Raw genomic sequence first — 56,988 nt, 5'->3', positions numbered from 1 at the left:
ATCGGCATCGCCGTCGGACAGCAGATGAGCGCCGCTGTGGCAGGGCGTGTCTCAGTCGACGACGCATTGAAGGCGAGCCAGGTGACCGCCGACCGCGAAATGCGCAAGGCCGGCTACTACAAGTGAACAAGGGCTCGTAAGGCTACTGCGCGGTCCGATCTGCCGGTGGTGTTCCTCGCCGTACGGGAGTACGGCTCCGGGACAGCACCGGCACCACTCGCTACGCCTTCCAGGCACTTGTTCCCTACGTGGCGACGTCGCCCTTCGCCGCTCTCGGCGTCCCTGAATAGACCATCATGAAACGACTGCTTCCGCGTTTGCTGCTGGCGCCAGCCATGGGGACGCTCTTCCTCTGGATGATCGTGCCTCTGGGCATGACCATTTACTTCTCCCTGATCCGCTACAACCTCATGCAGCCGGATCAGACAGGATTCGCAGGGCTGGAGAACTTCGAGTTCTTCGTCACCGACCCATCGTTCGGGCCCGCCGTCGTCAACACCCTCCTGCTGCTGGGCAGCGTGATCCTGGCCACTGCCGTGCTCGGCGTGCTCATCGCGCTGCTGGTCAACAGCCCGTTCCCCGGTCGCGGCATCGTGCGCGTGCTGCTGATCTCGCCGTTCTTCGTCATGCCCACCGTCAATGCACTGATGTGGAAGAACATGATGATGAACCCCATCTACGGCGTGCTCGCCCAGGTGTGGATGTTCTTCGGCGCCCAGCCCGTCGATTGGCTCACCGACCATCCCCTGTTCTCCGTCATCGTGATGGTGTCCTGGCAGTGGCTCCCGTTCGCCACCCTCATCTTCATGACCGCGCTGCAAAGCATGGACCAGGAACAGCTGGAAGCCGCCCGCATGGACGGCGCCACCTACCTGCAGCAGCTTCGCTACCTCTACCTGCCGCACCTGGGCCGCTCCATCGCCGTGGTGGTGATGATCGAACTCATCTTCCTGCTCAGCGTCTTCGCCGAGATCTACACCACCACCAGCGGCGGCCCCGGCGACGCCAGCACCAACGTCACCTTCCTGATCTTCAAGCAGGCCCTGCTGAACTTTGACGCCGGCGTGGCCTCCGCCGGTGCCCTGTTCGCCGTGCTGCTGGCCAACATCGCCGCGGTGTTCCTCATCCGCCTCGTTGGCAAAAACCTGGACAAGTAAGGAGCGCCCCCAATGTCGTCCCGTCGTCGTCCCATCCTGCCGCTGGGCCTCGTGCTGCGCACCCTGTCCGCCTGGGCCGTGGCCCTGCTGCTGTTCTTCCCGCTGGGCTGGCTGTTCCTCACCGCCTTCAAGACCGAGCTGCAAGCCATCGCGGTGCCGCCGCAGCTGTTCTTCTCGCCCACGCTGGAAAACTTCCACGAGGTTCAGGCCCGCAGCGACTACCTGCTCTATGCCAAGAACTCGGTGATCACCAGCGTGCTGTCCACCGTGCTGGGCCTGCTGCTGGCCGCACCCGCGGCCTACGCCATGGCCTTCTTCCGCGGCAAATACACCCGCGACATCCTGATGTGGATGCTCTCCACCAAGATGATGCCGGCCGTCGGCGCCCTGGTGCCCATCTACGTGCTGGCGCAGAAAAGCCATCTGCTGGACACGCAGCTGGCCCTGATCATCGTGTTTGCCCTGTCCAACCTGCCCATCATGGTGTGGATGCTGTATTCGCACTTCAAGGACATCCCGCCGGAAATCCTGGAAGCCGCCCGCATGGACGGCACCACGCTGTGGCAGGAAGTACGGCTGGTGCTGCTGCCGCTGGGCATGGGCGGCATCGCCTCCACCGGGCTGCTGTGCCTGGTGCTGTCCTGGAACGAGGCGTTCTGGAGCCTGAACCTCAGCGCCGCCAAGGCCGGCACGCTGGCCACCCTCATCGCGTCCTACTCCAGCCCCGAAGGCCTGTTCTGGGCCAAGCTCTCCGCGGCCTCGCTGATGGCCATCGCCCCCATCGTCGTGTTTGGCTGGTTCAGCCAGAAACAGCTGGTGCAGGGCCTGACCTTCGGCGCCGTCAAGTAAGCCGCCTCCCTTCGATTGTTTGCAGTCCAGATTTCAGGAACCACTGTCATGGCCTACCTCCAACTGCGCGGTGTCGAGAAATTCTTCGGTCGCCATCGCGCCATCAAAGGCATCGACCTCACCATCAACAAGGGCGAGTTCATCGTGTTCGTCGGCCCGTCGGGCTGCGGCAAGTCCACGCTGCTGCGGCTGATCGCGGGCCTGGAAGGCATCGACGGCGGCACGCTGGAGCTCGACGGTCGCGACATCACCGACCTGCCGTCCAGCAAGCGCGACCTGGCGATGGTGTTCCAGAGCTACGCGCTCTATCCGCACATGAGCGTCTACGAGAACATGAGCTTCGCGCTGAAGCTGGCCAAGGTGGATCCTGCCGTGATCCGCGAGAAGGTCGAACGCGCCGCCACCACGCTCAACCTCACCAGCTACCTGGAGCGCACGCCCAAGGAACTGTCCGGCGGCCAGCGTCAGCGGGTGGCCATCGGTCGCGCCATCGTGCGTGCGCCCAAGGTGTTCCTGTTCGATGAGCCGCTGTCCAACCTGGACGCGGCCCTGCGCGGCCAGACCCGGGTGGAAATCGCCAAGCTGCACCGGGAGCTGGGCGCCACCACCATCTACGTGACTCACGATCAGGTCGAGGCCATGACCCTGGCCGACCGCGTCGTCGTGCTGCGGGATGGGCTGATCGAGCAGGTTGGCACGCCGCTGGAGCTCTACGACCGCCCGGCCAATCAGTTCGTGGCGCAGTTCATCGGCACGCCGCAGATGAATGTGGTGCCCGCTGTCCAGCTGCCGCCGCAGATGCGCCAGCAGGGCCCGCAGGCGGCTGCCGATGGGGCCATTGGCCTGCGCCCGGAAGCGGTGAGCGTGCTGCCCAAGGGGCAGGGCGCAGTCAGCGGCCGTGTCGAGCTGGTGGAGGCGCTGGGCGCCGAGACGCTGCTGTATGTGCGCACCGCCGAGGGCGCGCAACTGGTGGCCCGCCAGAGCGAGCGCACGCAGTTGCAGGCCGGGGACGACGTGTCCCTGAACGTCGCCACCGACCAGGCCCACTGGTTCGACAGCGCCGGCCGCGTGGTGCAGGCCGCCGCTCAATGATCCCCTGTTGAAGACCCTCCCGATCTGCCATGACGACTGCTCAAGACACTCTCACCATCCTGCATCTGGGCCTGGGTTCCTTCCACCGTGCCCATCAGGCGGTCTACCTGCATCAGCTGCATGCACTGGGCGACACCCGCTGGGTGCTGGCCGGTGGCAACCTGCGGCCGGACATGCAGGAGACCATCGACGCCCTGGTGGCCCAGAACGGCGCCTACACGCTGGAGACGGTGACAGCCCAAGGGGAGCGCCGCTACACCTGGATCGATGCGATCCGCACCGTGGTGCCGTGGACGGCGGATCTGTCGGGCCTCGTGGCGCTGGCCTGTGCGCCCACCACCCGCATCATCTCCTTCACCGTCACCGAGGCGGGTTACTACCTCAACAGCCAGCACCAGCTCGACTGGGACAGCGCTCCGGACCTGAAGGCCGATCTGCAGGCGGTGCGCGAAGGCCGTGCCGGCAGCACCCTGTACGGCGCGCTGACCACGCTGCTGCGCGCCCGCATGGCGTCGGGCGCGGGCGATGTGACCCTGCTGAACTGCGACAACCTGCGCCACAACGGCGAGCGGTCGCGCCACGGCCTGCTGCAGTTCGTGCGGGCGCTGGGCGATGATGCGCTGGCGCAATGGATCGAGACCCACACCACCAGCCCCAATGCCATGGTGGACCGCATCACGCCGCGCCCCACGCCTGAAGTGGCCGCGCGGGTGCTGGCCGCCACCGGGCGCCAGGACCGCGCCGCGCTGATGGGCGAGAGCTTCATCCAGTGGGTGATCGAGGACCGCTTCATCAATGGCCGGCCCGACTGGGCGCGCGTGGGCGTGGAGCTGGTGGACTCGGTGGCCCCCTATGAGGAAGCCAAGATCCGCCTGCTCAATGCCACGCACAGCTGCATCGCCTGGGCCGGCACGCTGGTGGGCTACACCTACATCCATGAAGGCACGCACGATCCGGCCATTCGCCAACTGGCCTTCAACTACGTGACCGACGACGCCATCCCGGTGCTGCAACCGAGCCCCATCGACCTGGCCGCCTACCGCGACGTGGTGCTGGATCGATTCAGCAACCCGGCCATTGCCGACACCAACCAGCGCGTCGCGATGGACGGCTTCAGCAAGATCCCGGGCTTCATCGCGCCCACGGTGCGTGAGCGTCTGGCGCGCGGGGAGAGCATTGCCAGCGTGGCCGTGTTGCCGGCGCTGTTCCTGGCCTACCTCCATCGCTGGCATGCCGGCCAGATTCCCTACACCTACCAGGACCAGGCCATGGACCCGGCCGTCGCCCATGCCATCTGCGCCTCGGCCGACCCGGTGGCCGCGTTTGCCGCCGACCCGGTGCTGTGGGGCGAACTGGCCGGGGATGCACGGTTGGTCCAGGCGCTTCGCACCGCCACGGAGCAGGTGGATCGCTTTGTGGCGGGCCATTCTTCCCAGCATTCCTCGAAGCATTCCACGTCCACGCCGCCTTCGCACCCTTGATCCGGTTGGGGCGGGCCCGTCGCCGCTGCGATGATGGGGCCCAGCCAACCCTCGCCACCCTCGCCGGGAGCCTTCATGTCCTCGCTTCATGCCTTGCCGCGCCAGACCAAGCCCGAGCTCGAGCATGCGTTTTCGCGTGTGCCCGAGCTGGGCTACGAGCCGCCGGAGACGGCCGGATTCATCCGCTGCCTCTCCCACGGGTTTCCGACGCCGCTGGCCCGCTGGCACTACCACGATGAATACGAGCTGCACCTGATCACCGCGTCGTCCGGCAAGGTGTTCGTCGGGGACTGGATCGGCCAGTTCCAGCCGGGGCAACTGGTGCTGACCGGGCCGCGCTTGCCGCACAACTGGATCAGCATGGACGTGCCGGAAGCCGGCTATGCCGAGCGCGACCTGGTGGTGCAGTTTCCGCATCAGCCGCTGGCGCTGGCGGCGGAAGGCATCGCCGAATTGCGGGAGGTGATGCCGCTGCTGGAGCGTGCGCGCCATGGCATCGAATTCTTCGGCATGCAGGACAAGGCGACCGAGCATTGGCACCGCATCAAATCCAGCCAGGGCCTGGCCCGCTTCGCGGCCTTCTGCAACTGGATGAGCGAGCTGGCGCGCTGCACCGACTTCCGCCTGCTCTCCAGCGCACAGCTGCAGAGCGAGGACAGCGACACGCAACTGGCGCAGATCAATGCCGTGGTCAGCCGCATCACCGACAACATGGCCGCGCCGGTGTCCGCGGCCGACCTGGCCCGGGAACTGGGCATGACGGAGAGCCGCTTCTCGCGCTTCTTCCGCCGCGCCACCGGCAACACCTTCACCGACTTCGTGAACCTGATCCGGGTGAACCGGGCCTGTCAGCTGCTGCAGGAGTCGGAGCGCTACATCACCCACATCGCCTACGAGGTGGGTTTCAACAACATGGCCAACTTCAACCGCCGCTTCCTGGACATCAAGGGCATGACGCCCACCGAATACCGCAAGCAGGCGGCGGGGCGGTTCGGCGGGCGTTGAGGCCTGTGGGCCAACGATTCGACTGAATAGCCGCGTCCGTGAGGACCCATCCCATGACTTCGACATCCTTCCAACCTCTCGACACCGCCACCGACACCAACACCGGCAACGCCCTCCAAGTGGCGGTGGCTGGCGAGGCGCTGATCGACCTCATCCGCCGTGAAGACGGCAGCTACCTGCCGTGCCTGGGCGGCGCGCTCTACAACCTGAGCCGTGCGCTGTCGCGGCAGGGCGTGGGCATCCAATATCTCAATCCGCTGTCGCGTGACCGCTTCGGGCGGGAGCTGCGGGCACAACTGGTGGCCGACGGCGTGCAACTGGCGGTGCCGGAAGCGGTGCAGCAGGTGACGTCCCTGGCAGTGGTGAACCTGGACCCCAACGGCCATCCCGACTACGCCTTCTACCGCGAGGGCGTTGCGGACCGCGCGGTCTCAGCCGCCACTCTGACGGCGGCCTGTGCCACGCTGCCGGCCCTGGAGATCGTGTGCAGCGGCGCGCTGGCGCTGGATGCCCGGGACACGTCGATCTATCTGCCGTGGCTGGAAGCGCAGCGGCAGGCGGGCCGCTGTGTGGTGGTGGATGCGAACCTGCGTCCGTCGGTGATGCCGGACCTGCCGGCCTACCGGGCGGCGGTGCATGCGGCCTTGTCGCTGGCCCATGTCATCAAGGTCAGCGACGAGGATCTGGAGCACTTGGGCGTGCGCGGCACCGACGTGCTGGACCAGGCGCGGGGCCTGATGGCGTCACACCCGGGTTGTGAGCTGCTGGCGCTGACGGTGGGGGCCGGCGGCGCCTGGCTGATGCAGCGCAGCGGCGCCACCTGCTACGCCAAGGAGGCCGCCCCGCTGGAGGTGGTCGACACGGTCGGCGCGGGCGACAGCTTCCTGGCGGGGCTGCTGGCCTATCTGCTGCGGCAGTCGCGCCGGTCCGCGGACGGACGCTTCGTGGACGATCTGCGGGCGCTGTCCCCGACCGTCTGCCATCAGGCGCTCCGCCATGCATTGGCCAGTGCCAGCCTGTGCGTGCAGGAGCAGGGCTGCGTGCCGCCGAGCTGGGAAGCAGCGAGCCGGTGGGCGGTGGAGCGGCCGGCGCTGGGCTAAGTCGCTAAATGCCGTGCGCCTTCTATAGAAGGCGCTACGTGCTATATTGCCTTCCATGAAAGGCGCCGTCGAACGCATTCCCGGAATTCCCGAACCCGTCAGCCGGCGTGCTGCGGAGTTGGGACAACGCGTGCGTGCGGCACGAATCCGTCGCAAGTGGCGGCGCGAGGACCTGGCCTCCAGGTCAGGCCTGAGCCGCACAGCCGTGGAAGCTGTTGAGAACGGAAAGCTGTCCACCGGTCTTGGAACTTATTTGCGGGTGCTCTGGGCGTTGGGGCTGGACCGTGAATTCGATCTGCTTGCGGACCCAGGCCTCGATCGAGATGGCATGGCATTGGAGTTCCACCTTCAGTCCAAACGCGTTCGTGTTCAGAGGAAGCTGGACAACGACTTCTGAAATCCGGCTTCCGCGCACACTGTGCGCGGACTGTCACTCCGCATCCCCTTGCCGCGCCGGTGACGCCGCTTCAAACGCCGGCAGCTGGTTGCAGTGGGTCCACACCCGCTCGATGCGGGGATAGTGCTCCAGCGTCACCCCGAAGCGCAGGGCGTTGAAGACCTGCGGAATCAGCACCACGTCGGCCAGCGTTGCCTGCTCGCCCACGCAGAATGGGCCCGGAAGGCCAGCCGGGCCCGCCAGCCGCTGCTCAATGGCCGCAAAGCCGGTGCGTATCCAGTGCTGCACCCATTGCCGTCGCTGCTCATCCGTGGCGCCGAAGGCGGTGGTGAGATGCTGCAGCACCCGCAGGTTGTTCACCGGATGGATCTCGCAGGCCACATCCAGCGCCAGGCTTCGGATAAAGGCACGCTGCTCCGGCGTGCCGGGCAGCAGGGCAGGGGTGGGATACCGCTCCTCCAGATATTCCAGGATGCTGAGGGACTGCGTCAGCACATGGCCTTCGGTCTGCAGCACCGGCAGCAGTTCCGCAGGGTTCAGCGCCTTGAACGCCGGCTGGTGATGCTGGCCGCCGTCCCGCACCAGATGCACCGGCACGCTCTCATACGGCAGCCCTTTGAGGTTCAGCGCAATCCGCACGCGGTAGGCCGCAGAACTGCGAAAGTAGGTGTGCAAGGTCAGCAAGGTGTTCTCCCGCCCATCTGGCGCATGAGGTCCTGCGCAGCGGCGCGCAGGCGTGTGGCAATGTCTCCGTCCCAGGCCGCGTCGAAGGCGCCGGAGGGGCCGATGGCCGTCAGCGCCAGCGCCAGTGCGCCCTCGCTGTCAAAGACCGGCACCGCCAGGGCGCTGACGCCCTCCACGATGCTGTCGACCGAGCGATGCATGCCGCGGCCCCGCACCTGCGTCAGCAGCGCCGCAAACTCGTCCCAGGTGGGCGCCGGTGCCGCCGCTGCGGAAGACCGGCTGCCCGCGCCGCGTGTCAGGTCCATGTCGCCCAGCCGCAGGAAGTCGGCCCACAGCGCGCGGACCTCCTCCTCGGGCCGGTAGGCCGCGAACAGCGGCCCCGACGCGGTATTCCACAGCGACACGACCGTGCCGTGCCGCATCGTCACGTGGATGGGGGCGGGCGAGGCGGCGGTCCGCACGATCGTGGCCCCATGCGAGCCCCACACCGCAATCGCCACCGTGTGTCCCAGCTCCGTCGCCAGCGCATCGAGCTGCGCGGTGGCCAGCCGGATCGGATCGACCTGCTGGATGCCGATCAACCCCATCTCCATCGCCAGCGGCCCCAGTCCGTAATAGCCGGTGACCGGGTCCTGGCTCATCAGCCCCAGCTTGCAAAAGCTCACGAGGTAAGGATGGGCTTTGGCGGCACTCATGCCCGCGGCCTGGGACAGGGTCTTGAGCGGCAGCGGATGGCCCTGCGCCGCCGCCGCCTTGAGCAGCCGGCCGCCCACCTCGATGCTCTGGATGCCACGTCGGTCGTCCGCGCGCTCTTCCGTCTGGTCTTCGATGCTCATGCGTATTCACCCCACATTCAGCATTGTTGAATAAATTTGGCGTCGTCGGCTATATTTGCCAATATGTAATGCGTTTTCTTTGGATGAACGGAGACCCCACCCATGAGCAAGCAGTTCGCCAGCCACGCCGACCTGGAGGAAAAGCGGGTCTCGTTCGTCAAGCTCAGTGACAACGCCTATGCCTACACCGCGGAAGGCGACCCGAACACCGGCGTGATCATCGGAGACGAGTCGGTCATGGTCATCGACACGCAGGCCACCCCCGCCATGGCGCAGGACGTCATCCGCCGCATCCGGGAGGTGACCGACAAGCCCATCGATTACGTGGTGCTGAGCCACTATCACGCGGTGCGGGTGCTGGGCGCCTCGGCTTACCAGCCGCGCCACATCATTGCCAGCCGCGACACCTACGACCTCATCGTCGAGCGCGGTGAGCAGGACAAGGCCAGCGAGATCGGCCGCTTCCCGCGGCTCTTCCGCAATGTCGAATCGGTCCCCGCGGGCCTGACCTGGCCGACGATCACCTTTCAGGGCGCGATGAGCCTGTGGCTGGGCTCGCTGGAAGTGCAGCTGCTGCAACTGGGGCGCGGCCACACCAAGGGCGACACGGTCGCCTGGCTGCCGCAGCAGAAGATCCTCTTCAGCGGCGACCTGGTGGAGTTCGATGCCACCCCCTACGCAGGTGATGCCTACTTCGCCGACTGGCCGCAGACGCTGGACCGCCTGGCGGCGCTGGAGCCGGTGGCGCTGGTGCCTGGCCGAGGCGCAGCGCTGACGACGCCCGAGGCCGTTGCCCAGGGCCTGGCCGGCACGCGCGCCTTCATTGCCGACCTGCATGCCGCCGTGAAAGCCGGTGTGGCCGCTGGCAAGGACCTCACCGCGGTCTACCGGGACACCTATGCCTCGATGAAGGCGCGCTATGGGCACTGGGTCATCTTTGACCACTGCATGCCCTTCGACGTCACCCGCTGTTATGACGAGGTGACGGCGCATCCGCATCCCCGCATCTGGACGGCGCAGCGCGACATCGAGATGTGGAAAGCGCTGGAAGGCTGAGAGGCGAGGAGGCCCTCCATGACACCGCCCCTGAGCGACTCTGACTTGTCGCCGTCCCTGGGTTACCGGCGCCATGCCGACCAGGACGCTGCCGCACCGGTGCGTCGGCCGGTGGTGGTGGTCGGCGCCGGGCCGGTGGGGCTGTCGCTGGCGATCGATCTGGCGTTGCAGCAGGTGCCGGTGGTGCTGCTCAACAACGACGGACGCTTGTCGGTCGGCTCCCGGGCGCTGTGCTTTGCCAAGCGCACGCTGGAGATCTTCGACCGCCTCGGATGCGGCGAGCCGATCGTGGGCCAGGGCGTGTCCTGGCATGTGGGGCGGGTGTTCTTCCGCGACCAGCAGGTCTATCAGTTCGACCTGCTGCCCGAGGCGGGCCATCGCCGTCCGGCGTTCATCAACCTGTCCCAGCACGACCTGGAAGCCCACCTCGTGGCCCGAGCGGCGCAACTGCCGCTGCTGGATCTGCGTTGGCACCATGCGGTCGTGGGCCTGGACGCGTGTCCCACCCATGCTCGGCTGACCGTCCGCACGCCGGAGGGGGACTATCTTCTGGACGCAGACCACGTCGTCGCCTGCGACGGTTCCCGCTCGCCGCTGCGAGGCATGCTGGGCCTGGACACGCAGGGACGCAGCTTCCGCGACCGCTTCCTGATCGCGGATGTGCGCATGCGGGCGCCGTTTCCGGCGGAACGCTGGTTCTGGTTCGACCCGCCGTTCCACCCGGGGCAAAGCGTGCTGCTGCATCGTCAGCCGGACGGCGTCTGGCGCATCGACTTCCAGTTGGGCTGGGACGCGGACCCTGAGCAGGAGAAGCGGCCCGAGAACATCCTGCCGCGCGTGCAGGCGCTGATGGCACAGGCCTCGCGGGCCGCCGGCGGGAATGGGGAGATTCCGGAGATGGAGCTGGTGTGGGCGTCGGTCTACACCTTTGCCTGCCAGCGAATGGAGCGCTTCCGCCATGGCCGCGTGCTGTTTGCCGGGGACGCCGCGCATGGCGTGTCGCCGTTCGGCGCGCGCGGGGCCAACTCCGGCATCCAGGATGCGGACAACCTGGCATGGAAGCTGGCGTGGGTGATCCGGGGGCAGGCGCCCGAGTCCCTGCTGGAGACCTATGCGCGTGAACGCGAGGTCGCAGCGGACGACAACATCCGCCATTCCACGCGGTCTACGGACTTCATCACGCCCAAGTCGGCAGTGAGCCGCTTGTTCCGCACGGCGGTGCTGGATCTGGCCAAGGACTTCGAGTTTGCGCGCAAGCTGGTGAACAGCGGTCGGTTGTCGCTGCCCACGACGCTGGTGGACTCGTCACTCAACACCGAGGATGGCGAGCCATTTGGCGGCGTGCTGGCGCTCGGTGCACCGATGGTGGATGCGCCTGTCGCTCTTGTGTCCGCTGCAGCAGCGATGAGCGCAAGCGCCAGGACTGGATGGCTTCTCGACACGCTGGTGCCGGGTCGTTTCAGCGTGGTGATGTTCCTGGATGTTGCGCAGAGCGGCTCGCAGGTTCAACACATGCTGTCGAGCATCGGCAACGCGCTGCAGGGGCAGCCCGCGACGACGGTGTTGCTGCTGCTGCCGCCAGATGCTGCTGACGTTGGTGACATGCTGTGCGAGCCCACGCCCCCCGGTCTGACGGTCCACTTGCTTCGAGACCTGCAAGGCCTCGCTCAGACGCGCTGTGATGCGCAGCCAGGCACCGTTTTGCTGCTGCGTCCCGATCAGCATCTGTGCGCCCGTTGGCGGCGCTTGAAACCGGAGCTGCTTCGTGACGCGATGCTTCGCGCAGCAGGCCTGCCCAGCGCCACGATGGCAAAGGAGGAGCTGGCATGCCACTGATCACCGCGCCGCATCTGGACGCGCCCGATGACTTCTATGAAGCCTTGCTGGCCGCCCACCAGGGCTTGAGCGAGGCCGACAGCCACGCCTTCAATGCAAGGCTGATTCTTCTGCTGGCCAATCACATCGGCCGTCTCGATGTGCTGCGCGCGGCGCTGACGGCCGCAGGTGCCGAAGCCGCGGCAGCAATGCCGAGGGCATCGACGACAGACGCTGCATGGACGTCCGCAACGGTGTCCACAACGACCTCCGCGACGCCCGCCACAACGCGCTCCGCAACGCCTCTTCCCACGACTTCCCCTCAGGGACTGCCATGAACGCTCCCCAAACCTCCGACCACTTGAGCCAGGCCGACGGCGCCACGTCGCTGCGCTACCAAAGCGGTTTCGCCAACCAGTTCGAGACCGAAGCCGTCCCCGGCGCGCTGCCCAAGGGCCGCAACAGCCCGCAACGCGCACCGATGGACCTCTATCCGGAACTGCTCTCCGGCTCGGCCTTCACCGCGCCGCGTGTGGAGAACCGCCGCACCTGGCTCTACCGACGCCAGCCGTCGGTGGTCACCAGCCCGTTCCGGCCCTTCGAAGCGCCGCTGTGGACCACCGGTGCCGCGGGCGGCGTCTCCGTGCCGCCAGACCCCCTGCGCTGGCATCCGTTCCCGTTGCCGCAAGGCGCCGAGTCCTGGGACTTCGTGGAGGGCATCCGCACCGTGGTGGCCAATGGCGACCCGGACGCGCAGACCGGCATGGCCGCGCTGGTGTACCTGTGCAACCGCTCCATGCAGCAGCGCGCGCTGATGAATGCGGATGGCGAGATGCTGATCGTGCCGCAGCAAGGCGGCCTGCGCCTGGTGACGGAGATGGGCCTGCTCGACGTCATCCCCGGCGAGATCGCGCTGATGCCGCGCGGTGTCACCTTCCGCGTGGAGCTGCATGAAGCGCAGGCCCGCGGCTACATCTGCGAGAACTACGGCGCTCCCTTCCGCCTGCCCGAGCTGGGCCCCATCGGCAGCAACGGACTGGCCAACCCGCGCGACTTCCTGGCGCCGGTGGCGGCGCATGAACCGCAGCAGGCCTATGAAGTGATCCGCAAGATTGGCGGGGAGCTCTGGCATAACCAGCAGGCGGTGACGCCCTTCAACGTCGTGGCCTGGCACGGCAACCTCACGCCGGTGAAGTACGACACCGCAAATTTCATGACCATCGGGTCGATCAGCTTCGACCATCCGGACCCGTCCATCTTCACCGTGCTCACATCGCCGAGCGACACACCGGGCACGGCCAACTGCGACTTCGTGATCTTCCCGCCGCGCTGGCTGGTGCAGGAGGACACCTTCCGTCCGCCCTGGTACCACCGCAATGTGATGAGCGAATTCATGGGCCTCATCTACGGCCAGTACGATGCCAAGCCGGAAGGCTTCCGGCCGGGCGGTGCCAGCCTGCACAACAGCCATGTGCCGCATGGCCCGGACACCGAGGCCTTCAATGCCGCCAGCACCCGCACGCTGACGCCGCAAAAGCTCGACCACACGCTGGCCTTCATGTTCGAAAGCCGCTGGCGCTTCCGACCCACCCGCTACGCCATGCAGGGTGGGGCGCTGGACACCCAATATGCCGCCTGCTGGGCAGGCCTCCAGGATCAATTCAAAGGCTGATGATGACTTCGCTGAGTTCCCTCTCCATCGACCACACCCACGACCCGGCGCTGCGCAGCTGGGTCTCGGGCGCCAACGATGAGACCACCGAGTTCCCACTGCAGAACCTGCCGCTGGGCATGGCGCGGCCAGCCGGCCAATCCGGCGCCTTCCGGCCCTTTGCCGCCATCGGCGCGGAAGCGGTGGACCTGATCGCCGCGGCGGCGCTGGGCGTGTTTTCCGATGAGCTGGCCGCCGTGCTGCGGGCCTGTGAAGGACAGGGCCTGAATCCGCTGATGGCGGCGGGTCCGGCGCTGCGGCGCCAGTGCCGCCACGCACTGGTGGCCGTGCTGGACGAGAAGGCGGATGCGGAGTGGCCCGGCAAGCTGTCGGCGGCCCTGGTGTCGCAGTCTTCGCTGGAATTCACGCTGCCCTGCCGCATTGGCGACTACACCGACTTCTATGCCGGCATCCATCACGCCACCGCCGTGGGCAAGCTGTTCCGTCCGGACAACCCGCTGCTGCCCAACTACAAGTGGGTGCCCATCGGGTACCACGGCCGGGCGTCGTCGATTGGCGTGAGCGGCCAGCAGTTCCACCGCCCGCTTGGACAAAGCAAGGCGCCCGATGCCGAGGTGCCCAGCTTCGGGCCCAGCAAGCGGCTGGACTATGAGCTGGAAGTCGGGGCCCTGGTGGGGCTGGGCAATGCCCAAGGCACGCCGGTGGCCCTGGCGCAGGCCGAGGACCATCTGTTCGGTCTGGTGCTGCTGAATGACTGGTCCGCGCGGGATGTGCAGGCCTGGGAATACCAGCCGCTGGGCCCCTTCCTGGCCAAGAGCTTTGCCACCACCGTGTCGCCCTGGGTGGTGACCATGGAAGCGCTGGCGCCGTTCCGCCGGCCCTTCAGCCGCGCTGCGGACGATGTGCAGCCGCTGCCCTATCTGCAGGGGGACACGAATGCCGCGCAGGGCGCGATCTCCATCCAACTGGAAGTGCATCTGCAGACGGCGGCCATGCGCGCCGCGCAGCAACCGCCGCATCGCCTGATGCGGTCGGACTTTGCCGACTGCTACTGGACCTTCGCCCAGATGCTGACCCATCACGCGAGCAATGGCTGCAACCTCCAGCCGGGCGATCTGTTCGGTTCAGGCACCCAGTCGGGGCCGGCATCGGACCAGGGCGGGTCGCTGCTGGAGCTGACCCAGGGCGGCAAGCAGCCGCTGACCTTGCCCCATGGCGAGCAACGCACCTTCCTTCAGGACGGTGACAGCGTGGCGCTGGTGGGATTCTGCGAGGCCCCCGGACGTCGCCGTATCGGCTTTGGGCCCTGCGTGGGCACGGTGCTGCCGGCCATCGGCGCGGCCTGAGCTCAGAGGGGATCGGGCGGATCGACCTGCGTGGGCTCGAAGCCCGCATCGTCCTGGTCCGCCCGGGCCATGGCGGGCTGGCGGCGCTGGTCGTTGCGCTGAAGCATCTGGGACACTTCCTGGGCACTGGCCCGGGGAGGGGCGGGCGGCGGCGGAGGCACCTGCACCGGCGCGGGTGCCGCAGGCTGCTCGGCCAGCGAGGCCAACTTGCGCCGGGCACGATCGGCAAACAGGCGAAGGTCAGCGAGCTCGGTCTGCAGTTGCTCCACCTGACGGCGGGCCTGCGTGTTCTGCTGGTCCAGCAGATTGCGGGAAGCGGCGAGGTGGTCGGACATGCGCTGAACCGCGCTGAGCCTGCGCCCCCAATGCCAACTGGCGCCGGCCACGCCGACCCCCAGGCCGGCCACGACGCCGACTGCGGCCATCCACGCTTGCACCTGACTCATCCCACCTCTCCCTGAACGACTGCGACCGATTTTTTTGGAGGACCGTTGACGGCGGTCGCCAGCTTACGCCGTAAGCGAAGGCACTCTAGCGGGGCGCACTGCGGACGGCTATCGGGGGCACCCTCTAAAACGTCGCGTAACCGCACCAGCCGTGAAATTGCAACGGCGGCGGTCGCGTTCACTGCAGCGGCCACTCTCCGCGGCAAGAGGGCGGGGCGTTGAAAGCCCGCGCGGGCCGCAAGGTGGGACTGGAACTTTGCGAAAATACTGGATAGATTAACAGTATGTCGCGCCCCACTTTTACCCCCACCCCCATCGCCGGTCCGGAGTTGTACGTCCAGCCTGACGCGCTGAAAGGGCGGGGCAGTGCCTGGGCGATTCCTCACCGCTTCGAACGCAACGACCGGGACCAGTTCGATGACGGCTGGGGCACGCTGGACCAGGAAGCCCGCGAGGAACACCTGCCCCCGCGCACGGAGGTGATGGAGGAGCATGCGAAGAAGATCCTCAGCTCCAACCAGTCTCCGGACATCGGCTTTGATTACTCCATCAATCCGTACCGCGGTTGCGAGCATGGCTGCATCTACTGCTTTGCCCGCCCCACCCACAGCTATCTGAACCTGTCCCCGGGCCTGGACTTCGAAACGCGCCTGGTGGCCAAGGTCAATGCGGCGCAGCGCCTGCGGGAGACGCTGGCGTCACCCAGCTACCAGCCCTCGTATCTATGCATCGGCACGGCGACGGATGCCTACCAGCCGGTGGAGCGCAAGCTGGGCATTACGCGCCAGATCATTGAGGTGCTGGCGGAGGCGCAGCATCCGTTTTCGCTGGTGACCAAGTCCAGCGGTGTGGAGCGAGACCTGGACCTGCTGGCGCCAATGGCGCAGCGCAATCAGGTGTCGGTCTATGTGTCGGTGACGACGCTGGATTCGGAGCTGGCGCGCACGCTGGAGCCCAGAGCGGCAGCACCGCACCGGCACCTGCAGACGATTCGTGCGTTGTCCGAGGCAGGCGTGCCAGTGGGCGTGAGCGTGTCGCCGCTGATTCCATTCCTCAATGAACCGGAGCTGGAGCGCATTCTGGAAGCTGCGGCGGAGGCGGGCGCGCAGCGGGCGTTCAGCATTCCGCTGCGCCTGCCGTGGGAAGTGAATCCGCTCTTCCAGGACTGGTTGCAGCAGCATCAGCCCGCCAAAGCGGCGCGCATCATGGCCCGGCTGCGGGACATGCGCGGCGGCAAGGACAACGATGCGCGGTTTGGCACCCGCATGAAGGGCGAGGGCATCTGGGCGGAGTTGATGCATCAGCGCATGCGCAAGGCCTGTGAGCGCTTCGGCCTGGGGCGGCAGCGGCATGAGCTGGATTTCAGTCAGTTCCGCGCGCCGGCGATGGAGGCGGGGCAGCAGTCGCTGTTTTAGGGGATTCCAAGGCGAACGTCAGAGAGCGGTCTGGGCCCGAACGTCGACGACATTGCGGGCAAGTCGCCGACATTGCAGAAGGAGACTCGGCGAATCACCCCGCCTACAACGCCGTTTACGATCCGTCTATGAAGGATGGCAACGCGGGCGCAGCAAGAGACCAGATCGGCATGGTCTTCGGAAATGGCGAGTGCGTGTCCGTGGCGACGAATCCGGCTCACAACGAGTATGACGGCGGTTGATATGACAAGGCATTCCCCGGCAAGCCATGCGGTCCAAAAGACCTGTCGCTGGATCTCCATCGTGGCATGGTGCTGTGCCGCCACAATCGCTTCTGCCCAATCCCCTTCCTCGCCAAAGCCCAGGACCATGAATCCACTCGACCTCTGGACCCTCGTGGACGACTTGCCGACGCGCACGCCGTTCGACAAGGAGAAGATCGAACAGGCGCTGCGCATCGTCCTGATCCAGGATGAAGAGCTCACGAACGAGTACTTCACCGCGCTCAAGGGCGGGCCAGTGAGTCTCGCGCGGGAAGTCGACATCGAGGCGGTGAGCTTGCGTGTCTCTGTCAAGGAACCGACCGAAAAGTGGCTGCTGAACCTCACGGTCGCCGGCAAATGCGTGGCGCGCAGCGACGTCCTCGCGCGCTACCCACGTCTGGAAGTGACAAACGCGCCTCGAGGCCGATCTCCCAACGAGGAGACCTCCTACTCCCGCAAGGAGTTGTGGGGCAAGTTGAGCTTCGGATTTGCGCAGCGCAATCCGGACTGCCTGAGTTCGGTGCTTTTCACGGGCCCCAAGTGGTGACCGGGTACCCAGAACACTGATAGAGGACTTTCGATGTAACCCGCCGCTCGTCGCCGGCTTCCCGACCGTGCTGATCGGCGCGAATGTATTGACCCAGTGAAAACCTGCTCAGGTGCTACCGTTGAGAGGAAGACACCATGAGTTCGTTGATGAACGAAGAAATCAAGCGCTGGACGGCCAAGCGCACGACGCTGTGTCTCACACCGGCGGTGCGTCGATCGTCACGGACTCCAAATCTTGATACCGAAGGAGTCTCATGAGTTGGAAACTGGTGTTCCCCAAGATCGAGTCCTACCCCGTCGTCACTCTGCAAGACGTGCGCGAGTTTGAGACGCGCCATCAGATGTCCTTGGCGCCGGACTATGTGGACTTCCTCGTCAGTCATCGGGGTTCTCCTCCGATGTTCGTGAACGAACAGACTGAGTACACATGTCCTGAGTTCACCGTCGACTGGGGCGACAAGCCCGCGCGCGTCAGCGGGCCGACGGTGCGACTTGAAGCGACCTACAGCATCTTCACCGGCAAGGACGTGCAGTCCGCCTTCGACAGCGGCTATGACTTGGACGACAGCATCAGTTGGAACGATCATCTGTACCCGCCCGGCCTGCTGCCGATCGGATCGAATGCCGGCAACTCGCTGTTCATGCTGGGCGTGAACCAGGAGCATGCAGGCAAGGTCTTCTACCTGTCGACCTTCCACGTGCCCGACCCCATCTCGTTTGAGCACATCGGATTCATTGCCCCGACCTTCACCGACTTTTTGAAGTCGGCTCGCCCGGCCGAGCGGCCTTAGTGCTCGCGACAGGGCAGAGACGGGTGAGGACTCGATCGTGAAGGATGCTCCATTCTGAATTTTTTCAAGGACCAGCCATGACTTGGCGAATTGTTTATCCGTTCTTGAATGACTTTCCGGTGATCACGCGGGAGGACATTGCAGCTTTCGAGACGCGGAACAGTCTGAAGCTCCCGCAGGAATATGCGGCATACCTGGTAGAGCACAGAGGCGCGCCACCGATGTTGCAGAACGACGAAGGCGAGTACCGCGGTGTGTTATTTCCCATCGATTGGGCTGGCAAGAAAGCGCAGTCTTACGGTCCTGAGGCGCTGCTGGAAACAACCTTCAGCCTGTTCGAGGGGAAGGAGACCACATCTCCGTATCGAGGCGGCGCGAACCTGGACGATTGCATGATCTGGAATGAGCATTTGCATCCTCCTGGCCTCCTGCCGATTGGCACGGATCCCGGCAATTCGTTGTTCCTCATCGGGCTCGAAGGTGAGCTGACGGGAAAGGTATTTTTCCTTTCGACGTGGGCAATTCCTTCTCCGATGTCGTTTGAACACATCGGGCTCGTGGCTCCGTCATTCAATGAATTTCTTCGTTCGGCGCGCCCAGACGAGGCGTCTTGAACCCGCCAACAGATTGATCGTCAGACCATCGCCTCACACACTCGCCACCGGCTTCACCCCCCGCCCCCGCGTCGGCAACCACCGCGCCATCTCCGTGAGCATCGGTGTCATCACCGCCCATCCCGCGCCCAGTACCAGCATCGACTGCGTCGTGTCCGGAAACTTCCCCGCCCCCAGCCGCACCGCAGCCAGATACGACATCGGCCCGCCCACCGCCCCCAACACCGCGGCCAGCACCGGCCGCCCATGCAGCCATGACAGCGGCCCGCGCACCAGCGTCGCAAACAGCGCCCACAGCGCCAGGATCCACACCGGTGCCCACATCGCCAGCGGCCCGGGCGACGCGTACTCCACCCAGCCTGCACGAAGCATCCAGGTGTCCCACACCACGCCCATCAGCACTGCCTGCACCGCCAGCACCCCATCCACCCAGCGCTGATCACTCAGCGTCCAGCTGATGGCCACCCAGGCCATCACCGCCAGCACGCCCCAGCCCACATGCCCGTGGGCCGCCCCCAAAATGCAGGCGAACCAGGCGCCCTGGAACAGGCAGAACTCCACAAGACCTCTCACGATCTTGTTCACGGCAGGACGTTGGGCCATGGTGCGTTGGCGCTCAAAGGCGCGTTGATTCCAAAAACAAGGCGGTGAGCCCGAAAGCCCACCGCCATTCTTGCTGGCATTCTTGCCATCATTGCGGCGTCCGTCACCAGACGCCGCAGCACTGCCTTACAGCGGGTTGGGGATCAGCACCTTGTCCACCACGTGGATCACGCCATTGCTGGCCAGCACGTCGGTCGCCACGATCTTGGCGCGAGTGGTCGTGGAGTCGGTGATGGTCGGCGGCGTGCCCGCGTTGATGGTGATGCTCTGGCCCAGCACCGTGGTCACCGGCGTGCCAAACGGAATGTTGGCGGCCAGCACCTGGCTCGGCAGCACGTGGTAGGTCAGCACGTTGGTCAGCTGCTGCGTGGTCAGGCCGCTCACCGTCGAGGCAATGGCCGCGAAGGCATCATTGGTCGGAGCAAACACGGTGAAGGGACCGGCGCCGCTCAGCGTGCCCTGCAGGTTGGCCTGCACCACCGCGCTCACCAGCGTGGTGAAGCTCGGGTTGACCTGCGCCATCTGCACGATGTTGAGCAGGCCGGGGGGCACCAGCACCTTGTCCACGGCGTGGATCACACCATTGCTGGCGGCCACGTCGGCCGTCGTGACCTTGGCCGTCGTCAGCGCGCCGTCCTGGATGTTCACGCCGCCGGTGAAGTTCAGCGTCAGGGACACGGTGTTGCCGTTGAGCTTGTACAGCGTCGCCTGCGTCGTGCCGCCAGCGGTCAAGTCAGCCGCGGACTTGCGACTGCCCAGCACGTGGTACTGCAGGATGCTGGCCAGCGTGGAGGCCGGCAGCGCGGTGACCATGGCGTCCGCGCTGGAGAAACCCAGCTGCGTGGCGAGTTTGGTGAAAGCGTCATTGGTCGGCGCAAACACCGTCAGCGACACCGAGGTGTCCGCCAGCGTGCTGGCCAGGCCGGCCTTGTTGGCCGCCGCCACCAGTGCGGTGAAGCCGCGCTCCTGGGCCGCCTGCGCGATGGTGGGCGGCGGCGAGTCGTCGTCGCCGCCACAGGCCGTCAGCATCATCGATACCGCCGCGGCTCCGAGGAACCATTTGAAGAAGCGCATCATGTTCGAGTCTCCTGTATTGAAGGGGTAGGACCGGCGCTGCTCATCCGGGCGCCGGATCGCTAGCCTCATACGGTGACTTCTTCACGCTGGATCAGGAATTTTTTTGTTTGTTACTCTGGGTGCGATGGCGCACATCTTCGATGAACACGGGCTGAACGTGCCATCGGTCCCGATGGGCCTGGGCCTGCGCCGTGATCGCGGAAAGCTCTTCATTCGAGAGTCGGTCCAGGTTCCTCACCTGCGCACCCAGGCGCGGATGACGCGCAAACTTCGAGCGGTGACGGATGAGGAAGTCCCAATACAGCGTGGTGTACGGGCAAGCCTGAGGGCCGACGCGCTGATCGGGCCGGTAAGCACAGTCGGCACAATATTTGCCGCTGCTCTGTCGTTCGATGTACTTGCCGCTCGCAATGTAGGGTTTGCTGGTGATGGCGCCGCCGTCCGCAAATTGGCTCATGCTGAGCGTGTTGGGCATCTCCACCCATTCCACCGCATCCACGTAGACGGACAGATACCACTCGTGCACTTCGCTGGGCCGCACGCCCAGCAGCAGCGCGTAGAGACCGGTGATCATCAGTCGCTGGATGTGGTGGGCATACCCGAGTTGCAGCGTCTGCTTGAGCGCATCGGCCAGGCAGCGCAGATCGGTATCGCCCGTCCAGTAGAAAGCGGGCAGGGGCTGCTGCGCATCCAGCGCATTGGCCTGCGCCAGCTCGGGCATGCGCGTCCAGTAGACGCCGCGCACATACTCGCGCCAGCCCAGCACCTGGCGGATGAAGCCTTCCACGCTGGCCAGCGGGGCATGCCCGTTGCGCCAGGCCTGCTCTGCCTGCGCCACCACTTCCTTGGGGCTGATCAGCTTCAGGTTCAGTGCGGCCGACAGATGCGCATGCCAGAGCCACGGCGTGTCCGGCCACATCGCGTCCTGCCACTGGCCGAAGTCGCACAGGCGTTCATTGATGAAGCGGGTCAGCGCGTGCTGTGCCTGCGCGCGGGTGACGGGCCAGTCGAAGGCGTCCAGCGATCCGGGGTGGTCTGCGAATGCGCGGTTCACCAGGTCGATCACTTCCTGCGTGATCGCATCTGGCGGAAAGCCCACCCGCTCCGGCAGGAAGCCGGGTCCATCAGGACCGAAGGCCTGCTGGTTCTCGGCATCGAAATTCCAGCGGTCGCCAGCGGGTTCGTCTCCGTCCATCAACACCCGATGCTGCTTGCGCATCATCCGGTAGAAGGTCTCCATGCGGAGGCCCTTGCGCTCCTTGGCGAACGCGGCGAATTCGCGCACGGTGCAGAAGAAGTGGCGGTCGTCCCGGACCTCCAGGGGCAGGCCGGCGTCGCTCGCCGCCGATCGCAGCGACTGCAGCACACGCCAGTCGCCGGGCGCGGTCATCACCAGGCGCTGGGGCTGCAGTCGCTGGACCGCGCGGGCCAGTTCACCGGCGAGGCTGCCGGTGTTGTCGGCATCGTCCAGCGTGACGTAGTCCAGCGGACGGCCCAGGCTGACCATCTCGTTGGCAAAGTGCCGCATCGCGGAGAGGAACAGCGCAATGCGGATGCGGCTGGACCACACATGGGTCGATTCCTCGCGCACCTCGGCCATCCAGACGCGGTCGGTGGCGGCATCGAAATCGTCGAAGGCGCTGGCGTCGGCGTCGAGCTGGTCCCCCAGCACGATCACCAGCGTGCGCACCGGTCCCAATGCGCTCATCGCGAAGTCCCTTCAGCAGCGCCGCGCTTGCGGCAGGCGTCGGAGCAGTACCGGACCTGGTCCCAGTTGCGGGCCCAGGCCTTGCGCCAGGTCATGGCGCGGCCGCAAGCGACGCAGGGCTTGGAGGGGAGGAAGGACTTGTTCCCGCGGAACCCGCTGGATGCGCCTTGGCCGCGGCTCATGGCGGACCTTCAGGGCGCGGAAGGCGCCGGCAGCGCAGCGGGAGCCGCGGCGGGCTGTACGGCAGTCAGGGGCTGCGTCTGCGGCGTGGCCACGAAAGCATCGGCATCAAAGCCCAGCGCCTTGGCCCGCTGCAGCAGCGCGTCCACGCGCGCCTGCGGCATCGTCGGCGTGCGCGACAGGATCCAGGCATATTTGCGGTCCGGCGCCCCCACCAGCACCTCGCGGTAGTCCGGGTCCAGGGCCAGCACCCAGTAGTCGCCGTAGAAGGGCCAGAAGAAGGTCACCTTGAGCTTGGCATTGCCGCTGCCCGGCACGACCTTGGCACGGCCCTTGATGTCGTCCAGCTCGCCGGTGGAGGTGCGGCAGCGGTTGATCACCCGCACGATGTCCCCGTCCAGGCGGTACTCGGCCTGCGTGTCCGCCACACATTGCTTCTGGAAGCGGTTGGGCAGCTTGGTGATCTCATACCAGCTGCCGGCATACCGGGCGAGGTCCACCGTGCTGACGGTGGGCAATGGCGCTTCGTCCGCATGCACCGGGTCGGCTGGCAGCACCATCAGCGCCGCAGACAGACAGGCCAGCATTGCCAGCGAGCAGAAACGACCCAGCCCGGTGACGGGCCGGGCTGTTGTGCTGGGCGTCGGAGCGGTCCGCGAGCGCATGGCGTGCGCTTCGTACGCCGCACCCTTGTCGTGGGCGGCCACGGCCGTCGCGCCGACGGGTCGGGTGACGCCGTCATCGGCCGTGGCCGGCCGACGGGAGAGAAAGGGCAGAAGACTCATGGGCAGCAGATGCCGACGGCGGGGGCCTCCATCACCGGACGCCCCCGCCGCCTGCCGGAAGGTGATTGAGCTGCTGCTTCTACGGGTCGTCCGCCCGGCTGGATCACCCCCAGTCCGCTGGAAGCCCCGCTTTACTTGAACGACAGGTTCACACTGGCGTAGAAGGTCCGGCCGCGCGGGTCGGTGTAGGTGGGGTCATAGGTGGAGAGGAAGTAGTAGCTCTGGTTGGAGAACGGCGGCGCGGTATTGGCCAGGTTCTGGATGCCGGCTCGCACGCGCAGCATGCGGTTGATGCGCCAGGCCCCGGACATGTCCCACAGCGAATAGGCCTTGACGCGGCGGGGCGCCGTGTCGGGCAGATAGCTGTCGTCCTGGTAGCCGCTGTAGAAGGTGTTGCCCAGGGTGACATTGAAGTCCCCATATTCCCAATCCAGCGAGGCCCGATGGCGCCAGCGCTGGATGACCTGGTCATTCAGGAAGCGGCCCAGGTTGCTCACATACGGCTCCAGCGGTCCGAACTGGCGCTTGTACTCCAGCACGTAGGTGCCGCTCAGGTTCAGGCCGAATCGGCCCCAGGCGGTGGGGCTGCTGCGAACGTTGGCTTCCAGGTCCAGCCCCGAGGTCTTGAGCCGGCCCTGGTTCTCCTTGCGCAGGATGATGGTCGGCTCGTCGAACTCGTCGCGCTCGATGTAGGCCGCATAACGCTGCGGGTTCTCCAGAATCGTCTTGCCGTTCAGGTCGCTGATGACGTCCCGCTTCTTGATCAGCCAGTAGTCGAGGCTGACGCTCATGTCGCGGGCCGGCTCGAACACCACGCCGGCCGAGAACTGCTGCGAGCGCTCCGGCTTCAGGTCGGGATTGGATTCCTTGCGGGTGGCCCACTGGTCGAAGGTGTCCAGCACCGGGTCGTAGAGGAAGGCGGGGCTGGAGCCATAGCTGGTGGGGCGATAGAGCTCGCTGAACGACGGTGCGCGAAAGCCCGTGCCGGCCGAGGCCCGCAGCAGCAACTGGCGGCTGGGCTGGTAGCGCAGGCCCAGCTTGGGATTGGTGGTGTTGCCCACGCCCTGGTAGTGGTCGAAGCGCAAGGCGGCCTGCACCTCCAGGGTCTTGAGCAGCGGTGCGCTCAGCTCGGTGTAGGCGGAGGCGATGTTGCGGCGGTTGCTCGTGGCCTTGAGCGACGCGTCCGCCTCGCCGGGTGCCAGCGAGCTGTCCCGGTCGCCGCCGATGTTGTTGGACACCAGCAGCGCCGACGGGGTGAAGGACTGTGTCTCACGACGCAGCTCCGCGCCCAGCGCCATGCCCAGCGGTCCGCCGGCCAGCTCCATCAGCGAGCCGGTGAGCTTGGCATCCACGCCCTGCGTCGTGCCGCTGGATTTGCGAGCGACGTCGTTGACCCGGATGCTGTCGATCACCGCCTTGCCGGCGTCCGACGACGGGCCGAAGGGATTCACATCGCCCGACTTGATGGCGGCATCGAGCTTGTCGAAGAGGAAGTAGCCGTTGACGTATTTGTCCTGCGACTTGTTCTTGGCATAGCTCGCGGCCAGCGAGTAGTCCCAGTCATTGGCGAAGGTGCCGGTCAGGCCCGCCACATACCGCTCGGCATCGCTGGTGACTTCGTTGGAGCGGTTGCCCAGCTCGGTGGCCCGCATGCGGATGTCCACCGTGCCGTTGTAGTTGATGGGGCGCTGCAGGTTGCGATTGAGCGCTGCGACGCTGACCCCGGTGAAATTCGTCGGGTTGGGCGACAGCACATAGGTGGTCTCCGCCCGGCTGCGCAGCACTTCCAGGAAGGCCTGGCTGCGGTCGTTGATCTTCAGCACGCCGCGGCCGAGGAAGCTGGTCTTGCTGGCGTCCGGATAGATCTCGGTGTCGGCCATGTAGTCATAGCCGCAGGTCTGCGTGCCCGGCGTGAAGACGCTGGCGGGCGGGTTGCAGTCCGGCGCGAACAGGTTGATGTTGCGGTCGGTAAAGGGCTGGCCGCTGATGGAATACCCGGCCGCATTGATGGCCGCCAGCTGCGCCGCACGGGTCGCCGCGGAGCCTGACAGCCGCAGGTTGGCCGGATAGGGGCGGGTGGACATGTAGTAGGGCAGCAGCTCGGACAGCGGCCGCTCGCGCAGGAACTTGCGCTGGGTGGAGCGCAGCGCATCGAGCTTTTGCACATCCAGCACGCCGAAGACGTTGAAGCCGGCAGCGGCCAGGTCGCCATATCCGCCGGACACCGAGGCCGCCCGCTTGCCCGCACCGCCTTCGTCGGTGCCGGCGGCATACACATTCAGGTCGACGCCACGATAGTCCTTGCGGGTGATGAAGTTGATGACGCCGCCGATGGCATCGGTGCCGTAGATGGCGGACGCGCCGTCCTTGAGGATTTCCACGCGCTCGATGGCGCCGGCGGGGATGTTGTTCAAGTCAACGCCAGCACTGTCGCCCGGCGATGCGAAATTGGCCAGGCGCCGGCCATTGAGCAGCACCAGCGTGCTGGAGACACCAATGCCGCGCAGGTTGGCCCCATTGAAGCCGCGCTGGCCGCCGTTGTTGTCGCTGATGCTGGCGCCGTCGGTCAGGCCGGCGGCATTGCCGCTGATGTTGCGCATCAGCTCGGCGGCGGTGGTGGCGCCGGTCTTGGCAATGTCTTCCCGCCGCACGGTCTGCACCGGCAGCGCGGTTTCGCCTTCCAGCCGCTTGATGCTGGAGCCGGTGATCTCCACCCGTTCCAGCGTCTGGCTGTTGCCCTCCTGGGCATGGACGGCGGCGGCGGTGGACAGCAGAAGCAGGGCGGTGGCCTGGGCGATGGCGTGCGGACGCAAAACCTTGGTGATGACCATGACGAACTCGGGTAGTTGGGGGGGCTCAGGCCGGCGCCGTGCCGTCCTTGCGATGCACTCTAGAAGTCGGTGTCCACCGCGACACATCGGGTTTTGGTGAGGCCGTCGCTCCAACGCAAGACGGCGTCGCTTCGCTGCAAGCGGCGCGACAACGGCCCCGCAGCCGCGTCGTGGCCTGCACCACCTGCTTGCAGCATTGCGACAAAGCCTTGCAGGGAATTCACCACTCAGGTGCAACCCTGTCTGCATTCCCCCGGCGCGGTTGCACCATGGGGCCATGCACATCTCTTGCAGTTCTTTGTGGAGCGCCCGGCGGTCAACGGCCGGTGCTGATCTTGGCGGCGTGCGGCGTCTCAGCTCGCAGCGCACGGGGCATGACTTGCGGTGCTCGTCGCGGTGCTCCTCGTGGGGCTCGTCATGGCGCTTGTCGTCGGGCTCCTCGTGGGCCCCATTGCGGCATCGTGCCCGGTGGGCGCTGGGTGCGGCGCTGCTGCTGGGCAGCACGCTGGCGCAGGCGCAGACCGCCGTCGTCATCGGCGGTGCGCTCAAGTTCGACAACGACAGCGTGTGGCAACGCGTGGTGGATGAAGCCGGTGGGCCGCAGGCGCGCTTCGTGGTCTTCGGCACGGCGGCGGCCAATCCCGCGCGCTCGGCAGCCCAGATTGTGGAGGCGCTGAACCGGCGAGGAGCCAGGGCCGAGGCCCTGGCCATCACGCCGCAACTGCCCGCGGATCAACTGGCTGCCGCGCTGCGCGACCCGGTCCTGCTGGACAAGGTCCGGTCGGCGCGCGGCGTGTTCTTCTCAGGCGGCGCGCAGGAACACATCACCGCCACCTTCCAGCCTGGCGGCAAGCCCACGCCGATGCTCGATGCCATCTGGGACGTCTATCGCCGCGGCGGCGTGGTGGCCGGCACCAGTGCGGGCGCGGCCATCATGAGCCGCGTGATGTTCCGCGATGCGCAGGATGTGATGGAGGTGCTGGGCGGACAACTGCGACCGGGCCGCGAGATCGACCAGGGGCTCGGATTCGTCGGGCCGGACCTGTTCATCGACCAGCACTTCCTCAAGCGAGGCCGCATCGGCCGCATGCTGCCGCTGATGGTGGCGCAAGGCTTGCGCGTGGGGCTGGGCATCGAGGAAAACAGCGCGGCGGTCATCAAGGGCCATCAGGCCGAGGTGATCGGCGCACGCGGCGCCTTGTTCGTGGACCTTCGCGACGCCCGCACCGACAGCACCCTGGGCGCCTTCAATCTGCAGAATGCGCGGCTCAGTTACCTGGAGCGTGGGGACCGGATCGATCTGAAGACCGGTGTGGTCACTGCGTCCGAGGCCAAGCGCAGCAGCAGCCCGATCGATCCTGCCGCATCGGACTTCAAACCCTATTTCAAGAACGAGCCGTTTTATCCGGACATCCTGGGCGACAACACCATCGCGCAGGCCATGGCGCAACTGCTCGACAGCCCGGCCTCCGAGCTGCGGGGACTCGCCGCACGGCTGGGGCCGCAGGGTGAGGTGCGGGGGCAGCCCGGTTTTGAGTTCCGCCTGTACAAGGGTCCGGGCACCCGGGGCTGGTTCACCGGCGCCTTCGGCGGCGAGGACTACACCGTGGTGAACGTCCACCTGGACGTGCGGCCGGTGCGGGTGAACAGCCCCCTGTACGTCCCGATCGTGGCGCCACAGGGCGCTCCGCTGCCGGCCTCGTCGCCGACCGGGAGGCCTTGAGCATGGAAGTCCGTGACCATGAATTGCCTGGCGCCTCGCGCGGCACCCGGCGTGTGGTGACCAGCCTGCATTTCGGCCAGCGCATGAGCGGGCGCAAGGTCTATCTGCAGGCCTCGCTGCATGCGGACGAGGTTCCGGCCATGCTGGTGGCCCACCATCTGCAGGCCATGCTCCAGGGCCTGGAGGAGACCGGGGCCATTGCCGGGGAAATCGTGCTGGTGCCGATGGCCAATCCGATCGGGCTGTCCCAGACGGTGCAGGGCAGCCACTTCGGGCGCTTTGACCAGGCCTCCGGCATCAACTTCAATCGACAGTTCCAGCATCTGACGGCGCGTATCGCGGAGCGGGTGCAGCCGCTGCTGGGGCCGGATGCAGCGATGAACACGCAATGGGTGCGCGAGGCGGCGCAGCAGGTGCTGGCCGATCTTTCCCCGCAGACCGAGACCGAGGCGCTCAAGCAGTTGCTCCAGCAGTTGGCCGTGGATGCCGACATTGCGCTGGACCTGCACTGCGACCATCAGGCCTGTCTGCATGTGTATGCAGGCACGCCGCAGGCGTCCACCGCACGGCTGCTGGCGCAGCGGCTGGGGGCCAAGGCGCTGCTGCTGTGCGAATGCTCGGGGGACGATCCCTTCGACGAATCGCTCTCTCGCCACTGGTGGGAACTGCCTGAGCGCTTCGGGCCAGAGCATCCGCTCACGGCCGGCTGCTTTGCGGCGACCGTGGAGTTGCGCGGGGAGACGGACGTGGAAGATGGCTTGGCCGTCCAGGACGCCCAGGGCCTGATCGAGTTTCTGCAGGACACCGGCCATGTCGCGGGACCGGCGGCGATGCTGCCTGCCCCGCGCTGCGCGGCCACGCCTCTCGCGGGCGTGCAGCCGCTGGTGGCGCCGGGCAGCGGCATTCTGGTCTTCCTGCGGCAGCTCGGTGAGCGGGTGGCGGCCGGCGATTGCGTCGCCGAGATCGTGGACCCGGCCAGCCGCCTGCGCGTGCCCGTCCGGGCGGAGGTCGACGGGGTGCTGTTTGCCCGGATCGCACGGCGCTGGGTCACGCGCGGCATGCGGCTGGCCAAGATCGCCGGGCCGACGCCGTATCGGGCGGGGCCGTTGCTGTCACCTTGATGGGAGGGGCTCTTGCGGGGCTCGGCGCGTGAGGCGCTCCCGTTCACGCTGATGTCGTCCCATTGCCTTGTCACTGTCCCCTCTCTGGTCCCTCCCAATCCATTGACCGCCTTCCAGGTGCCCCATGACGCCACCCACCCTGCACGCCGCGTCCACGCCGCCGTCCTCGATCTCCGCGTCCGCCGCTGGTGACCCACCACGGCGCATCGACGCGGGCCAGCCCCCGCCGTCCTTCCTCCGTCGGCTGAAGCTGCCCAACACCTTCGTGTTGATCTTCGGCCTGCTGGTGCTGATCGCGCTGCTCACCTGGTTCGTGCCCGGCGGCAAGTACGCCACGGTCATGGTGGACGGCAAGCCGGTGATCGACCCCAGTTCCTATCAGGCTGTGCCCAGTCATCCGCAGGGGCCAGCCGCGGTGTTGATGGCACCGATCAAGGGCTTTGTGGAAGCGGGACTGATCATCGGCTTCGTGCTGATCGTGGGCGGCGCCTTTGCAGTGCTGCAGGCCACCCAGGCCATCGATGCGCTGATCAAGTCGGTGGCGAAAGCGCATGAACGCTCCGCCCTGGTGCGGGCGCTGCTGATCCCCGGCTTTGTCGGGCTGTTCTCGCTGGGCGGGGCGACCTTCGGCATGGCGGAGGAAGCCATTCCTTTCGTGCTGATCTTCGTGCCGCTGGCGCTTGCCCTGCGCTACGACACCTTCATCGGCGTGGCCATCCCGTTTGTTGGGTCCCAGGTGGGATTCGCCACCGCCTTCCTCAATCCCTTCAACGTCGGTGTGGCCCAGGGGCTGGCCGGGCTGCCGCTCTTCTCGGGGCTGGGCTACCGCTTCGTGTGCTGGGTGCTGTTCACCGGCGTCACCATTGCCTTCCTGATGTGGCATGCGGCCCGCATTCGTCGGCATCCGCAGGCCAGCGCCTGTTTCGAGGACGACCAGCAGCGCCGCGCCGACCTGGACCTGGCGGCCATGCGCGCCTTCACCGGCATCCAGATGCGGCAGCGCCTGGTGCTGCTGGCCTTTGCCGGCACGCTGGTGACGATGATGGTGGGCGTGGTGAAGTACGGCTGGTACATCGAGGAGATTGCCGCCGTCTTCCTGGCGATGGCCATCCTGGTGGGCGTGCTGGCCCGCATGGGCGCCGAGTCCTGGGTGCAGCACTTCCTGGCCGGGGCCAAGGACCTGGCAGGGACGGCGCTCGTGATTGCGCTGGCCAAGGGCACGGTGGTGCTGATGCGGGACGCGCAGATCATCGACAGCCTGCTGCACAGCCTGGCGCCGCTGGTGGCGTCCGAGCATGCGACGCTGTCGCTCTACAAGATGTTCGGCATCCAGTCCGTCATCAATTTCTTCATCCACAGCGGGACCGGCCAGGCCGCGCTGACCATGCCGGTGATGGCGCCGCTGAGTGACCTGGTGAATGTCAGCCGTCAGAGCGCCATCCTGGCCTTCCAGTTTGGAGAACTGACCACGCCCATCATCCCGACCTCCGGCATCACCGTGGGGGTGCTGAGCCTGGCCCGCATTCCATTCGGCCGCTGGGTGCGATGGATGCTGCCCTTGCAACTGGCCTTCGTGGTGCTGGCGCTGATCATGCTGGCCGTGCCGATGCTGGCCCCGCAATGGGTGGGATGGTGAGTACCGCGGCCGCGCTACAGTGCGGCGTGCATGCTGCCCGCCCATGAGTGACTCCCGCTACGCCCCGACCGCGGCCCTGGTTCTGCCAGGGTGTTCGGCATTGGCGTTGGGCGCGGCGCTGTCCACGCTCCAGGCCGTGGCCGATCTGCTCGACCAACCCTATCTGCTGGCGCCGCGGGTGGTGTCGCTCCGGGGCGGCGCCATGACCGGCAGTGCCGGCCTGCGGGTGGAGACCGAGCCGCTGCGGGTCGAGTCGCCCTGGGGGCTGATGGTGCTGGTGGGGCAGGAAGCCCATATCGACATTGGCTTTGATGGGGCCGGACTGGCGCCGTCGGACAGCGGCCCGATGATCGACGCGCTGCGCAGTCTGGCGAGCCAGGGCTGCACCCTGTGCGCCAGCGGCAGCGCGGTGAGTCTGCTGGCTCAGGCGGGGCTGCTGGATGGCCTGCGCGCGGCCTGCCCGTGGAGCAGCGCGGAAGCGCTTCAAGCCGAATATCCGCAGGTGCTGTGGACGACGCAGCTGTGGACCAGTGCGACGGCCCACATCGCCGCTGCGGGCACCCATGTCGGAGCGATGGGATCCCAAGTCGGCGCTTCAGGGATCCACGCCGGCTCCGCAGGCATCCATGCCGGATCTGCGGCTCCCCATGGCGGATCCGCGGGCACCCATGCAGGCGCTGCTGTCAGTCACGTCAGCTCGCCCGCAGCGCCTGGCACGCTCGTGCTAACTGCCACCAGCGGCACTGCGCTGATCGACGCCTTGCTGGCCTGGATCGGAGAGCGTCATGGCGACCACCTGCTGCCCGACCTCGCCCCGCTGCTGGGCCTGGAGCGGGGCCGGCCCGGTGATGAATCCCAGCCGCGTCCCAACCGCCTGAGCCAGACCGCCAGCCCCAAGCTGAGGGAGGCCCTGGCGCTGATGGAAGCCAACCTGGGCGAGCCGCTTCCCACCGAGGACGTGGCCCGGCTGTGCGGCGTGTCCCGCCGTCAGCTCGAGCGCCTGTTCAAGCGGCATCTCGACACGCTGCCCTCCCGCCATTACCTGGAGTTGCGGCTTCAGCGGGCGCGCCGGCTGCTGCTGCAGAGCGGCCAGTCCATCCTGCAGGTGGGGCTGAGCTGCGGGTTCTCGTCGGGACCGCATTTTTCCAATGCCTACAAGGCCCGCTTCGGCCGTACGCCCCGCGAGGAACGCTCGCCCGGCGGACCGACCGAGGCCTCCGCCCGTGATCCAGGAGAGGGTTCATGAATCCGCAAGACCTGTGGCTGCGCCCGGCGGGCGTGGCCGATCTGCCGGCGCTGGAGCGGATTGCCGCCTCCAGCGTGCACGGCATCGGCTCGCTGCCCAAAAACCCGCAGCGGCTGCTGCGACGGCTGGAACTGGCCGAGCAGTCCTTCCAGTCCGAAGACGTGGCCAGCGGGGAGGAGTCCTACCTGTTCCTGCTGGAGTGGCAGGGCAGGGTGATTGGCTGCAGCGGCATCGCCGCCAGCGCGGGATTCCGGGAACGCTTCTACAGCTACCGCAATGAATTCATGGTGCATGCCTCCAAGGGGCTGCATGTGAACAAGCGGATGCACACGCTGCACTTGTGCCATGACCTCACCGGCTCGACGCTGCTCACGTCGTTCTTCATCGAACCCGAGTTCGAGGACACGGTGGCGCCGGAGCTCCTGTCGCGGGCGCGTTTGCTGTTCATCCGGCGCTTCGCGGATCGGTTCCCGGGTCCACGCGTGGCGGCCGAGATGCCCGGCATCTCCGATGGGGAGGGGCATTCGCCGTTCTGGTCGGCGGTGGGTGAGCGATTCTTCAAGATGAGTTATCCGGAGGCGGAGCGCGTCAGCGAGGGTCGCAGCCGGTCGCTGATTGCCGATTTGATGCCCCGCACGCCGGTGTATGTGGGACTGCTGCCGCCGGCGGCGCAGATGAGCATCGGGCAGTTGCATCCGGTTGGGCAGTTGCCCTTTGAGATCCTGTTCCGGGAGGGCTTTGAAGCGGATACCTACGTGGATGTGTTTGACGCCGGGCCGACGGTGGTGGCGCATCTGGACCAGATCGCCACGGTGCGCGCGGCGAGGAGCCTCACGGTGCAAGGGGCTGGGGCGGGGCAAGGTCCGCTTGATGGCGGAAGTAGCGGCTCGAATAAGGTCTCGAGTCAACGCCCGGGTCTTGACCAGGAGCGGCCAAGAGCGCAGGCCCGATCGGCCGATGCGCCTCCGGCCTGGGGCCTCATGGTGGCGGGAGACCGTTGCTCGTTCCGGGCCTGCCTGGGTCTGCTGCCGACGAGCGGGACTTTGCCGGCCGACAGCGAGGCGGCGCGGCGGCTCGGGGTGAAGGCCGGGGAGCGGGTGGACGTGACGCCGCTGCAACTGGACGATGTCGCGCAGGAGGACGGTGATGAGGCTTGAACGTGTGGACAGTCAGGCAGCGTGGCCGACCTCATGGCGCACTTTGATGAGCGGCTGGCGAAATCAGCTGGGCGAGCCGCTGTCGATGAGCCTGGGCGCGGGCCAGTCCTTGTGGGTGCTGGTGGACCCGGCGCGGGACCGGCCGCTCGCCTGTGCGCGGGTGGTGCCAGCGCTGCCTGCCGTCACGCTGCCACCGGCGCAGGCCAGTGCGGCCAGTGATGGACTGCGCTTCCATTTCCGAGTGGGCAAGCTGGTGCATGTCAGCGATGAGCTGCAGCTCTACAACCCGCAGCAGATTCTGCTGATGGGCAACGACCTGTGTGATGCCACCGAGATCACCGACCTGGCCGTGGACCCCGAGGCGCAGGAGGGGGCGCTGAAGCTGGGGCATCTGCTGCAGGCGATTGTGGGGGGATCGATGGGCTTGGCATCCCCGACGTCGGCGAGGTCAACGACGTCCACGGCGGCATCGGCGTCACCTGCGCTAGCGACGTCACCGGCACCTGAGGCGGTGCCAACGACCTTTTATGTGGAGCTGCAAGGCCACCGGGATCCGAAGGGACAGTCGCCGTTCTGGCGCGGGCTGGGCGAGCGGTTCCTGCCGGAGCAGGGCCAGGCGCCCGGCGTGGGGCCGAAGTGGCGACGCGATCTGGCCGACCTGCTGCCGGCGCTGCCGCTGTATGCGTCGCTGATGGATGACGCATCGTGCGGCTGTATCGGCCGCACCGGTCCGGCGGCGCAGACTGCGGTGGAGGCGCTGCAGGCCGCTGGATTCCGCGCCGGTGCCTACGTCAAGATCGACGATGCAGGGCCGTGCTGGCAGCGGGAGGTGGTGCCGGGAGTGGTGGCGCCACCGGTGACATCGGCCTGACCGCATCCCGCCCTGGTTTTGACGGCATCGATGCTCGCTCAGCTTGCCGGCCGCGTCCATGCCGGCGGCACCTCGAAGCCGGCGCGTTTCACCGCTTCGTCAATGCCAGGGCGCAATTGACGGGCCTTCTCCAGGTCTCGATCCGCGCTGACGTTGTCCTGCTGACGCCATTCGCTCAGCGCGCGCCCGAAGTAGGCCCAGCTCAGGCGGCCATCCTTTTCAATGGCCGCATTGAAGGCGCTGATCGCTTTGCTGGCATCGCCTTGTCGCAGGTAGACCCACCCCAGCGTCGAGTGGAACAGCGCCACGTCGCCATCTTTCTTCAGGGCACTTTGGCAGTCTTGCAGCGCATCGGCCAGTTCCGTGCCGGTGCGTGCGCGCAGCCAGCAGCGCTGGTTGAAAACCCGGGCCTGGCGGAGGTCGTTGCCATGGCTGGCCAGCCACAGCTGATATTGCCGCAGGGCGTCATCCTTCTGGTCCAGGCTGGCGTACAGGTCACCCATGTCGGCCCGCTCGCCGGCCGTGGGCGGCAATTGCGCGTCCAGTTGCCGCAGGTCGGCCAAGGCCGCTGCTCGGTCCGGCTTGGCGGCAATGAGTTCGGCGCGCAGCAGTCTGGCCGTATGGAGGGCCGGGTCCAGGCGCAGCGCTTCGCCCACATCGACCAGCGCCTCCTTGCTCTGTCGCAGGGCCTGATGCACCCGCGCCCGCGCGAGGCGGTATTGCGCTTCTTCCGGCTTCAGCGCAATGGCACGGTTCAGGTCCTCCAGGGCTTCCCGGGGCTTGCCCTGGGTCTGCAACGCCATTCCGCGTCGGGCCAAACCGTCCGCATCATCCGGCGCGATGGCGTCTGGCGTCAGGGCAAAACGGGTATCCCATTCAGTGCGAGCGGCGCCGGGGTACTGCGCGAAGACCCCGGTGCCATTCCAGGTAGCGTACACCTTGCCTTGCAGGCGCGACACATACACGCGGTGAGCGAGGAAGTAGTCCAGCCCCAGCAGCAGGTCGTAGTGGTCGTTTTCCACGTCGTCCACCAACAGCCGCTGGTGGGTGAGGGTCTCGCCGCCGATCTGGAAACTGTCGAAATCGGCCAGCCAGCGTCGTGCCTTGTCCTCGCCCAGGCCTGCGGCCCGCCCGAACGGCGTCATGGCGCCTTCCTGCAGGCCGGCCTTGCGGGCGGACGACAAAGCAATACTGGTGGACGGCGCGCCGGTGTCCATCAGCGCCGTCATCGGCACGCCATTGACCTTGACCTGCACCCGTGCGGCATCGCTTCCGCCACGGGGCTGGGGGGCGAACCGGGCGACGATGACGGGCGCGTCCTTGGCCCAGTAGGCCATGCTCACCGCTTCGCAGTCCCCCTTGGGAAAGACCAGGCGGACGATGCCGTGGGCCAGGTCGTATTCGGTGTCCCCGAGGGCCAGGATGTTGCGGCCCAGGATGCCCTGGATGCCGTTCCCATGCTCATGGCCGCCCACCACGAACAGCACGTTCTTCAGTTCCGCGCTGCCGAAGCCCAGCGTTTTCACCCAGGTCCGGTTGGCTTCCATGGAACCGGTGTGGCCATACATGTAGGTGCCGAAGGGCATCATGTGGAGCGTGAGCTTGAGTTGCTCGGCCGTGGCGGCGGGCAAGATGCTGACCGACGCACCGCTGTCCACCAGCATGTCCAGCGGCTGCCCGTTCACCGTGACCGTGGCCACCGCGCGGTGCTCCACCAGGCGTACCGGGAGCGTCATCGGCTCCATCTCGCAGTTTGCAGCCCGGGCCGCTGGGGCCACGCCCAGCAGGGTCGTTATCGCCGTGAGGGCCGTAAGTGCCCTTACGGCCCTTAGGACTGGCAGCAACTTCATCAAAGACAGCATCGGTTTCAACGTGATCTCCCTGATCTGAATGAAAGCGGTCGTCCGTGGCTGCCGCGGCTGCGCCATCACTGCGGATGGCTTGGGGGACAGACGGGCGTCACAGCGGGGCCTAGCATCGCATGACCGGACTGTTGCGAGCTACCTTCCGAAGGGGGGCTGCCGATGGGTGAGTGACGATCAGCGCCCATCCCAGGACACTCGCCGATGTCGGTTCGATCCAACCTGACAAGGAGACGCTTCCATGGCCACCGCCATCCCCAAGAACACCATCTGCCTCTGGTATGACGGCACCGCGCAGGAAGCGGCCGAGTTCTACGCCAGGACTTTTCCGGACAGCCGTGTGGACGGCGTCTTCCTGGCGCCCAGCGACTATCCCGCCGGCAAGGCGGGCGACGTGCTGACGGTGTCCTTCACCGTCTGCGGCATTCCCTGCATCGGCCTCAATGGCGGCCCGGCGTTCACCCATTCCGAGGCGTTTTCCTTCCAGATCGCCACCGACGACCAGGCCGAAACCGACCGTCTCTGGAACGCGATCCTCAGCAATGGCGGCCAGGCCAGCGCCTGTGGCTGGTGCAAGGACCGCTGGGGCCTGAACTGGCAGATCACCCCGCGGGTGCTCATCGAGGCCCTGGCCGATCCGGACAAGGCGGTGGGGCGCCGCGCCTTCGAAGCAATGATGTCGATGACGAAGATCGATGTCGCCGCCATTGAGGCGGCGGCGCGCGGCTAGTCGGATCCGCCTTCGTCACGCAGCGGGCACCGCGCTCACGCAGCAGGCACCGCGCTCACGCAGCAGGCACCACCATCGTCATGCAGCCGCGACCGCTCTCGTCAGGCAACCGGCACTGCCGACTCAGCCACCACACTGTCTCCCGACAGCTGCGCGGCCACGGCCACCACCAGGGCCAGCTCATCGCCCTGGAAGAAGCCGGTGTCAAAGGCCTCCGAGTCGAGGATGCCGATGACCTGACCTGCGGCATTGAACAGCGGCAGGCAGGCTTCGGCCTTCACCTTCGGATCGCAGGTGTAGTAGCCGCCGCCCTCGGCGACATAGGCCGCCACGTCGTTGATGATGCGGCCGCGCCCGCTCAGGCCGACGGCGCTGTTGTTGCTGCCCTGGGCAAAGGCTTCGGTCAGCGGAAACTCCGCCCGGCTCTCCGCGCCGAAATACGCCAGTTTCACCAGCACCGGCTCGCCGGCGGTGTTGGGCCGGGCCTGGTAGATGCCGAACCAGTGGCTGCGGCTGTGCTGCTGGTAGTAGGCCGTGACGGCGGTGGCGGTGGCCAGCAGGGCCTGGGTCTGCGCAGTGACACCGCCCAGGATGCGGGTCAGGTCATAGGGCTCTGCGGCCAGTTGTCCGAACAGGGAGCAGGCGCCGCCTTCCCCCAGCTCGGGCACCTGGAACTGCCACTTCACCGGCACGCCTGCCAGTGCCTGCGCCTGCGTGAGGGCCGCCAGCGCGGCCTGATGCTGGCGCACCTGCGCGGCAAACGCCGGCGAGCCGCTCACGGCCTCGAATTGCGCGGCCACGCCGCAACGGTCCCAATAGGTTTCAAACTGCATTTGGCTTTCTCTTGTCGTCCCCGCTCCGGCGTCCTGCCAGCGCGGCCTGGCTCATTCCACCAGAATGTTGCGGTGCTTCAGCGCCAGGTGAATCTTGTCCCCGATGGTGTCCTTGTTGAACGGCTTCACCACATAGCCGGTGGCGCCCAACTGAGCGGCCCGCAGGATGTCTTCCTTGCGGCCTTCGGCGGTCACCAGCAGGACGGGAATCTTCTGCAGCGGGTCGCCCTCCGGCCGGGTGCGCAGCGATTCCAGCATCTGGAAGCCGTTCATCACCGGCATGTTGACGTCGCTCAGCACGAAATGCACCGGCTCGCCAGAGCCCTGCGCGCCTTCCAGCACCCGCAGGGCGACCTTGCCGTCTTCCGCTTCCAGGATCTTCTTGAACCCCAGCTCGCGCAGCAGTCCGGAAATGATCCGGCGCATGGTGGCAAAGTCGTCCACCACCAGAAAGCAGAAGTCCTCGCGCTTGATCGTCGTCACCATGGTCGGCTCTCCTCTGGGGGGAATGCTAGCGCGAGCCCATGCCGGGGCCACCCACCCGCGGCGAGCAGCGGGCGCTATTTGGCGCAATTTGGCGATATTTGGTGCGATGCGACTCAGCCGGCGGCCGGGATGCTGCCGTCACAGCCGTCGGAGCCGTCGGAGCGATCAGCGCCGGCAGGCCCCCACCCAATCCCAGTCCTTGCGGTAGATCGAGGTCTGCACACCGGACAGGCTCAGCACGGTGTGATAGAGGCCGTCATGGGACATGGGCGTGTCGCGCCGGGCGGTCAGGCAGTCGCTGTCCAGGCGCTGGGCGGCCCGGGTGGACGGCGGCAGCCACAGGATCAGTGGCACATGCTTTTGCTGCACCGGGGCCAGTGCATACGGCATGCCGTGCAGGAACAGGTTGTTCTCGCCCAGCGACTCGCCGTGGTCGGACACATACAGCAGGCTGGGGTCGAAACGCGCTTGCTGACGGTCCAGCCAGCCAATGGCCTGGGCCAGCACATGGTCGGTGTAGGCGATGGAGTTGTCGTAGCCGTTGCGGACCTCCTCCAGCGGGCACTGCTGCAGCGCGCTGCTGCGGCATTCCGGCTGGAAGGGCTTGCGGTCAGGCGGCGTGCGCTTGAAGTAAGCCGGGCCATGGCTGCCCATCTGATGCAGCACCAGCACCACACCCTTGGCGACCCGCTGCGGGTCCAGTGCGGCAATGCGCGCATCCAGGTCATGCAGCATGGCTTCGTCGAAGCACTCACCGTCCGCGCCGCACAGACCGGCGGGCAGCGGGTGGTCCGCACGGGCCGGGTTGATGGCCTGGGCATTGGGCACGCGGTCACACACGCCCTTGCAGCCGGACTGGTTGTCCAGCCACAGGACGGCCAGGCCGGCCCGCTGCAGCACGTCCAGCAGGGTTTCCTGGTAGGTCGGACGGTCGACATACACCTCACGACCCAGGTGCGAGAACATGCAGGGCAGGGAGGCGGCGGTGCTGGTGCCGCAGGACGACACCTCCCGGTAGCTCAGCACCGGCAGCTTGGCGAGTTCAGGATTGGTTGGCTTGGCATAGCCGTTCAGCGAGAAATTCTCCGACCGGGCCGTCTCGCCCACCACCAGCATGACCAGCGGCGGCTTGGCGCCCGCTGGACGCGCTGCCAGCGTGGCATCCGCGCCCACCACTTCCGGCGGGCCCTTGGGCACTTTCTGCTTCTGCACACCCAGCGCCACCGTGGCCCAGATGGCATTGACCGGGCTCACCATCTTGGTCAGCATCTTGTGATTGCGCAGGGTGGAGGCGAGGTCGGCGGTCCGCAGTGCCCCCAGGCCGGCGCCCAGCCCCAGGGCCACGACCACCGACAGCAGGTTCCAGCCCAGGCGCTTGATCCAGCGCGTGTCCCTCACCGACTGGCGCCACAGCCAGATCATTGGCAGCACGCTTAGCACCAGCGCATTCACCAGCAGGCCCCAGCCCAGCAGGTCGCGGGTCTCGCGCACATCGGTCTGCAGCGCATTGGTGATCATGGTGCTGTCGATCACCACCCCATAGCTGCCGATGAAGTAGGCCAACGGCGCCGTCATGATCAGCATCAGCGACAGCAGCGGCTTGACCGCCACCCGCCAGGCCATCAGGCTGAACAGCGCGCCCAGCACCATCACCACCATGCCGGCGAACACGCCGATGAACAGGCGACCGCTGGCGCCGGCAAAGTCCGGCATATCCAGCATCCGCTGCCACAGGGGCCAGTTGCCCAGCAGTCCGATCCAGAGGGCGGTGGCCCAGGCCAGCGTGAGAGGGGATCGCTCGGCTTTCACGCGGCGGGTCAGGGAATCAGCAAGCATTGACTAAGGAAGACGTCTGAGCGATTAATGCTTGTAATTGGACCACCTGAAGATGCACTGAAGTCATTGGGTACACCCGGATAGACCGTGCGACCTTCACCCACGCAGTGCCATGCCGCCTGCGGCCCGGGCCGCCTTCAGGCCCTGGCTGCTGGTGCGTGCGTAACGGTCCTGCAGCTGCTGGATGCGGGGCTCCAGCACATCCGGGTCAGCGATGCGGTCCCGGTAGCGTCGAAGCACCAGCGCGGCCATGTCGATGAGTTTCGCATTCATTGTCTGCGCGCCCTGGTCCAGCAACAGCATGACCCCCAGACGGGCGTCACCGCGCATGGCGTGCCGCATCGCCGTTTCGGAGACGGCAAACACCCGGGCATGGGCGTCGCGCAGCAACTGCGTGGTGGGTTCGTGGCCTTCGGACATGCTGGCCATCACTTCGGTGGCTGACTTGGAGCTGCAAAAGCGCAGGCCCAGGCGCTGGGCCATGTCGTCCATTTCGGCCAGCTCGATGTCCTGCCGGCTCATGCGCACCCACAGCGCCAGCAGCAGGCTCGCCGACTCCAGGTCGAAGTCTTCATCGGGCAGCATGGCGGCAAACCGGCGGGCCAGGCTCAGCGCATCCGCCAGCCGCCGGTCCAGCAGCAGGCGAAGGCCCTGCAGCAGCAGGTCAAAGCGCTGCAGGCGGCGGTCTTTTGGGGCGCGGTCCATGCCCATCATCAGCGCATCCTGCGCGTACTTGAGGCCCTTGCTGTCCTTGGCGTCAAAGCGCATGAGAGCGATCAGGGCGACGCTGTGGAAGTCGAAGAGCTTGGACTTCAAGCCCTGCGCCACGCTGCGCTCGAGCATCTTCAGGGCTTCCGCCCGCTCGCCGGCATAAAAGGCAAGGGTGCCGCAGTGCTGCTGGCGGGAGAGACAGCCCGGGGTGAGGGTGGCGGCGGTCCGGTAGGTGGCCAGCGCGGCACTGATCTCGCCCTGGTCCATCTGCACCCGGCCCATCAGGTCGTAGGAGTCGGCCTGGTCCGGCAGCTCGCCGATGAGGGTCTGCAGGGTCCGCCGTGCGGCGCTGAGGTTGCCCGAGGCCACCTCGGTGCGGGCGACCCCCAGCCGGGCCCAGGGCACGGTGCGGGCGGCGATGATGGCCTCGTAGAGTTCGCGCGCCTGGTCATGCCGCTCCAGGCGCAGCAGCAGTTCGGCGCCGATGCGGGCGGCATAGAGCCAGTAGGCCGCGCGGCATTCGAAGCGGGCCAGGCACAGGTCGGCCGCCTTGCCGAAGTCCTTGCCGTCGATGGCCTCGAAGATGTCCTTGAGTTCGTGCTTGCGGTGACGGGCGCTGGCGAGCCGCTCGGCCAGTGCGGCGCTGGTATAGGGCTTGACCAGATAGGCGTCGAGCGCAGCCTCCGCGGCTTCGGCCACCTTGGCATAGGACGCCTCGCCGGTGACCATCACGAAGACGGTGGAGTAGGGCAGCAGTTGCTCGCGGCGCAGTTCGTCCAGCAGGTCCTGGCCCGACAGCTCCGAGCCGTCGAAGTAGTAGTCGCACAGCACGATGTCGTAGGGCTGTGTTTCCAGAATCACCCGCGCATCCCGCGTGCGGGTGGCCTGACGGACATGGCCCACGCCGAGCTCCCGCAATTGCGCCGTCATCAGGCTGCGCGAGGTCGCATTGCTGTCGATCACCAGCGCCTGGGTCTTGGCGAAAGCTCCGTTGGCGTAGCTCATGATGCAAAAAAGCCCACCGCGTCCAAGGCTGGACTCGGTGGGCTGTGGCGCCCGGGACGGCAGAAGCCGCGGGACGACTGACCGGAATGCGGGGTGGACATCACCATTGCATTGTCAGTCTGATGCCCGAGCTTGTTAGCCCGAGTTTGTGGGGGTGGGCCGGTCGAACTGTGCGCTGTTGACGAAATCGTCAGACGTATCGCGCAGAGAGGCCTGATCGACCCATCACCCCATCCACCGCCAGCCGCGTGGCCGTCGACTTACTTGAACAGGTCCTTGACCCGGTCCGTCCACGACTTGGCATTGGGCGAGTGACGGTCGCCGCCCTCGCGGAAGCTCTTGTCCAGCTCCTTGAGCAGCTTGCGCTGATGCTCGGTGAGCTTGACCGGCGTTTCCACGCTGATGTGGCAATAGAGGTCTCCGGGGTAGCTGGAACGCACGCCCTTGATCCCCTTGCCCCGCAGGCGGAAGGTCTTGCCGTGCTGCGAGCCTTCCGGCAGCTCGATCTCGGCCTTGCCGCCCAGGGTCGGGACCTCGATGGTGCCGCCCAGGGCGGCCGTGGTCATCGAGACCGGCATGGTGCAGTGCAGGTCGTCGCCGTCGCGCTCGAAGATGTCGTGCTGCTTGATCCGGATCTCGATGTAGAGATCTCCGGAGGGGCCGCCGTTGACGCCCGGCTCGCCGTTGCCCGCCGACCGGATGCGCATGCCTTCGTTGATGCCGGCCGGAATCTTGACTTCCAGCGTCTTGGTCTTCTTGATCTTGCCGGCGCCGTTGCAGGTGGTGCAGGGCTCGGGAATGATCTTGCCGGTGCCGTGGCAGTGCGGGCAGGTCTGCTGGATGCTGAAGAAGCCCTGGCGCATGTGCACTGTGCCGGAGCCGCTGCAGGCGCCGCAGGTCTTGGCGCTGGTGCCGGGCTTGGCGCCGGAGCCATGGCAGGTTTCGCAGCTTTCCCAGGACGGGATGCGGATCTGGGTTTCCTTGCCGCGAGCCGCTTCTTCCAGCGTGATCTCCATGGCGTAGCTCAGGTCGCTGCCGCGGTAGACCTGCTGGCCCCCGCCACGACGACCACCGCCACCGCCGGCACCGCCGCCGAACAGGTCGCCGAAGATGTCGCCGAAGGCTTCGGCGAAACCGCCAAACCCTTCCGCGCCCGGGCCGCCGCGGAAGCCGCCGGCGTTGGGGTCCACGCCGGCATGGCCGTACTGGTCGTAGGCGGCGCGCTTCTGGCCGTCGGAGAGCATCTCGTAGGCTTCCTTGGCCTCCTTGAATCGCTCCTCGGCTTCCTTCGAGCCTTCACCCTGGTTGCGGTCAGGGTGGTACTTCATCGCAAGCTTGCGATAAGCCTTCTTGATGTCCTCTTCGCTGGCGTTCTTGGCGACGCCTAGGACTTCGTAATAGTCACGCTTTGCCATGGGGTTTCCTGGGCCTGCTGCTCATCCAGCTTCAAACCAAAACGCCGCGCGAAGCATGCAGCTCTCGCGCGGCGGGCTGTCACGCCGACGGGAGGGTCGGCATGAAACGCTTACTTGGTGTCCTTGACTTCCTTGAACTCGGCGTCCACCACATTGTCGTCGGCCGGCTTGGAGGCACCTGCGCCTGCGCCTGCACCCGCTGCCGGACCGGCCTGCGCGAAGTCGGCCCCTGCGGCGCCCGCGGCACCGGCCGCGCCCGCACCGGCGGCTGCCTGCGATTCAGCGTAGATCTTCTCGCCCAGCTTCTGGCTGGCGGTCATCAGGGCTTCGGACTTGGCGTCGATGTCGTCCTTGTCCTCGCCCTTGATGGCTTCTTCCAGCGCAGCCGCTGCGGCTTCGATCTTGTCCTTCTCGCCGGCGTCCAGCTTGTCGCCGTGCTCGGCCAGCGACTTGCGCACCGAGTGCACCAGACCGTCGGCCTGGTTCTTGGCGGTCACCAGTTCGACCTTCTTCTTGTCTTCGGCGGCGTTGGCTTCAGCGTCCTTCACCATCTTCTCGATCTCGGCTTCGGACAGGCCAGAGTTCGCCTTGATGGTGATCTTGTTTTCCTTGCCGGTGCCCTTGTCCTTGGCGCCGACGTGCAGGATGCCGTTGGCGTCGATGTCGAAGCTCACCTCGATCTGGGGGATGCCGCGCGGTGCGGGCGGAATGCCTTCCAGGTTGAACTCGCCCAGGCTCTTGTTGGCCTGCGCCAGTTCACGCTCGCCTTGGTAGACCTTGATGGTCACGGCCGGCTGGTTGTCTTCAGCGGTCGAGAAGGTCTGGCTGAACTTGGTCGGGATGGTCGTGTTCTTCTTGATCATCTTCGTCATCACGCCGCCCAGGGTTTCGATACCCAGGCTCAGCGGGGTGACGTCCAGCAGCAGCACGTCGGTGCGTTCGCCGCCCAGGACCTGGCCCTGGATGGCAGCGCCCACGGCAACGGCTTCGTCAGGGTTGACGTCCTTGCGCGGTTCCTTGCCGAAGAACTCCTTGACCTTCTCCTGCACCTTGGGCATGCGGGTCATGCCGCCGACCAGGATCACGTCGTCGATCTCGCTCACCGACACGCCAGCGTCCTTGATGGCGGTGCGGCAGGGGGCGATGGTGCGCTCGATCAGCTCTTCCACCAGCGACTCCAGCTTGGCGCGGGTCAGCTTGATGTTCAGGTGCTTCGGACCGGTGGCGTCTGCCGTGATGTAGGGCAGGTTGACGTCGGTCTGCGAGCTGTTGGAGAGCTCGATCTTGGCCTTTTCAGCGGCTTCCTTCAGACGCTGCAGGGCCAGCACGTCCTTGGTCAGGTCAACGCCTTGTTCCTTTTTGAACTCGCCGATGATGTAGTCGATGATGCGCTGGTCGAAGTCTTCACCGCCCAGGAAGGTGTCGCCGTTGGTGGACAGCACCTCGAACTGCTTCTCGCCGTCCACGTCCGCGATCTCGATGATGGAGATGTCGAACGTGCCGCCGCCCAGGTCGAACACGGCGATCTTGCGGTCACCGGCGCCGTGCTTGTCCAGGCCAAAGGCCAGGGCCGCGGCGGTGGGTTCGTTGATGATGCGCTTGACGTCCAGGCCGGCGATGCGGCCGGCGTCCTTGGTGGCCTGGCGCTGGGCGTCGTTGAAGTAGGCCGGGACCGTGATGACGGCTTCGGTCACTTCTTCACCGAGGTAGTCCTCGGCGGTCTTCTTCATCTTGCGCAGCACTTCCGCAGACACCTGCGGCGGGGCCAGCTTCTTGCCGCGCACTTCCACCCAGGCGTCGCCGTTGTCGGCGGCAGCGATGGTGTAGGGCATCAGGTCGATGTCCTTCTGGACTTCCTTCTCGCTGAACTTGCGGCCGATCAGGCGCTTGACGGCGTAGAGCGTGTTGCGCGGGTTGGTCACGGCCTGGCGCTTGGCTGAGGCGCCGACCAGCACTTCGCCGTCTTCCTGGTAAGCAATGATGGACGGGGTGGTGCGAGCGCCTTCCGCGTTTTCGATCACGCGGGTGGTGTTGCCTTCCATGACCGCGACGCACGAGTTGGTGGTGCCGAGGTCAATGCCGATGATTTTCTTCTTTGCCATGTGAGGACTCCTGAATTCTGGGATTGGTGTGATCCGGATGCTTCTGATCTGTGGATAACTTCTGCGGTTTCAAGAGCAGCGACCCTGAAAGACGCTTCAATTGGCTTGAAAACCGGGTTTCCGAGGATCGATCTGGGGGTTTTGGGCTTTTTTTGAAGATCCGGACTGGGATCAGATCACTTGGGGGCGGCCACGGTGACCAGGGCGGGGCGCAGCACGCGTTCGTAGATGGAGTAGCCCTTCTGGAGGACGGTCACCACGGTGTTGGCTTCCTGGTCGGCGGGGACCACGGAGATGGCCTGGTGCTGGTGCGGATCGAACTTGGTGCCGGCGGCCGGGTTGATTTCCACGACCTTGTTGCGTTCCAGGGCGGCGGCCAGTTGGCGGCGCGTGGCGTGGACGCCTTCGAGGACCTGTTCGACGGAAGCGTCGGGGCGGCCGATGGCGGCTTCCATGCTGTCCATGACGGGCAGCATGGCGTCCGCGAAGCCTTCGACGGCGAACTTGCGGGCCTTGGCGACGTCTTCGTCGGCGCGGCGGCGGATGTTTTCCACTTCGGCCTTGGCGCGCAGGTAGGCGTCGGACATCTCGGCCAGGCGGTTTTCCGTCTCGGCCAGCTTGGCTTGGAGGTCCACGGGCTGGGCGTCTTCAGGCGAGTGCGGGTCGATGTTTTGGTTCTCGGTGGTCATGTTGATGGCCCTAAAACGAAGCCCGAGGGGGAGGGTTTGGCCCCCATACCGGGCGATGCGCGGTATTTGCGGGCGTCCCGACGGGTTTCAAGGGGCCCCGGATTCTATGCGCGCAGATTTTTTGGGGAACCGGATGGGGCGCCGGTGCCACGGGGGCGGCTGGCCGTTTGCGGACCCTCGGACGAGGGGCCCCGGGGGAGCACGTTCGAGCAGGCTCCCGTCATCGGTCATCGGATGGGTCAGTCGATGGACGCGGACCAGCGGTCCCATTCGGCGAGGCGGCGGCGGTCCTGCTTGGTGGGCCGGCCTTGTTCGATGGTGCTGGCGGGTTCGGGGGCGAGGCGACGGGCCTCGGCGGCGCGTTCGCGAGCGGTGATGCTGTCCGGGGTTTCTTCGTACAGTGTCTGGGCGACGGGGGCGGGGCCGCGGATGCTGCTGATGGCGACGACTTTGACTTCGCGGTCGATCTGGCCTTGGCGGAAGCGGACGAGGTCGCCGGGGCGGACATCGCGGGAGGCTTTGGCGGCTTGGCCGTTGATGGTGACGCGGCCTTTGCCGATTTCCTCGACCGCGATGGAACGGGTTTTATAAAAGCGTGCGGCCCAGAGCCACTTGTCCAGCCGAAGGCTGTCGAGGTCCGACGACGTGCGGGCGCCGGTGCGAGAGGAAGCGGAAGCAGAAGACATTGCCGTCGATTTTCCTACGCTGAATCCACCAAGGAAAGTGCTCTTTCTCAGGGCATTCCGCAATCCCGGGGGCTCCAAATACGTTGGATTGCGGATGGTAGAGCCCCGAACGACCGGCGACGATCGACAGGATATCCAGAGAGATAACCCGGAGAAACAAACATGCGCAGAGACGAATTCCTCAAAACTGCCGCCGCCCTGGCCGCGCTGGGCCTGCTGCCCACCGCCGCCCGCGCCGCCGGCAACCTCAAGATCATGGTCCCTGCCAACCCGGGTGGCGGCTGGGACATCACCGGCCGCGCCCTGGGCAAGGCCCTCCAGGACGCCGCCGCCGCCAGCACCGTCACCTTCGAAAACAAGGGCGGCGCTGCCGGCGCCATCGGCCTGGCCCAGTTCGTCAACGCCAGCAAGGGCGACGCCAACGCCCTCATGGTCATGGGCGCCGTCATGCTGGGCGGCCTGATCACCGGCAAGCCCCCCGTCACCCTTAGCCAGGCCACCCCCATCGCCCGCCTGACCAGCGAATACAACGTCTTTGTCCTGCCCGCCAGCTCCCCCCTCAAGACGATGAAGGACGTGGTCGAGCAGATGAAGAAGGACCCCGGCAGCGTCAAGTGGGGCGGCGGTTCGCGCGGCTCCACGGAACACGTCGCGGCCGCCATGCTGGCCCGCGAGACCGGCGTGGACGCCGCCAAGATCAACTACGTCGCCTTCCGCGGCGGCGGTGAAGCGATTGCGGCCATCCTGGGCGGCAACGTCACCGTCGGCGGCAGCGGCTTCAGCGAATTCCAGCAATACATCGAGAGCGGCAAGATGCGCCCCATCGCCGTCACCTCGCCGCAGCGCCTCAAGGGCCTGGATGCGCCCACCATGAAGGAGCTGGGCTACAACGTCGAGATCGGCAACTGGCGCGGCGTCTACGCGCCCCCCGGCATCACGCCGGCACAGCGCCAGGCGCTGACCGACCTGGTCGTCAAGGCCACCAAGTCCAAGGCCTGGGCTGAGGCCCTGGAAAAGAACGGCTGGACCCCCGCCTTGCTCACCGGCAAGGAGTTCGAGGACTTCGTCGACCGCGAGTTCGCCGCGCTGCGCGCCATCATGGTCAAGTCGGGGATGGTGGGATGAGCACGCCGCATGCGGACCTGCAGGATCCGGTCTCCCCACACCCCACACCCACCGCCACGCCGTCCCCGCTGCACCAGACCCTGGTGGGCGGCGGGGCGCTGCTCATCGGCATCGTGATGGCGGTGGGCGCCGCCTCCATTCCCTCCGAAGCCGGTTACGGCGGCGTCGGGCCCAACGCGCTGCCCTGGCTGGTGGCGGCGGTGCTGCTGCTGTGTGGCGCCTGGCTGATCTGGGAAGCGCGCACCGGAGGCTTCCGCCAGATGGAGCCGCCGTCCGGCGCCCCGAAGGCCGACTGGCTGTCCGCAGCTTGGGTGGTCGGGGCGGTGGTGGCCAATGCGATGCTCATCACCACCATCGGCTTCGTGCTGGCCTGCACCTTGTGCTTTGCGCTGGCCGTGCGCGGCATCCGGCGGTCGGAGGGCAAGGTGGGCGGCGGGTTGCGCCAACTGATGATGGACCTTCTGACCGGGGTGCTGATCGCGGCGCCTGTGTTCTGGCTGTTCAACAAGCTGCTGGCCCTGAACCTGCCGGCCATCACCCCTGGCGGCTGGATCTGACGCGGTTGATGCGCTGAATTGATGCGCCGGACTGATGCGCCGGATTGATGCGCCGGGTTGATGCGCCGGGTTGATGCGCCGGGTTGATGCGCCGGGTTGATGCGCCGGGTTGATGCGCTGAATGAACGCGCTGAATTGACGGGCTGGACGAGGGGCCACCAATCGCCCGGTCCAGCCATCGATGGGTCGCACCGGGACCGACCCGGCCGGTGCGCCCGAACTGGGAGAGGACAACACCATGAATGAGCTCTGGACGCAGCTCCTGGGGGGCTTCGCCACCGCCGCGACCCCCGTCAACCTGATGTGGGCCTTCGTGGGCTGTGCGCTGGGCACCGCCATCGGCGTGCTGCCCGGCCTGGGACCGGCGGTGACGGTGGCGATGCTGCTGCCCATCACCGCGCAGGTGGACCCGACCGCCTCGATGATCTTCTTCGCCGGCATCTATTACGGCGCGATGTACGGCGGCTCCACCACCTCCATCCTGCTCAATACGCCGGGGGAGACCGGCACCATGGTGACCGCGCTGGAGGGCTTCAAGATGGCCCGCAGCGGGCGTGCCGGTGCCGCTCTGGCCACGGCGGCCATCGGCTCGTTCGTCGCCGGCACCATTGCCACCGTGCTGGTGACGCTGTTTGCCCCGGTGCTGGCCGACTTCGCCGTCACCCTGGGCCCGCCGGAATACTTCTGCCTGATGCTGCTGGCCTTCACCACGGTGAGCGCGGTGCTGGGCCAGAGCACGCTGCGCGGCATGACGTCGCTGTTCATTGGCCTGGCCATGGGCCTGATCGGCCTGGACCAGATCACCGGCCAGGTGCGCTACACCGCCGGGGTTCCCGAATTCATGGACGGCATCGAGACGGTGCTGGTGGCGGTGGGCCTGTTCGCCGTCGGGGAGACGCTGTATGTGGCCTTGTACGAAGGCCGCAGCGCCCTGCAGCTGAACACCATGGGCCGGGTGCACATGTCCCGCGGGGAATGGCGGCGGTCGCTGCCCGCCTGGCTGCGTGGCACGGCGCTGGGCTTCCCGTTCGGGGTGATCCCGGCCGGCGGCACGGAGATCCCGACCTTCCTGAGTTATGCCACCGAGCGCAAGCTCTCCAAGCACCAGGAGGAATTCGGCACCGTGGGCGCGATTGAAGGCGTGGCCGGCCCGGAGGCGGCCAACAATGCCGCCGTGACCGGCACCCTGGTGCCGCTGCTGACGCTGGGCATTCCGACGTCGGTGACGGCCGCCATCCTGCTGTCCGCCCTGCAGAACTACGGCATCCAGGCCGGGCCGCAGCTGTTCCAGACGTCGTCCGCCTTGGTCTGGGCCCTGATCGCCTCGCTCTACATCGGCAATGTGATGCTGCTGGTGCTGAACCTGCCGCTCGTGGGGCTGTGGGTCAAGCTGCTCAAGATCCCCAAGGCGCCGCTGTATGCCGGCATCCTGATCTTCGCCACCGTGGGCGTCTACGGCATGCGCCAGAGCGCCTTCGACCTCTATGTGATGCTGGCCATCGGCCTGCTGGGCGTGGTGATGCGGCGCTTTGACTTCCCCACCGCGCCGGTGGTGGTGGGTATGATCCTGGGCCCGCTGGCCGAGGCGCATCTGCGCAACGGCATCTCCATCGGCGGCGGTGACTGGCGGGTCTTCCTGCAGCGCCCGCTGTCGGCCGGACTGCTGGGCGTGGTGGTGCTGGTGCTGGTGATGCCGCGCCTGTGGAAGTGGTGGCGCGGCCGCCAGGCCATTAGCTAGAGCCTTAGCGCGACGCGCCCAGCATGAGCGCAGCGTCGCGCTGGCGCGCCAGCGCGGCGGTGTCGGGCGCGGCCTGCGTCGGCCAGCCCTGCAGATGCTGCTCCACCACGGCGGTCAGGGCGCGAATGTGGCCCGGGCTGTCATTCAGGCAGGGGATGTAGCTGAAGCGCTGGCCGCCGCTGTGCAGGAAGGCCTCGCGGGCTTCCATGTCGATTTCTTCCAGCGTCTCGATGCAGTCGGCCGCAAAACCCGGGCAGATCAGGTCCACCGACTTCAGGCCGTTGCCGGCGAGGCTGCGCAGCGTCGGCTCGGTATAGGGCTCCAGCCAGCGGGCCTTGCCGAAGCGGCTCTGGAAGGTGACCTTGTACTGCGCGGGCGACAGGCTCAGCGCCTCGGCCAGCAGGCGGCCGGTCTTCAGGCATTCGCAGTGATAGGGATCGCCCAGGGTGAGCGAGCGGGCCGGCATGCCGTGGAAGCTCATCACCAGCATGTCGGCGCGGCCTTCCCGTTGCCAGTGCTGGCGCACGCTGTCAGCCAGCGCGGCAATGTAGGCCGGATGGTCGTGATAGCGATTGACGAAGCGCAGCTCCGGCAGGTGGCGGTGGGTGAGGGTCCAGCGCGCCACATCGTCCACCACACTGGCCGTGGTGGCGGCGCAATACTGCGGATAGGCCGGCAGCACCAGGATGCGGGTCGCGCCGGCGGCCCGCAGCGCATCGAGCTGGCTGGCGATCGACGGCTGGCCATAGCGCATCGCATGACGCACGATCAGCTGATGCCCACGCTCGCCCAGGTAGCCCTGCAGCAGGGTCGCCTGGCGCTGGGTCCAGACCATCAGCGGCGACCCCTCCTTCATCCAGATGCTGGCGTATTTCTTGGCCGAGGCGGCCGGTCGGGTGCGCAGGATGATGCCGTGCAGGATGGGCCACCAGGCCAGCTTGGGAATCTCGATGACCCGCGGATCGGACAGGAACTGCGCCAGGTAGCGCCGGGTGGCGGCCGGCGTGGGGGCCTCCGGCGTGCCCAGGTTGCACAGCAGAAGGCCGGTGCGGGCAGGGCTGCCGTGGTCGAAAGCGGGTTCAGGCTGGTAGCTCATGGAAAACAGGGACCTCGGTGGCCCGGGCAGGATGGCACCGGGCAAGACGGCGATGTTAGCGAGGCGGCGTGGCGCTGGCGCGTCACGGCGTGAAAACCGCAGGGGGAGGGGGCCTCAGACACCGCGCCGCATCACCAGCGGCGATCGATCGGTCTCGGCATGGTGCAGCACCTCGAAGCGCACCGTCGGCGCCAGGGTGTCGGAGGGCGGGCCGCCCAGTCCGATCGCACCGGCGCCGTGCAGGGTGCAGGCGCCGCGCCGCAGGCTCAGCGTCTGGCCGCCATGGCCAAAGCGCACGAAGGTGCCGTTGTAGCTCAGGTCGGTCAGGCTGAAGCTGCTGCCCTGCCAGTCGATGCGGGCATGGGAGCGGGACACCCGCACGTCGGTGATGCAGTAGGTGGCCTGGGTGCTGCGGCCCAGCACGATGGGCATCTGTTCGATGTCGAACACACGGTCCAGGTCCTGCCACACCAGCCGGATGCCGTCCGGGGCGGCGGCGCGGATGACCTCGCCGAACTGCGTGGCGCCGGCATCGCCCTGGCCCTGGTCCAGCACATACACATGCACCGGTTCCACGCGGCCGCGGACGCTGATCTGGTCCAGGCTGCGAAAGCGCGCCTTCTGGGTGGTGGACAGGCCATGCACCACTTCCGCGGTGACCACGGTTTCGCCGTCGCCGGCATGGTCCAGCAGCCGGGCGGCCACGTTGACCGCATCCCCGAAGCAGTCCCCGTGGATCTCCACCACCTCGCCGCGGGCCAGCGCGATCTGAAGATGCATGTTGCGCAGCCGCTCGATGCGGTGGGCGGACTTGATCAGCAGTTCCTGCATCCGCATGGCGGATTTGATGCCGTCCTTGGGATTGTCGAAGGCCGCCATCAGGCCGTCGCCCAGGGTCTTGATCAGGTGACCGCGGCATTCCCCCACCGCCTGGGCCAGCAGGCCCACCGTCTGAGTGACCAGACCGGTGGCTTCGGCATTCCCCAGCGTCTCGAACAGCGCCGTGCTGCCGCGCAAATCGGCAAACAGGACGGTGCGCTCGCGTATCTGGGTCATTGTTGACTTATTCGTGTGACGAATGTCTCAGTGTAGCGGTCGCCCAGACCCCTCTGACTCGTGAATAGCCCTTGCCTTGGGGGCCAGTTGTCCGGGATGCCACACCTGTCCCGCATGCGAGTGCGGTGTGCGGTCGACTGTCCCCCAAAAGTGGAGGGGAGGGAAGCCCGGAATGAGGCGTGGCGCGGCCTGGCAGCGGCCGCCGGCCCAAGAAAAAGGGCCGCACGATGTGCGGCCCCGGTGCAGGTCAGCGCTCCTGACGGAGCGGTGAGGATCAGAGGTTGTCCAGATAGGTACGCAGCTTGTCCGAGCGGCTGGGGTGCTTGAGCTTGCGGATGGCCTTGGCTTCGATCTGGCGGATCCGTTCGCGGGTGACGTCGAACTGCTTGCCGACTTCTTCCAGCGTGTGGTCCGTGCTCATTTCGATGCCGAAGCGCATGCGCAGCACCTTGGCTTCGCGCGGGGTCAGGCTGTCCAGGATGTCCTTCACCACCTCGCGCAGGCCGGCCTGCATGGCGGCTTCGATCGGCGCGGTGTTGTTGGTGTCCTCAATGAAGTCGCCCAGATGGCTGTCGTCGTCGTCCCCGATCGGCGTTTCCATGGAGATCGGCTCTTTGGCGATCTTCATGATCTTGCGGATCTTGTCCTCCGGCATCTCCATCTTCTCGGCCAGCGTCGGAGCATCCGGCTCGAAGCCGAACTCCTGCAGGTGCTGCCGCGAGATGCGGTTCATCTTGTTGATCGTTTCGATCATGTGAACCGGAATGCGGATGGTGCGGGCCTGGTCCGCAATCGAGCGGGTGATGGCCTGACGGATCCACCAGGTGGCGTAGGTCGAGAACTTGTAGCCGCGGCGGTATTCGAACTTGTCCACCGCCTTCATCAGGCCGATGTTGCCTTCCTGGATCAGGTCCAGGAACTGCAGACCGCGGTTGGTGTACTTCTTGGCGATGGAGATGACCAGGCGCAGGTTGGCCTCGATCATTTCCTTCTTCGCATCGCGGGAGGCCTTTTCGCCTTCGTTCATCCGCTTGTTGATCTCCTTGAGATCGTCCAGCGGCACCACGGCCTTCGCCTGCACGTCGATCAGCTTCTGCTGCAGCTCCTGGATGGCGGGCAGATTGCGCGACATCACGTTGCTGTAGTTCTTGCCCGAGGCGACTTCCTTCTCGGCCCACTGCAGGTTCAGCACGTTGGGCGGGAACACCTTGATGAAGTGTTCCTGCGGCATGCCGCACTTGTCCACGACGATCTTGCGGATCTCGCGTTCATAACGGCGCACGTCGTCCACCTGCGAGCGCAGGATGTCGCACAGCTTCTCGATGGTCTTGACGGTGAAGCGGATGGTCATCAGCTCGCTGCTGATGGCCGCCTGGGCCTTGTTGTAGTTGGCCGACTTGTAGCCGTCCTTCTCGAAGGCCTTGCGCATCTTGTCGAAGTTGACGGCCAGCGAATCGAGCTTCACCAGCGCGGCATTCTTCAGCTCTTCCAGCTTCTTGGTCAGGGCCTTGGAACCACCGGCGCCGTCATCGTCGTCTTCTTCGTCGAATTCGTCGAAGTCTTCCTCGGCCACGTAGTCGTCGGCTTCGTCGTCGGAGACGAAACCGTCCACGGCTTCGGAAATCTGCATTTCACCGGCGCGGATCTTGGCCGCCATGGCCAGGATTTCAGCAATGGTGGTGGGGGAGGCGGAAATCGCCAGCATCATGGCCTGCAGGCCACCTTCGATGCGCTTGGCAATTTCGATTTCGCCTTCCCGGGTCAGCAGTTCCACCGTGCCCATTTCGCGCATGTACATGCGGACCGGGTCGGTGGTGCGGCCGAATTCGGAGTCCACCGTCGAGAGCGCGGCTTCGGCGGCTTCTTCGGCTTCTTCTTCGGTGGCGGTGGGCGAGGTGCTGCCCTGGATCAGCAGCGTGGCGGCGTCCGGCGCCTGCTCGTACACCGCAATGCCCATGTCGTTCAACATGGACACGATCGCCTCGAGGATTTCCTCGTTGATCAGCTTTTCAGGCAGGTGGTCGTTGATTTCCTGATGGGTCAGGAAACCCCGGGTCTTGCCCATCTTGATCAGCGTCTTCAGCTCCTGACGACGCTTGGCCACTTCCTCTTCGGTCAGGGCGGTTTCGTCCAGACCGAATTCACGCATCAGCGCGCGCTCCTTGGCGCGGCTGACCTTCATGCGCAGCGGCTTGGCCTTGGGCTTGTCCTCGCCGGCGGCCTCTTCGACTTCCGCGTCCGCGTCGACATCCGCTTCGGCATCGGCCTCGATGTCGGCGTCCACATCGCCAAAGTCTTCTTCTTCCTCTTCCACCTTGGCCTTGCCGGTCTTCTTGGACTCGGTCTCCGCCTTAGGCTTGCGGCCGCGCTTGGGCTTGGCCTCGTCCGTGGCGGCAGCCGCCTTGGTGGTTTTGGCGGCAGCCTTCGCAGGCTTCTTGATCTCTTCAGTCTCTGCGGCGGCAGCCTTGGAAGCGGTCTTTTTGGCGGTCATGCAGTTCCTCGGGTCGGCGAGTGATTCGGGAATTCTTTGGGGGCGTGCAACGCAAACGGCCACCTGGGTCGCCGGCAACCGCTGGGTCAGCGGTGCGACGAGCCCAGGCGGCTCGATCTCTGCCTTGAGCCTTATGTGGGGGGTGTTCCCACCAGCTCAAGGTTGCGCGTGAAGGCTAGCGTGATCGTTTGGAGTTGCAGTCCAGGCGGTGAAGGTTGGCCACTTTTTCATTGCCCAGGGTCAGTGGGGGGCCGGGGACCGGTTGGTGCTGCCGTCACTCTTGACGCGCGAAAGCGCTGGATTATCCACCAGATTTGGGCAATGGTCAAAATTCGGGGGTTAAACGGCCTTCAATTCCTCAATTTGGTGGCGGATCAACTTCAATTTGCCAATGTCGGGGGATTTGCTGACGGCAATTTGGGACGCTTCCTGCTCCAGGCGAACAATCCAGAGTTTGCGCATCACATGCCGGAATTCGTCGTGGACGGCTTCGTCAGGGGGAGGGGCGGTGAGCGGGCCGCCGCACACGCGCTGGGCCAGCTCCAGTTGATCTGCTTCCACCAGCGCGACCTGCAGCACGGCCCATGGGCTGGGGCCGTGATCCATCATGAAGCGCTCCAGCCAGGCGATGAGTTGACCGTGTTCGGCCGGCAGTTCGTGCAGCAGCTGCAGGTCCTGCTCGCTCAGCACCTGCCAGAGCTCGCCGTGCAGCAGCAGCATGCGCACGGCATGGTCCATCGGGGCCGGAGGGGCCTTGCGGGGCATGCCGATGGTGGGGTCCTGGTCGCGACGTTTCCAGTCGCCCCATTTGCCGCCCTTGCCTCCGAATTTGCCCTTGAAATCGCCCTTGCCCTTGAAACCGCCGCCTTGACCGGAACCGCCGGGGCCGCTGCCGCCGCCGTATTGGCCATAGCCACCCCCTGCACCGCCTGCGCCGGAGCCAGCGGGACCGGACGAGTACCCTCCGCCCTGCGGCTGCGAAGGCCAGCCGGGGGCGGCACCCGCGCCGTAGGCATCGGCCGGCGGGGCGACGTCGTGCAGTTCCCCATGGAACTCACCGTCGTCGCCATAGGCCGAAGCCGGAATATCGGGGAAGTGATGGCCTGGATCGGCGCTGTCCGCGTGCGGGGTCGCCCGCATCGGGCGGCCGTTGGCGGTGTGGGGGTCGGCATGACGCTCATTGCGCTCACCGCGTGGGCGCGGGGCGGTGGCCTGCCACAGGCCCAGCAGTTCCTGGTCCGGCAATTGGGCGCGGCGGGCCAGTTCACCGAGCAACTGGCGCTTGAGCAGGCCGTCGGGCAGGGCGAACCACAGCGGCCGGGCATTGGTCAGCATGCGGGCACGGCCTTCGGGGCTGCCCAGATCGCAGCCTTCAGCGGCGCTGTCCATCAACTGGCGAGACAGTGGAATGGCCTGCTCGACGCAGCGCTCGAAAGCCTCCGGCCCCAGTTCCCGCACATAGGAATCGGGGTCGTGCTCGGCCGGGAGAAACAGGAACTTGATGCTGCGCGTCTCGGTCGCGTGGGGCAGGGCAGCCTCCATGGCGCGGGCGGCTGCGCGCCGACCGGCGGCGTCGCCGTCGAAGCTGAACACCACCGATTCGGTGAAGCGAAAGAGCTTTTGCACATGGTCCTGGGTGCAGGCGGTGCCCAGCGTCGCCACCGCATTGCCAAAACCGCTCTGCGCCAGCGCCACCACGTCCATGTAGCCTTCCACGACCAGCGCGTAGCCGCGGCGGCGCATGTCCGGACGGGCCTCGTACAGGCCGTACAGCTCCTTGCCTTTGCTGAAGACCGGGGTTTCCGGGGAATTCAGGTATTTGGGCTCGCCTTTGTCCAGCACCCGACCCCCAAAGCCGATGACGTCGCCCTGGACGTTGCGGATGGGGAACATGATCCGGTCGCGAAAGCGGTCGTAGCGGCGCTGTTCCGCTTCGCTCTTGCCAGGGTCGTCCTGCAGGATGACCAGGCCCGTTTCCACCAGCAGCGGGTCGTCATAGGCGGGGAAGGCGCTGGCGAGCGTGCGCCAGCCTTCCGGGCTGTAGCCCAGGCCAAACTGCGCGGCGATCTGGCCGGTCAGGCCGCGGCCCTTGAGGTAATCGATGGCGCGGGGGCTGGTTTTGAGCTGCTGGCGGTAGTGCTGGCCGGCTTTGGCCAGCACTTCGGTGAGGGTGGCCTGGCGCTGCTTGACCTGCTTCTCACGCTCCCGGTCTGCCGGGCTGCGGTCGTCTTCGGGGACCTGCATGCCGGCTTGCTGGGCCAGGTCGCGGACGGCGTCCACGAAACCGATGCCCAGGTGCTCCATCAGGAAGCCGACGGCATTGCCGTGCACGCCGCAGCCGAAGCAGTGGTAGGTCTGGCGGGAGGGGCTGACGATGAAGCTGGGGGACTTTTCGCCGTGGAAGGGGCACAGGCCCTTGTGATTGATGCCCGCTTTTTTCAGATCGACGTGGCGGGATACGACCTCCACGATGTCGACACGAGAAAGAAGATCTTGAATAAAGCCAGGCGGGATCACCCCTGGATTCTACGTCCCCGGTGGATTAGCACCCCCCCACGCGCTGCGCGCGCCCCCCAGGGGGCAAGACGGAGCCCGGTGGATTAGGCCCCCCCCCTACGCGCTGCGCGCGCCCCCCAGGGGGCAAGACGGAGCCCGGCAAAGCCGGATCTCCGGTCTTCGCTGGGGGCGGGCGGCAGGGAGACTGGCGCGGTGGGGGAAGGGGAGTGGCCGCCCTCTATTTTTTTGGCGAGGTGGGGGTGGGGGGCGTGAGGGGGATGGGTTGCGGGAATAAAAAAAGCCATCAGGGACTGATGGCTTTTTGTTTTTGCTGCGGGCAGCAGCGGGGGATTACAGGGCGAAATCTTCCAGCTTGGCGCCGTTGGCAATCGCCGCCTTCAGCCACTTGGGCTGCAGGCCGCGGCCGCTCCAGCTTTCGCCAGTCGCCTGGTTGCGGTACTTGGCGGCAACCTTCGAAGCCTTCGCGCCAGCCGTCTTGGTGCTGCGTGCCGTCAGATCCGCCACATTCAGTCCATATTCGGACATCAGCGACTTCACTTTGGCGATC

49 protein-coding genes and 1 pseudogene (2 of these 50 cut by a window edge) are annotated in these 56,988 nt (G+C 66.5%); 27 read left to right on the top strand and 23 right to left on the bottom strand.

Annotation, left to right across the window (positions count from 1 at the left end; all coding sequences use genetic code 11):
• The 8 genes from DES44_RS22750 to DES44_RS22715 all read left to right on the top strand — a co-directional run.
• A protein-coding gene (locus DES44_RS22750; protein WP_058934374.1) for an ABC transporter substrate-binding protein crosses the window boundary here: on the top strand, positions 1-126 show its end. The gene continues 1,209 nt to the left of window position 1, outside the view; the window shows 126 of its 1,335 coding nt (coding positions 1,210-1,335); the start codon falls outside the window, past its left edge; it ends in the stop codon at positions 124-126.
• Positions 127-296: 170 nt separating this feature from the next.
• The gene (locus tag DES44_RS22745) at positions 297-1,157 is read left to right on the top strand and encodes a carbohydrate ABC transporter permease (protein ID WP_058934375.1); all 861 of its coding nucleotides are present in this window, start codon (positions 297-299) and stop codon (positions 1,155-1,157) included.
• 12 nt (positions 1,158-1,169) lie between these two features.
• Positions 1,170-2,006: a carbohydrate ABC transporter permease gene (locus DES44_RS22740; RefSeq protein WP_058934376.1), complete on the top strand. Its 837-nt coding sequence runs from the start codon at positions 1,170-1,172 to the stop codon at positions 2,004-2,006.
• 48 nt (positions 2,007-2,054) lie between these two features.
• Complete coding sequence (locus DES44_RS22735) at positions 2,055-3,098, top strand: ABC transporter ATP-binding protein (protein WP_058934377.1); 1,044 nt, start codon at positions 2,055-2,057, stop codon at positions 3,096-3,098.
• Positions 3,099-3,127: 29 nt separating this feature from the next.
• Positions 3,128-4,579, top strand: a complete 1,452-nt coding sequence (gene dalD / locus DES44_RS22730; protein WP_058934378.1) for a D-arabinitol 4-dehydrogenase — start codon at positions 3,128-3,130, stop codon at positions 4,577-4,579.
• A gap of 75 nt (positions 4,580-4,654) precedes the next feature.
• Positions 4,655-5,584, top strand: coding sequence for a helix-turn-helix domain-containing protein (locus DES44_RS22725; protein WP_058937276.1), 930 nt, complete (start codon positions 4,655-4,657; stop codon positions 5,582-5,584).
• A 53-nt stretch (positions 5,585-5,637) separates the two neighbouring features.
• Entirely contained in the window at positions 5,638-6,684 is a 1,047-nt protein-coding gene (locus DES44_RS22720; RefSeq protein ID WP_058934379.1) for a PfkB family carbohydrate kinase, read from the top strand.
• A 55-nt stretch (positions 6,685-6,739) separates the two neighbouring features.
• Positions 6,740-7,081: a helix-turn-helix domain-containing protein gene (locus DES44_RS22715; RefSeq protein ID WP_083525432.1), complete on the top strand. Its 342-nt coding sequence runs from the start codon at positions 6,740-6,742 to the stop codon at positions 7,079-7,081.
• A 33-nt stretch (positions 7,082-7,114) separates the two neighbouring features.
• On the opposite strand, the gene maiA is transcribed toward DES44_RS22715, so the two are convergent.
• Both maiA and DES44_RS22705 read right to left on the bottom strand, forming a co-directional pair.
• Positions 7,115-7,765, bottom strand: coding sequence for a maleylacetoacetate isomerase (maiA, locus tag DES44_RS22710; protein ID WP_198164918.1), 651 nt, complete (start codon positions 7,763-7,765; stop codon positions 7,115-7,117).
• Positions 7,759-8,601: an IclR family transcriptional regulator gene (locus tag DES44_RS22705; RefSeq protein ID WP_058934380.1), complete on the bottom strand. Its 843-nt coding sequence runs from the start codon at positions 8,599-8,601 to the stop codon at positions 7,759-7,761. Before DES44_RS22705 ends, maiA begins: the two co-directional genes overlap by 7 nt.
• Positions 8,602-8,703: 102 nt before the next feature.
• On the opposite strand from DES44_RS22705, the gene DES44_RS22700 reads away from it, so the two are divergent.
• The 5 genes and pseudogenes from DES44_RS22700 to fahA all read left to right on the top strand — a co-directional run bounded on the left by DES44_RS22700 (position 8,704) and on the right by fahA (position 14,490).
• On the top strand, positions 8,704-9,657 hold the full coding sequence (locus DES44_RS22700) for an MBL fold metallo-hydrolase (RefSeq protein WP_058934381.1): 954 nt from the start codon (positions 8,704-8,706) through the stop codon (positions 9,655-9,657).
• 18 nt (positions 9,658-9,675) lie between these two features.
• Complete coding sequence (locus DES44_RS22695; protein WP_058934382.1) at positions 9,676-11,493, top strand: FAD-dependent oxidoreductase; 1,818 nt, start codon at positions 9,676-9,678, stop codon at positions 11,491-11,493.
• A pseudogene (locus DES44_RS25765) lies at positions 11,484-11,660 on the top strand (DUF2783 domain-containing protein); the annotation flags it as partial. The gene DES44_RS22695 and the pseudogene DES44_RS25765, both read left to right, overlap by 10 nt.
• Positions 11,661-11,806: 146 nt before the next feature.
• A complete protein-coding gene (gene hmgA, locus DES44_RS22685; RefSeq protein ID WP_058934384.1) occupies positions 11,807-13,144 on the top strand; it encodes a homogentisate 1,2-dioxygenase in 1,338 nt (445 codons plus the stop codon).
• A 2-nt stretch (positions 13,145-13,146) separates the two neighbouring features.
• Complete coding sequence (gene fahA / locus DES44_RS22680; protein ID WP_058937278.1) at positions 13,147-14,490, top strand: fumarylacetoacetase; 1,344 nt, start codon at positions 13,147-13,149, stop codon at positions 14,488-14,490.
• Positions 14,491-14,492: 2 nt separating this feature from the next.
• Here fahA and DES44_RS22675 read toward each other — a convergent pair whose 3' ends face one another.
• Positions 14,493-14,936, bottom strand: a complete 444-nt coding sequence (locus DES44_RS22675; RefSeq protein ID WP_116001881.1) for a hypothetical protein — start codon at positions 14,934-14,936, stop codon at positions 14,493-14,495.
• Between the two features lie 284 nt (positions 14,937-15,220).
• Here DES44_RS22675 and DES44_RS22670 point away from each other — a divergent pair, with 284 nt between their 5' ends.
• The 4 genes from DES44_RS22670 (at position 15,221) to DES44_RS22650 (ending at position 18,568) form a co-directional block, all read left to right on the top strand.
• Positions 15,221-16,351 carry a PA0069 family radical SAM protein gene (locus tag DES44_RS22670; RefSeq protein ID WP_083525433.1) on the top strand — a complete coding sequence of 377 codons (1,131 nt, stop codon included), beginning with the start codon at positions 15,221-15,223 and terminating at the stop codon, positions 16,349-16,351.
• A 369-nt stretch (positions 16,352-16,720) separates the two neighbouring features.
• On the top strand, positions 16,721-17,161 hold the full coding sequence (locus DES44_RS22660; protein WP_116001877.1) for a hypothetical protein: 441 nt from the start codon (positions 16,721-16,723) through the stop codon (positions 17,159-17,161).
• A gap of 256 nt (positions 17,162-17,417) precedes the next feature.
• A complete protein-coding gene (locus DES44_RS22655; protein WP_058934387.1) occupies positions 17,418-17,954 on the top strand; it encodes an SMI1/KNR4 family protein in 537 nt (178 codons plus the stop codon).
• Between the two features lie 77 nt (positions 17,955-18,031).
• Positions 18,032-18,568 carry an SMI1/KNR4 family protein gene (locus DES44_RS22650; RefSeq protein WP_170156733.1) on the top strand — a complete coding sequence of 179 codons (537 nt, stop codon included), beginning with the start codon at positions 18,032-18,034 and terminating at the stop codon, positions 18,566-18,568.
• 33 nt (positions 18,569-18,601) lie between these two features.
• Here the strand turns inward: DES44_RS22650 and DES44_RS22645 are convergent, their stop codons facing one another.
• From DES44_RS22645 to DES44_RS22620, 6 genes are all read right to left on the bottom strand, one after another.
• Positions 18,602-19,171: a DUF2878 domain-containing protein gene (locus tag DES44_RS22645; protein WP_058934389.1), complete on the bottom strand. Its 570-nt coding sequence runs from the start codon at positions 19,169-19,171 to the stop codon at positions 18,602-18,604.
• 126 nt (positions 19,172-19,297) lie between these two features.
• Entirely contained in the window at positions 19,298-20,248 is a 951-nt protein-coding gene (locus DES44_RS22640; RefSeq protein ID WP_232309958.1) for a fasciclin domain-containing protein, read from the bottom strand.
• Between the two features lie 91 nt (positions 20,249-20,339).
• Positions 20,340-21,956: a cryptochrome/photolyase family protein gene (locus DES44_RS22635; RefSeq protein WP_058934390.1), complete on the bottom strand. Its 1,617-nt coding sequence runs from the start codon at positions 21,954-21,956 to the stop codon at positions 20,340-20,342.
• A complete protein-coding gene (locus tag DES44_RS22630) occupies positions 21,953-22,138 on the bottom strand; it encodes a DUF2256 domain-containing protein (RefSeq protein ID WP_058934391.1) in 186 nt (61 codons plus the stop codon). The genes DES44_RS22635 and DES44_RS22630 overlap by 4 nt, the downstream gene beginning before the upstream one ends.
• 9 nt (positions 22,139-22,147) lie before the next feature.
• Positions 22,148-22,921 (bottom strand): lipocalin family protein, encoded by a 774-nt coding sequence (locus DES44_RS22625; RefSeq protein ID WP_232309959.1) that lies wholly within the window; start codon positions 22,919-22,921, stop codon positions 22,148-22,150.
• Positions 22,922-23,052: 131 nt separating this feature from the next.
• Positions 23,053-25,752: a TonB-dependent receptor gene (locus DES44_RS22620; protein ID WP_058934392.1), complete on the bottom strand. Its 2,700-nt coding sequence runs from the start codon at positions 25,750-25,752 to the stop codon at positions 23,053-23,055.
• Positions 25,753-26,203: 451 nt separating this feature from the next.
• On the opposite strand from DES44_RS22620, the gene DES44_RS22615 reads away from it, so the two are divergent.
• The 6 genes from DES44_RS22615 to DES44_RS22590 all read left to right on the top strand — a co-directional run bounded on the left by DES44_RS22615 (position 26,204) and on the right by DES44_RS22590 (position 33,506).
• On the top strand, positions 26,204-27,475 hold the full coding sequence (locus DES44_RS22615) for a cyanophycinase (protein WP_058934393.1): 1,272 nt from the start codon (positions 26,204-26,206) through the stop codon (positions 27,473-27,475).
• Between the two features lie 2 nt (positions 27,476-27,477).
• Positions 27,478-28,596 carry a succinylglutamate desuccinylase/aspartoacylase family protein gene (locus DES44_RS22610; RefSeq protein WP_058934394.1) on the top strand — a complete coding sequence of 373 codons (1,119 nt, stop codon included), beginning with the start codon at positions 27,478-27,480 and terminating at the stop codon, positions 28,594-28,596.
• A 124-nt stretch (positions 28,597-28,720) separates the two neighbouring features.
• Positions 28,721-30,232 carry a YfcC family protein gene (locus DES44_RS22605; RefSeq protein WP_083525436.1) on the top strand — a complete coding sequence of 504 codons (1,512 nt, stop codon included), beginning with the start codon at positions 28,721-28,723 and terminating at the stop codon, positions 30,230-30,232.
• A 43-nt stretch (positions 30,233-30,275) separates the two neighbouring features.
• Positions 30,276-31,478, top strand: a complete 1,203-nt coding sequence (locus DES44_RS22600; RefSeq protein WP_083525437.1) for a GlxA family transcriptional regulator — start codon at positions 30,276-30,278, stop codon at positions 31,476-31,478.
• Positions 31,475-32,635 carry an arginine N-succinyltransferase gene (gene astA / locus DES44_RS22595; RefSeq protein ID WP_058934396.1) on the top strand — a complete coding sequence of 387 codons (1,161 nt, stop codon included), beginning with the start codon at positions 31,475-31,477 and terminating at the stop codon, positions 32,633-32,635. Before DES44_RS22600 ends, astA begins: the two co-directional genes overlap by 4 nt.
• A 46-nt stretch (positions 32,636-32,681) precedes the next feature.
• Positions 32,682-33,506: an arginine N-succinyltransferase gene (locus DES44_RS22590; protein ID WP_058934397.1), complete on the top strand. Its 825-nt coding sequence runs from the start codon at positions 32,682-32,684 to the stop codon at positions 33,504-33,506.
• Positions 33,507-33,544: 38 nt separating this feature from the next.
• On the opposite strand, the gene DES44_RS22585 is transcribed toward DES44_RS22590, so the two are convergent.
• On the bottom strand, positions 33,545-35,242 hold the full coding sequence (locus tag DES44_RS22585; protein WP_170156732.1) for an aspartyl protease family protein: 1,698 nt from the start codon (positions 35,240-35,242) through the stop codon (positions 33,545-33,547).
• Between the two features lie 367 nt (positions 35,243-35,609).
• Here DES44_RS22585 and DES44_RS22580 point away from each other — a divergent pair, with 367 nt between their 5' ends.
• A complete protein-coding gene (locus DES44_RS22580) occupies positions 35,610-36,098 on the top strand; it encodes a VOC family protein (protein ID WP_058934399.1) in 489 nt (162 codons plus the stop codon).
• 101 nt (positions 36,099-36,199) lie between these two features.
• Here DES44_RS22580 and DES44_RS22575 read toward each other — a convergent pair whose 3' ends face one another.
• From DES44_RS22575 to DES44_RS22540, 8 genes are all read right to left on the bottom strand, one after another.
• Entirely contained in the window at positions 36,200-36,931 is a 732-nt protein-coding gene (locus tag DES44_RS22575; protein WP_058934400.1) for a GAF domain-containing protein, read from the bottom strand.
• Between the two features lie 51 nt (positions 36,932-36,982).
• A complete protein-coding gene (locus DES44_RS22570) occupies positions 36,983-37,417 on the bottom strand; it encodes a response regulator (RefSeq protein ID WP_058934401.1) in 435 nt (144 codons plus the stop codon).
• 165 nt (positions 37,418-37,582) lie between these two features.
• Positions 37,583-39,253: a phosphoethanolamine transferase gene (locus DES44_RS22565; RefSeq protein ID WP_058934402.1), complete on the bottom strand. Its 1,671-nt coding sequence runs from the start codon at positions 39,251-39,253 to the stop codon at positions 37,583-37,585.
• A 96-nt stretch (positions 39,254-39,349) separates the two neighbouring features.
• The gene (locus DES44_RS22560) at positions 39,350-40,969 is read right to left on the bottom strand and encodes a response regulator (protein ID WP_058934403.1); all 1,620 of its coding nucleotides are present in this window, start codon (positions 40,967-40,969) and stop codon (positions 39,350-39,352) included.
• A 260-nt stretch (positions 40,970-41,229) separates the two neighbouring features.
• Entirely contained in the window at positions 41,230-42,384 is a 1,155-nt protein-coding gene (gene dnaJ / locus DES44_RS22555) for a molecular chaperone DnaJ (RefSeq protein ID WP_058934404.1), read from the bottom strand.
• Between the two features lie 110 nt (positions 42,385-42,494).
• Positions 42,495-44,486, bottom strand: coding sequence for a molecular chaperone DnaK (gene dnaK, locus DES44_RS22550; protein ID WP_058934405.1), 1,992 nt, complete (start codon positions 44,484-44,486; stop codon positions 42,495-42,497).
• A 176-nt stretch (positions 44,487-44,662) separates the two neighbouring features.
• Positions 44,663-45,175, bottom strand: a complete 513-nt coding sequence (grpE, locus tag DES44_RS22545; RefSeq protein WP_058934406.1) for a nucleotide exchange factor GrpE — start codon at positions 45,173-45,175, stop codon at positions 44,663-44,665.
• A 239-nt stretch (positions 45,176-45,414) separates the two neighbouring features.
• On the bottom strand, positions 45,415-45,861 hold the full coding sequence (locus DES44_RS22540; RefSeq protein ID WP_058934407.1) for an Hsp15 family ribosome-associated heat shock protein: 447 nt from the start codon (positions 45,859-45,861) through the stop codon (positions 45,415-45,417).
• A gap of 162 nt (positions 45,862-46,023) precedes the next feature.
• Between DES44_RS22540 and DES44_RS22535 the strand changes: the two genes are divergently transcribed.
• From DES44_RS22535 to DES44_RS22525, 3 genes are all read left to right on the top strand, one after another.
• A complete protein-coding gene (locus DES44_RS22535) occupies positions 46,024-46,986 on the top strand; it encodes a tripartite tricarboxylate transporter substrate binding protein (protein ID WP_058934408.1) in 963 nt (320 codons plus the stop codon).
• On the top strand, positions 46,983-47,543 hold the full coding sequence (locus tag DES44_RS22530; RefSeq protein ID WP_058934409.1) for a tripartite tricarboxylate transporter TctB family protein: 561 nt from the start codon (positions 46,983-46,985) through the stop codon (positions 47,541-47,543). The genes DES44_RS22535 and DES44_RS22530 overlap by 4 nt, the downstream gene beginning before the upstream one ends.
• A 238-nt stretch (positions 47,544-47,781) precedes the next feature.
• Positions 47,782-49,281 (top strand): tripartite tricarboxylate transporter permease, encoded by a 1,500-nt coding sequence (locus DES44_RS22525; protein ID WP_058937282.1) that lies wholly within the window; start codon positions 47,782-47,784, stop codon positions 49,279-49,281.
• A 4-nt stretch (positions 49,282-49,285) separates the two neighbouring features.
• Here the strand turns inward: DES44_RS22525 and hemH are convergent, their stop codons facing one another.
• The 5 genes from hemH to DES44_RS22500 form a co-directional block, all read right to left on the bottom strand.
• Positions 49,286-50,377: a ferrochelatase gene (hemH, locus tag DES44_RS22520; RefSeq protein WP_058934410.1), complete on the bottom strand. Its 1,092-nt coding sequence runs from the start codon at positions 50,375-50,377 to the stop codon at positions 49,286-49,288.
• A 114-nt stretch (positions 50,378-50,491) separates the two neighbouring features.
• Positions 50,492-51,433: an adenylate/guanylate cyclase domain-containing protein gene (locus DES44_RS22515; protein WP_058934411.1), complete on the bottom strand. Its 942-nt coding sequence runs from the start codon at positions 51,431-51,433 to the stop codon at positions 50,492-50,494.
• A 274-nt stretch (positions 51,434-51,707) separates the two neighbouring features.
• On the bottom strand, positions 51,708-53,924 hold the full coding sequence (gene rpoD, locus DES44_RS22510; protein ID WP_058934412.1) for an RNA polymerase sigma factor RpoD: 2,217 nt from the start codon (positions 53,922-53,924) through the stop codon (positions 51,708-51,710).
• Positions 53,925-54,263: 339 nt separating this feature from the next.
• On the bottom strand, positions 54,264-56,441 hold the full coding sequence (dnaG, locus tag DES44_RS22505; RefSeq protein WP_058934413.1) for a DNA primase: 2,178 nt from the start codon (positions 56,439-56,441) through the stop codon (positions 54,264-54,266).
• A 330-nt stretch (positions 56,442-56,771) separates the two neighbouring features.
• Positions 56,772-56,988: the 3' portion of an H-NS histone family protein gene (locus tag DES44_RS22500; RefSeq protein ID WP_058934414.1), read on the bottom strand. Its footprint extends 86 nt past the window's final position; 217 of the gene's 303 nt are visible here — the last part of the coding sequence; its start codon lies off the right edge, out of view; the stop codon is at positions 56,772-56,774.

This window comes from Roseateles depolymerans (assembly GCF_003387155.1).
Classification (GTDB): domain Bacteria; phylum Pseudomonadota; class Gammaproteobacteria; order Burkholderiales; family Burkholderiaceae_C; genus Roseateles; species Roseateles depolymerans.
The sequence above is the reverse complement of the archived record's forward strand: the minus strand, read 5'-3'. Positions and strand labels throughout refer to the sequence as shown.

What these genes read in the sequence shown, in the direction of transcription:
- DES44_RS22530 (WP_058934409.1), top strand. Translation starts at nt 46,983, where the DNA reads ATGAGCACGCCGCATGCGGACCTGCAGGATCCGGTCTCCCCACACCCC.
- DES44_RS22605 (WP_083525436.1), top strand. Translation starts at nt 28,721, where the DNA reads ATGACGCCACCCACCCTGCACGCCGCGTCCACGCCGCCGTCCTCGATC.
- fahA (WP_058937278.1), top strand. Translation starts at nt 13,147, where the DNA reads ATGACTTCGCTGAGTTCCCTCTCCATCGACCACACCCACGACCCGGCG.
- hemH (WP_058934410.1), bottom strand. Translation starts at nt 50,377, where the DNA reads ATGAGCTACCAGCCTGAACCCGCTTTCGACCACGGCAGCCCTGCCCGC.
- DES44_RS22715 (WP_083525432.1), top strand. Translation starts at nt 6,740, where the DNA reads ATGAAAGGCGCCGTCGAACGCATTCCCGGAATTCCCGAACCCGTCAGC.
- DES44_RS22740 (WP_058934376.1), top strand. Translation starts at nt 1,170, where the DNA reads ATGTCGTCCCGTCGTCGTCCCATCCTGCCGCTGGGCCTCGTGCTGCGC.
- DES44_RS22725 (WP_058937276.1), top strand. Translation starts at nt 4,655, where the DNA reads ATGTCCTCGCTTCATGCCTTGCCGCGCCAGACCAAGCCCGAGCTCGAG.
- rpoD (WP_058934412.1), bottom strand. Translation starts at nt 53,924, where the DNA reads ATGACCGCCAAAAAGACCGCTTCCAAGGCTGCCGCCGCAGAGACTGAA.
- DES44_RS22625 (WP_232309959.1), bottom strand. Translation starts at nt 22,921, where the DNA reads ATGAGTCTTCTGCCCTTTCTCTCCCGTCGGCCGGCCACGGCCGATGAC.
- DES44_RS22720 (WP_058934379.1), top strand. Translation starts at nt 5,638, where the DNA reads ATGACTTCGACATCCTTCCAACCTCTCGACACCGCCACCGACACCAAC.
- DES44_RS22515 (WP_058934411.1), bottom strand. Translation starts at nt 51,433, where the DNA reads ATGACCCAGATACGCGAGCGCACCGTCCTGTTTGCCGATTTGCGCGGC.
- DES44_RS22590 (WP_058934397.1), top strand. Translation starts at nt 32,682, where the DNA reads ATGAGCGGCTGGCGAAATCAGCTGGGCGAGCCGCTGTCGATGAGCCTG.
- DES44_RS22585 (WP_170156732.1), bottom strand. Translation starts at nt 35,242, where the DNA reads ATGACGCTCCCGGTACGCCTGGTGGAGCACCGCGCGGTGGCCACGGTC.
- astA (WP_058934396.1), top strand. Translation starts at nt 31,475, where the DNA reads ATGAATCCGCAAGACCTGTGGCTGCGCCCGGCGGGCGTGGCCGATCTG.
- DES44_RS22735 (WP_058934377.1), top strand. Translation starts at nt 2,055, where the DNA reads ATGGCCTACCTCCAACTGCGCGGTGTCGAGAAATTCTTCGGTCGCCAT.
- DES44_RS22675 (WP_116001881.1), bottom strand. Translation starts at nt 14,936, where the DNA reads ATGAGTCAGGTGCAAGCGTGGATGGCCGCAGTCGGCGTCGTGGCCGGC.
- DES44_RS22575 (WP_058934400.1), bottom strand. Translation starts at nt 36,931, where the DNA reads ATGCAGTTTGAAACCTATTGGGACCGTTGCGGCGTGGCCGCGCAATTC.
- DES44_RS22565 (WP_058934402.1), bottom strand. Translation starts at nt 39,253, where the DNA reads ATGCTTGCTGATTCCCTGACCCGCCGCGTGAAAGCCGAGCGATCCCCT.
- DES44_RS22580 (WP_058934399.1), top strand. Translation starts at nt 35,610, where the DNA reads ATGGCCACCGCCATCCCCAAGAACACCATCTGCCTCTGGTATGACGGC.
- DES44_RS22600 (WP_083525437.1), top strand. Translation starts at nt 30,276, where the DNA reads ATGAGTGACTCCCGCTACGCCCCGACCGCGGCCCTGGTTCTGCCAGGG.
- dnaK (WP_058934405.1), bottom strand. Translation starts at nt 44,486, where the DNA reads ATGGCAAAGAAGAAAATCATCGGCATTGACCTCGGCACCACCAACTCG.
- DES44_RS22560 (WP_058934403.1), bottom strand. Translation starts at nt 40,969, where the DNA reads ATGAGCTACGCCAACGGAGCTTTCGCCAAGACCCAGGCGCTGGTGATC.
- DES44_RS22535 (WP_058934408.1), top strand. Translation starts at nt 46,024, where the DNA reads ATGCGCAGAGACGAATTCCTCAAAACTGCCGCCGCCCTGGCCGCGCTG.
- DES44_RS22695 (WP_058934382.1), top strand. Translation starts at nt 9,676, where the DNA reads ATGACACCGCCCCTGAGCGACTCTGACTTGTCGCCGTCCCTGGGTTAC.
- DES44_RS22570 (WP_058934401.1), bottom strand. Translation starts at nt 37,417, where the DNA reads ATGGTGACGACGATCAAGCGCGAGGACTTCTGCTTTCTGGTGGTGGAC.
- DES44_RS22525 (WP_058937282.1), top strand. Translation starts at nt 47,782, where the DNA reads ATGAATGAGCTCTGGACGCAGCTCCTGGGGGGCTTCGCCACCGCCGCG.
- dalD (WP_058934378.1), top strand. Translation starts at nt 3,128, where the DNA reads ATGACGACTGCTCAAGACACTCTCACCATCCTGCATCTGGGCCTGGGT.
- DES44_RS22745 (WP_058934375.1), top strand. Translation starts at nt 297, where the DNA reads ATGAAACGACTGCTTCCGCGTTTGCTGCTGGCGCCAGCCATGGGGACG.
- DES44_RS22655 (WP_058934387.1), top strand. Translation starts at nt 17,418, where the DNA reads ATGAGTTGGAAACTGGTGTTCCCCAAGATCGAGTCCTACCCCGTCGTC.
- DES44_RS22610 (WP_058934394.1), top strand. Translation starts at nt 27,478, where the DNA reads ATGGAAGTCCGTGACCATGAATTGCCTGGCGCCTCGCGCGGCACCCGG.
- dnaJ (WP_058934404.1), bottom strand. Translation starts at nt 42,384, where the DNA reads ATGGCAAAGCGTGACTATTACGAAGTCCTAGGCGTCGCCAAGAACGCC.
- hmgA (WP_058934384.1), top strand. Translation starts at nt 11,807, where the DNA reads ATGAACGCTCCCCAAACCTCCGACCACTTGAGCCAGGCCGACGGCGCC.
- DES44_RS22705 (WP_058934380.1), bottom strand. Translation starts at nt 8,601, where the DNA reads ATGAGCATCGAAGACCAGACGGAAGAGCGCGCGGACGACCGACGTGGC.
- DES44_RS22650 (WP_170156733.1), top strand. Translation starts at nt 18,032, where the DNA reads ATGACTTGGCGAATTGTTTATCCGTTCTTGAATGACTTTCCGGTGATC.
- DES44_RS22645 (WP_058934389.1), bottom strand. Translation starts at nt 19,171, where the DNA reads ATGGCCCAACGTCCTGCCGTGAACAAGATCGTGAGAGGTCTTGTGGAG.
- DES44_RS22660 (WP_116001877.1), top strand. Translation starts at nt 16,721, where the DNA reads ATGAATCCACTCGACCTCTGGACCCTCGTGGACGACTTGCCGACGCGC.
- DES44_RS22635 (WP_058934390.1), bottom strand. Translation starts at nt 21,956, where the DNA reads ATGAGCGCATTGGGACCGGTGCGCACGCTGGTGATCGTGCTGGGGGAC.
- DES44_RS22700 (WP_058934381.1), top strand. Translation starts at nt 8,704, where the DNA reads ATGAGCAAGCAGTTCGCCAGCCACGCCGACCTGGAGGAAAAGCGGGTC.
- DES44_RS22630 (WP_058934391.1), bottom strand. Translation starts at nt 22,138, where the DNA reads ATGAGCCGCGGCCAAGGCGCATCCAGCGGGTTCCGCGGGAACAAGTCC.
- DES44_RS22620 (WP_058934392.1), bottom strand. Translation starts at nt 25,752, where the DNA reads ATGGTCATCACCAAGGTTTTGCGTCCGCACGCCATCGCCCAGGCCACC.
- DES44_RS22640 (WP_232309958.1), bottom strand. Translation starts at nt 20,248, where the DNA reads ATGATGCGCTTCTTCAAATGGTTCCTCGGAGCCGCGGCGGTATCGATG.
- DES44_RS22540 (WP_058934407.1), bottom strand. Translation starts at nt 45,861, where the DNA reads ATGTCTTCTGCTTCCGCTTCCTCTCGCACCGGCGCCCGCACGTCGTCG.
- DES44_RS22670 (WP_083525433.1), top strand. Translation starts at nt 15,221, where the DNA reads ATGTCGCGCCCCACTTTTACCCCCACCCCCATCGCCGGTCCGGAGTTG.
- grpE (WP_058934406.1), bottom strand. Translation starts at nt 45,175, where the DNA reads ATGACCACCGAGAACCAAAACATCGACCCGCACTCGCCTGAAGACGCC.